53 protein-coding genes and 2 pseudogenes are annotated in these 55409 nt (G+C 70.1%); 24 read left to right on the plus strand and 31 right to left on the minus strand.

The genetic code is table 11. The annotated features are described in order from the left end of the window. Positions 1–38: 38 nt before the first annotated feature. Together IEY55_RS21450 and IEY55_RS21455 are read right to left on the minus strand one after the other, a co-directional pair. Complete coding sequence (locus tag IEY55_RS21450) at positions 39–302, minus strand: hypothetical protein (RefSeq protein ID WP_189060314.1); 264 nt, start codon at positions 300–302, stop codon at positions 39–41. A gap of 298 nt (positions 303–600) precedes the next feature. Beyond that, entirely contained in the window at positions 601–864 is a 264-nt protein-coding gene (locus IEY55_RS21455; protein ID WP_229686611.1) for a hypothetical protein, read from the minus strand. A gap of 958 nt (positions 865–1822) precedes the next feature. Between IEY55_RS21455 and IEY55_RS21460 the strand changes: the two genes are divergently transcribed. The 5 genes from IEY55_RS21460 (at position 1823) to dprE2 (ending at position 7692) form a co-directional block, all read left to right on the plus strand. Then, positions 1823–3070, plus strand: coding sequence for a DUF885 domain-containing protein (locus IEY55_RS21460; protein ID WP_189060316.1), 1248 nt, complete (start codon positions 1823–1825; stop codon positions 3068–3070). A 442-nt stretch (positions 3071–3512) separates the two neighbouring features. Beyond that, on the plus strand, positions 3513–4889 hold the full coding sequence (gene phoH2 / locus IEY55_RS21465) for an RNA 5'-3' helicase PhoH2 (protein ID WP_189060317.1): 1377 nt from the start codon (positions 3513–3515) through the stop codon (positions 4887–4889). A gap of 340 nt (positions 4890–5229) precedes the next feature. Beyond that, positions 5230–5433, plus strand: a complete 204-nt coding sequence (locus IEY55_RS21470) for a hypothetical protein (protein ID WP_189060318.1) — start codon at positions 5230–5232, stop codon at positions 5431–5433. A gap of 142 nt (positions 5434–5575) precedes the next feature. After that, a complete protein-coding gene (dprE1, locus tag IEY55_RS21475; protein ID WP_308424774.1) occupies positions 5576–6940 on the plus strand; it encodes a decaprenylphosphoryl-beta-D-ribose oxidase in 1365 nt (454 codons plus the stop codon). Next, positions 6937–7692 (plus strand): decaprenylphospho-beta-D-erythro-pentofuranosid-2-ulose 2-reductase, encoded by a 756-nt coding sequence (gene dprE2 / locus IEY55_RS21480; protein ID WP_189060320.1) that lies wholly within the window; start codon positions 6937–6939, stop codon positions 7690–7692. Before dprE1 ends, dprE2 begins: the two co-directional genes overlap by 4 nt. A gap of 59 nt (positions 7693–7751) precedes the next feature. Here dprE2 and IEY55_RS21485 read toward each other — a convergent pair whose 3' ends face one another. The 7 genes from IEY55_RS21485 to IEY55_RS21515 form a co-directional block, all read right to left on the minus strand. Beyond that, a complete protein-coding gene (locus tag IEY55_RS21485; RefSeq protein WP_189060321.1) occupies positions 7752–8666 on the minus strand; it encodes a decaprenyl-phosphate phosphoribosyltransferase in 915 nt (304 codons plus the stop codon). Next, the gene (locus IEY55_RS21490; RefSeq protein ID WP_229686612.1) at positions 8663–9190 is read right to left on the minus strand and encodes a phosphatase PAP2 family protein; all 528 of its coding nucleotides are present in this window, start codon (positions 9188–9190) and stop codon (positions 8663–8665) included. The genes IEY55_RS21485 and IEY55_RS21490 overlap by 4 nt, the downstream gene beginning before the upstream one ends. Beyond that, positions 9187–10518 (minus strand): glycosyltransferase 87 family protein, encoded by a 1332-nt coding sequence (locus tag IEY55_RS21495; protein WP_229686613.1) that lies wholly within the window; start codon positions 10516–10518, stop codon positions 9187–9189. Before IEY55_RS21495 ends, IEY55_RS21490 begins: the two co-directional genes overlap by 4 nt. A 307-nt stretch (positions 10519–10825) precedes the next feature. Then, positions 10826–11272 carry a GNAT family N-acetyltransferase gene (locus IEY55_RS21500; RefSeq protein ID WP_189060323.1) on the minus strand — a complete coding sequence of 149 codons (447 nt, stop codon included), beginning with the start codon at positions 11270–11272 and terminating at the stop codon, positions 10826–10828. 35 nt (positions 11273–11307) lie between these two features. Continuing rightward, on the minus strand, positions 11308–12750 hold the full coding sequence (locus tag IEY55_RS21505; RefSeq protein ID WP_189060324.1) for a GuaB1 family IMP dehydrogenase-related protein: 1443 nt from the start codon (positions 12748–12750) through the stop codon (positions 11308–11310). Positions 12751–12762: 12 nt separating this feature from the next. Then, on the minus strand, positions 12763–14277 hold the full coding sequence (locus IEY55_RS21510; protein WP_189060325.1) for an ATP-dependent DNA ligase: 1515 nt from the start codon (positions 14275–14277) through the stop codon (positions 12763–12765). 56 nt (positions 14278–14333) lie between these two features. Further along, positions 14334–14588 carry a hypothetical protein gene (locus tag IEY55_RS21515; RefSeq protein WP_229686614.1) on the minus strand — a complete coding sequence of 85 codons (255 nt, stop codon included), beginning with the start codon at positions 14586–14588 and terminating at the stop codon, positions 14334–14336. A gap of 88 nt (positions 14589–14676) precedes the next feature. Here IEY55_RS21515 and IEY55_RS21520 point away from each other — a divergent pair, with 88 nt between their 5' ends. Together IEY55_RS21520 and IEY55_RS21525 are read left to right on the plus strand one after the other, a co-directional pair. Beyond that, positions 14677–15519 (plus strand): helix-turn-helix domain-containing protein, encoded by an 843-nt coding sequence (locus IEY55_RS21520; RefSeq protein WP_189060326.1) that lies wholly within the window; start codon positions 14677–14679, stop codon positions 15517–15519. A 39-nt stretch (positions 15520–15558) separates the two neighbouring features. Continuing rightward, entirely contained in the window at positions 15559–15780 is a 222-nt protein-coding gene (locus tag IEY55_RS21525) for a DUF397 domain-containing protein (RefSeq protein ID WP_229686619.1), read from the plus strand. Here IEY55_RS21525 and pdxR read toward each other — a convergent pair. The 3 genes from pdxR to IEY55_RS21540 all read right to left on the minus strand — a co-directional run bounded on the left by pdxR (position 15770) and on the right by IEY55_RS21540 (position 18441). Continuing rightward, on the minus strand, positions 15770–17179 hold the full coding sequence (gene pdxR, locus IEY55_RS21530; protein ID WP_189060328.1) for a MocR-like pyridoxine biosynthesis transcription factor PdxR: 1410 nt from the start codon (positions 17177–17179) through the stop codon (positions 15770–15772). The genes IEY55_RS21525 and pdxR overlap by 11 nt on opposite strands. A 243-nt stretch (positions 17180–17422) precedes the next feature. Then, positions 17423–17788 carry a lipopolysaccharide assembly protein LapA domain-containing protein gene (locus IEY55_RS21535; protein WP_189060329.1) on the minus strand — a complete coding sequence of 122 codons (366 nt, stop codon included), beginning with the start codon at positions 17786–17788 and terminating at the stop codon, positions 17423–17425. Between the two features lie 233 nt (positions 17789–18021). Further along, a complete protein-coding gene (locus IEY55_RS21540; protein ID WP_229686615.1) occupies positions 18022–18441 on the minus strand; it encodes a hypothetical protein in 420 nt (139 codons plus the stop codon). Between the two features lie 723 nt (positions 18442–19164). On the opposite strand from IEY55_RS21540, the gene IEY55_RS21545 reads away from it, so the two are divergent. Next, positions 19165–19596, plus strand: coding sequence for a hypothetical protein (locus tag IEY55_RS21545; RefSeq protein WP_189060331.1), 432 nt, complete (start codon positions 19165–19167; stop codon positions 19594–19596). 72 nt (positions 19597–19668) lie between these two features. Here IEY55_RS21545 and IEY55_RS21550 read toward each other — a convergent pair whose 3' ends face one another. Together IEY55_RS21550 and IEY55_RS21555 are read right to left on the minus strand one after the other, a co-directional pair. Then, a complete protein-coding gene (locus IEY55_RS21550) occupies positions 19669–20091 on the minus strand; it encodes a helix-turn-helix domain-containing protein (RefSeq protein WP_189060332.1) in 423 nt (140 codons plus the stop codon). Between the two features lie 349 nt (positions 20092–20440). Further along, positions 20441–21838: a class II fumarate hydratase gene (locus IEY55_RS21555; RefSeq protein ID WP_189060333.1), complete on the minus strand. Its 1398-nt coding sequence runs from the start codon at positions 21836–21838 to the stop codon at positions 20441–20443. A 93-nt stretch (positions 21839–21931) separates the two neighbouring features. Between IEY55_RS21555 and IEY55_RS21560 the strand changes: the two genes are divergently transcribed. Continuing rightward, complete coding sequence (locus IEY55_RS21560) at positions 21932–22912, plus strand: NAD(P)/FAD-dependent oxidoreductase (RefSeq protein ID WP_189060334.1); 981 nt, start codon at positions 21932–21934, stop codon at positions 22910–22912. A gap of 271 nt (positions 22913–23183) precedes the next feature. Here IEY55_RS21560 and IEY55_RS21565 read toward each other — a convergent pair whose 3' ends face one another. The 3 genes from IEY55_RS21565 to glpX form a co-directional block, all read right to left on the minus strand. Continuing rightward, the gene (locus IEY55_RS21565; protein ID WP_189060335.1) at positions 23184–23948 is read right to left on the minus strand and encodes a S1 family peptidase; all 765 of its coding nucleotides are present in this window, start codon (positions 23946–23948) and stop codon (positions 23184–23186) included. 322 nt (positions 23949–24270) lie between these two features. Beyond that, positions 24271–25047, minus strand: coding sequence for a S1 family peptidase (locus IEY55_RS21570; RefSeq protein WP_189060336.1), 777 nt, complete (start codon positions 25045–25047; stop codon positions 24271–24273). 546 nt (positions 25048–25593) lie between these two features. Next, the gene (glpX, locus tag IEY55_RS21575) at positions 25594–26652 is read right to left on the minus strand and encodes a class II fructose-bisphosphatase (RefSeq protein ID WP_189060337.1); all 1059 of its coding nucleotides are present in this window, start codon (positions 26650–26652) and stop codon (positions 25594–25596) included. 166 nt (positions 26653–26818) lie between these two features. Here glpX and IEY55_RS21580 point away from each other — a divergent pair, with 166 nt between their 5' ends. After that, positions 26819–27436, plus strand: a complete 618-nt coding sequence (locus IEY55_RS21580; protein ID WP_189060338.1) for a DUF4245 domain-containing protein — start codon at positions 26819–26821, stop codon at positions 27434–27436. Here the strand turns inward: IEY55_RS21580 and IEY55_RS21585 are convergent. Then, positions 27408–28766: a glycosyltransferase 87 family protein gene (locus tag IEY55_RS21585; protein WP_189060339.1), complete on the minus strand. Its 1359-nt coding sequence runs from the start codon at positions 28764–28766 to the stop codon at positions 27408–27410. The two genes, IEY55_RS21580 and IEY55_RS21585, sit on opposite strands and share 29 nt — an antisense overlap. A 263-nt stretch (positions 28767–29029) precedes the next feature. On the opposite strand from IEY55_RS21585, the gene IEY55_RS21590 reads away from it, so the two are divergent. After that, positions 29030–29551 carry a PadR family transcriptional regulator gene (locus tag IEY55_RS21590; protein WP_189060340.1) on the plus strand — a complete coding sequence of 174 codons (522 nt, stop codon included), beginning with the start codon at positions 29030–29032 and terminating at the stop codon, positions 29549–29551. Between the two features lie 11 nt (positions 29552–29562). Continuing rightward, positions 29563–30102, plus strand: coding sequence for a DUF3995 domain-containing protein (locus tag IEY55_RS21595; RefSeq protein ID WP_229686616.1), 540 nt, complete (start codon positions 29563–29565; stop codon positions 30100–30102). A 32-nt stretch (positions 30103–30134) separates the two neighbouring features. Here IEY55_RS21595 and IEY55_RS21600 read toward each other — a convergent pair whose 3' ends face one another. From IEY55_RS21600 to IEY55_RS21615, 4 genes are read right to left on the minus strand one after another with little or no spacing between them, the layout of a single operon-like run. Further along, positions 30135–30422, minus strand: coding sequence for an exodeoxyribonuclease VII small subunit (locus IEY55_RS21600; protein ID WP_189060341.1), 288 nt, complete (start codon positions 30420–30422; stop codon positions 30135–30137). Further along, the gene (locus tag IEY55_RS21605) at positions 30419–30832 is read right to left on the minus strand and encodes a hypothetical protein (RefSeq protein ID WP_189060342.1); all 414 of its coding nucleotides are present in this window, start codon (positions 30830–30832) and stop codon (positions 30419–30421) included. The genes IEY55_RS21600 and IEY55_RS21605 overlap by 4 nt, the downstream gene beginning before the upstream one ends. A 13-nt stretch (positions 30833–30845) precedes the next feature. Continuing rightward, positions 30846–32117, minus strand: a complete 1272-nt coding sequence (gene xseA / locus IEY55_RS21610; RefSeq protein ID WP_189060343.1) for an exodeoxyribonuclease VII large subunit — start codon at positions 32115–32117, stop codon at positions 30846–30848. 7 nt (positions 32118–32124) lie between these two features. Beyond that, a complete protein-coding gene (locus IEY55_RS21615) occupies positions 32125–32706 on the minus strand; it encodes a lipid droplet-associated protein (RefSeq protein ID WP_189060344.1) in 582 nt (193 codons plus the stop codon). Between the two features lie 124 nt (positions 32707–32830). Here IEY55_RS21615 and IEY55_RS21620 point away from each other — a divergent pair, with 124 nt between their 5' ends. Beyond that, positions 32831–33817 (plus strand): 4-hydroxy-3-methylbut-2-enyl diphosphate reductase, encoded by a 987-nt coding sequence (locus IEY55_RS21620; RefSeq protein ID WP_189060345.1) that lies wholly within the window; start codon positions 32831–32833, stop codon positions 33815–33817. Between the two features lie 225 nt (positions 33818–34042). Here the strand turns inward: IEY55_RS21620 and IEY55_RS21625 are convergent, their stop codons facing one another. Both IEY55_RS21625 and IEY55_RS21630 read right to left on the minus strand, forming a co-directional pair. Next, entirely contained in the window at positions 34043–34786 is a 744-nt protein-coding gene (locus IEY55_RS21625) for a DUF6542 domain-containing protein (protein WP_189060346.1), read from the minus strand. A gap of 395 nt (positions 34787–35181) precedes the next feature. Further along, complete coding sequence (locus IEY55_RS21630; protein ID WP_189060347.1) at positions 35182–36186, minus strand: DNA recombination protein RmuC; 1005 nt, start codon at positions 36184–36186, stop codon at positions 35182–35184. A 23-nt stretch (positions 36187–36209) separates the two neighbouring features. On the opposite strand from IEY55_RS21630, the pseudogene IEY55_RS33060 reads away from it, so the two are divergent. Further along, a pseudogene (locus IEY55_RS33060) lies at positions 36210–36374 on the plus strand (zinc ribbon domain-containing protein); the annotation flags it as partial. Between the two features lie 86 nt (positions 36375–36460). On the opposite strand, the gene IEY55_RS21640 reads toward IEY55_RS33060, so the two are convergent. Then, complete coding sequence (locus tag IEY55_RS21640) at positions 36461–37258, minus strand: potassium channel family protein (protein ID WP_189060348.1); 798 nt, start codon at positions 37256–37258, stop codon at positions 36461–36463. A gap of 182 nt (positions 37259–37440) precedes the next feature. Between IEY55_RS21640 and IEY55_RS21645 the strand changes: the two genes are divergently transcribed. Continuing rightward, on the plus strand, positions 37441–38589 hold the full coding sequence (locus IEY55_RS21645; RefSeq protein ID WP_189060349.1) for an exonuclease SbcCD subunit D: 1149 nt from the start codon (positions 37441–37443) through the stop codon (positions 38587–38589). Beyond that, on the plus strand, positions 38586–41546 hold the full coding sequence (locus IEY55_RS21650) for an AAA family ATPase (protein WP_189060350.1): 2961 nt from the start codon (positions 38586–38588) through the stop codon (positions 41544–41546). The genes IEY55_RS21645 and IEY55_RS21650 overlap by 4 nt, the downstream gene beginning before the upstream one ends. Before the next feature lie 25 nt (positions 41547–41571). Here IEY55_RS21650 and IEY55_RS21655 read toward each other — a convergent pair whose 3' ends face one another. Beyond that, on the minus strand, positions 41572–42081 hold the full coding sequence (locus IEY55_RS21655) for a methylated-DNA--[protein]-cysteine S-methyltransferase (RefSeq protein ID WP_189060351.1): 510 nt from the start codon (positions 42079–42081) through the stop codon (positions 41572–41574). Further along, on the minus strand, positions 42078–43601 hold the full coding sequence (locus IEY55_RS21660; RefSeq protein ID WP_189060352.1) for an AlkA N-terminal domain-containing protein: 1524 nt from the start codon (positions 43599–43601) through the stop codon (positions 42078–42080). The genes IEY55_RS21655 and IEY55_RS21660 overlap by 4 nt, the downstream gene beginning before the upstream one ends. A gap of 118 nt (positions 43602–43719) precedes the next feature. On the opposite strand from IEY55_RS21660, the gene ychF reads away from it, so the two are divergent. After that, complete coding sequence (gene ychF / locus IEY55_RS21665) at positions 43720–44802, plus strand: redox-regulated ATPase YchF (RefSeq protein WP_189060353.1); 1083 nt, start codon at positions 43720–43722, stop codon at positions 44800–44802. A 107-nt stretch (positions 44803–44909) separates the two neighbouring features. Here ychF and IEY55_RS21670 read toward each other — a convergent pair whose 3' ends face one another. After that, positions 44910–45674: an ABC transporter permease gene (locus IEY55_RS21670; protein WP_189060354.1), complete on the minus strand. Its 765-nt coding sequence runs from the start codon at positions 45672–45674 to the stop codon at positions 44910–44912. Beyond that, positions 45671–46606, minus strand: coding sequence for an ABC transporter ATP-binding protein (locus tag IEY55_RS21675; protein WP_189060355.1), 936 nt, complete (start codon positions 46604–46606; stop codon positions 45671–45673). The genes IEY55_RS21670 and IEY55_RS21675 overlap by 4 nt, the downstream gene beginning before the upstream one ends. A gap of 260 nt (positions 46607–46866) precedes the next feature. Between IEY55_RS21675 and IEY55_RS21680 the strand changes: the two genes are divergently transcribed. From IEY55_RS21680 to IEY55_RS21695, 4 genes are all read left to right on the plus strand, one after another. Further along, positions 46867–48078 carry a sensor histidine kinase gene (locus IEY55_RS21680; protein WP_189060356.1) on the plus strand — a complete coding sequence of 404 codons (1212 nt, stop codon included), beginning with the start codon at positions 46867–46869 and terminating at the stop codon, positions 48076–48078. Next, a complete protein-coding gene (locus tag IEY55_RS21685) occupies positions 48075–48680 on the plus strand; it encodes a response regulator transcription factor (protein WP_189060357.1) in 606 nt (201 codons plus the stop codon). Before IEY55_RS21680 ends, IEY55_RS21685 begins: the two co-directional genes overlap by 4 nt. A 76-nt stretch (positions 48681–48756) precedes the next feature. Continuing rightward, positions 48757–49437, plus strand: coding sequence for a GOLPH3/VPS74 family protein (locus IEY55_RS21690; protein ID WP_189060358.1), 681 nt, complete (start codon positions 48757–48759; stop codon positions 49435–49437). Between the two features lie 246 nt (positions 49438–49683). Further along, on the plus strand, positions 49684–50946 hold the full coding sequence (locus IEY55_RS21695) for a mannosyltransferase (RefSeq protein WP_229686617.1): 1263 nt from the start codon (positions 49684–49686) through the stop codon (positions 50944–50946). Positions 50947–50966: 20 nt separating this feature from the next. Here IEY55_RS21695 and IEY55_RS21700 read toward each other — a convergent pair whose 3' ends face one another. Then, complete coding sequence (locus IEY55_RS21700) at positions 50967–51260, minus strand: 4a-hydroxytetrahydrobiopterin dehydratase (RefSeq protein WP_189060359.1); 294 nt, start codon at positions 51258–51260, stop codon at positions 50967–50969. Positions 51261–51470: 210 nt separating this feature from the next. Here IEY55_RS21700 and IEY55_RS21705 point away from each other — a divergent pair, with 210 nt between their 5' ends. The 3 genes from IEY55_RS21705 to IEY55_RS21715 are packed head-to-tail and all read left to right on the plus strand — an operon-like array spanning position 51471 to position 55194. After that, on the plus strand, positions 51471–52544 hold the full coding sequence (locus IEY55_RS21705; protein WP_189060360.1) for a thiamine ABC transporter substrate-binding protein: 1074 nt from the start codon (positions 51471–51473) through the stop codon (positions 52542–52544). After that, positions 52520–54175: an ABC transporter permease gene (locus IEY55_RS21710; RefSeq protein ID WP_373290042.1), complete on the plus strand. Its 1656-nt coding sequence runs from the start codon at positions 52520–52522 to the stop codon at positions 54173–54175. The genes IEY55_RS21705 and IEY55_RS21710 overlap by 25 nt, the downstream gene beginning before the upstream one ends. Beyond that, positions 54175–55194: an ABC transporter ATP-binding protein gene (locus tag IEY55_RS21715; RefSeq protein WP_189060361.1), complete on the plus strand. Its 1020-nt coding sequence runs from the start codon at positions 54175–54177 to the stop codon at positions 55192–55194. The genes IEY55_RS21710 and IEY55_RS21715 overlap by 1 nt, the downstream gene beginning before the upstream one ends. Before the next feature lie 69 nt (positions 55195–55263). Here IEY55_RS21715 and IEY55_RS33240 read toward each other — a convergent pair. Next, a pseudogene (locus tag IEY55_RS33240) lies at positions 55264–55409 on the minus strand (IS982 family transposase); the annotation flags it as partial.

Here is a 55409-nt window from a genome sequence, read left to right on the forward strand (position 1 = left end):
TCGACGCTGTCTTCAGTTGTCGGATGTGGTGGTGGCGGTCAGAACTTCTGGTACGCCTTTGCCGTGGCGCACTTCTTCATGATCATCGGCGAGCCACCCGCGATGACAAGCCCGATCAGGCCGATGTTGTTCTGGCAGACGCCGACCGGGATCTGGACCTGGTTACCGCTCACGACGTTGACGGCGCCGTTGAAGTCGTTGTCCTCCTCGTGGACGTACCCGCCGCCGGCCGCTGCCGGCCCGGCCACCATCGCCAGCGCGGTAGCGGTGGCGACAATGACACCGGAGATCTTCTTGAACATCTCGCACCCCTAGATTTTCTCTTCGTCAATCACGACCACTCCCGAACTCACCGGAACGAGCGACCAACTGCCCGGTTCCAGCGCGTTCCGCGGGGTCCGGTCCTGACCGGGGGGTCGGGCCATCGGACCCTGTTGGTGCAGGTTTGCTCGGGACAGGTCGTAAGCCTGTGTCGTGGGTGTTGCAGTTTCTGCTGTTGTCGCAGAGGCCCGGTCTCGACTGTCGATGCCGGCCGGAGAATCCGCCTTGTCCGAGATATGGGGTGGGGTGCCCGTACCCGGCGGGCACCCCCACCGGGGATCAGAAGTCCTGCTTGGCGACGGCGGTGGCGCATTCCTTCATGAACATGGGGGCAATGATCGGAACCGCAACCCCGGCTAGGCCGATGTTGTTCTGGCAGACGCCGACCGGGATCTGGACCTGGTTACCGCTCACGACGTTGACGGCGCCGTTCCAGTCGTTGTCCTCCTTATGAACGTGCTTGCCGCCGCCGGCGACCGCCGGGGCGGCCGCCATCGAGAGGGCCGCGGCCGTGGCGACGAGGAGGGTCGAAACCTTTTTCATCATCTCGCACCCCTGATTAGTCCTGCAGTTCTCGCTGCTTGTTGGCTTGTCACTGGCTACCGGTCGATCGGCCGGTGGTCGGGCCCGGGGGCGATGTCACGCACCTCGGGGTGCCGACACCAGACCACCGGGCTCGGAGCCACCGACCGTGGTTTCCTCGGACCTCGCGGGGAGGCCGAGCTCGAAGGTGTTGGACGGGTCGGGCCGTAGCCCGGGTCGTTTCCACTGTTGGCGTTATTCGGTTGTGGTGCCTCACCAGGCGCGCGTGGCGACGTGGTGAAGGGACTGGGGCCGTGGTTTCCAGCGACCATGGGGAGGTGGGCAGAAGCGGCGCACGGGGCGGGTGCCGGGCACGCCGTTGTTCGGTGCCTTTCCCCGGAACCGGCGGTTCCACACGATGCGGTGTCGGGTGGTGTTCGTATTGAGGTTGTCGACCTTCGGGCGGCCGGCGTTGGCATGGTCGCCGTTGGCGGCGGCTGGGTTGTGCAACGGCGGCAATTCAGCCACACCGGTGGCGAGGACTCTGGCCGTCTTCCTCAAGTAGCACGCTCCCTGACCCGCGTAACCCTGCTCGGAGGACTCATGGTAGAAACCCCCTGTTTGCTTCTGGCCCACCGGATCCGGTCGGTGCGGGGACCATTGGCACGGGTCACGTTAGTCAGGGATCCGTCGAAATGGAATCGTGATCACCTGGTTGTGCGAATTTTGTCGAGATGTCGACAAGTGGTGATCGGTATTTGTTGATAGTAATTCGGAGCGGCGACGCACGATCGTGTTCGGATATACGTTCGGTAACAAAACCGTCGCGCTCTTCGGTGAACCCGACGCCACCACTTGGCCATGCCACCCTTCCGAGTGGCGTGGCCTCCTCCCTGCCACGCGTAGTGGCGTGGTATTGCTGCTCGCTTTGCCCATTGAGGGGGTATGGCCCGGCGCGCTGGCCTAAGCTCCCCGCTTCATGGGCCCCAAGCGCGTGGTGCGCGAATACCTGCTGCTCGGCCTGCGATTCGACCGGCTCGTCCCCGGGTTCGTGGACGCCTACACCGGCGAGGCGGCGCTACGCCGCCAAGTGGAGTCCGAGCCCCCTCCGGAGCCGGCCGCGCTCGCCGCCCGCGCACGGGAACTGCGGGCCGAGTTGGACAGCAGCGATCTGGACGGGGAGCGTCGCCGCTTCCTCGACGCCCACCTGGTCGCGTTGGAATGCTCCGGTCGCAAGCTCGCCGGGGAGCGCGTCCCGTTCGTGGCCGAGGTCGAGTCCTACTTCCAGGTCCGGATCGAGCTGGGGGACCCGGACGCCTACCGCGCCAGCCACGTGGAGTTGGACCGCCTGCTGCCCGGCGACGGGTCGCTGCCCGACCGGATCGCGGCGTTCCGGGCACGCGACGAGGTGCCGCCGGAGAAGCTGGAGCCCTGCGTGCTCGCGTTGAGCAGCGCCCTACGGGACCGCGTGCGGGTGCGCTACTGCCTGCCCCCGGAGGAGACCGTCGAGTACCAGGTGGTGACCGACAAGCCGTGGAGCGGGTTCAACTACTACCTGGGCGACTACCGGTCCAGGGTGGCGATCAACGCCGACGTGGGGCACCGGATGGCGGCGCTGCCCCATCTCGTCGCGCACGAGTCCTATCCGGGGCACCACACCGAGCACTGCCGCAAGCAGGCCGGTCTCATCGGCCGGCTCGCCCACACCGAGCAGACAATCTTCCTGGTCAACACGCCCCAGTGCCTGATGGCGGAGGGTTTGGCCGATCTGGGACTGCACGCCGTGGTCGGGCCGGGCTGGGGACCGTGGACCGCGGAGATCATGGCCGACCTCGGCCTGCGGATGGAGGGTGAGCTGGCGGAGCGGGTGGAGCATGCCCTGGCCGGGCTGCTGACCGTGCAGCAGGACGCCGCCCTGCTGCTGCACGACCGCGGGGCCGACCCCGACGAGGTCGTCGCTCACCTGCGCCGGTGGCTGCTGGTGGACGAGCGCCGGGCCCGGCACATGCTGCGCTTCCTGTCCGACCCGCTGTGGCGGGCCTACACCACCACCTATGTCGAGGGCTACCGGCTGCTGCGGTCGTGGCTGGCGGCGCGGCCGGCCGGTGAGCCGCTGGGCGAGCGGTACCGGCGGCTGCTGGACGAGCCACTGGTGCCCGCCGCCGTGCGGGCGGAGCTGGCGTCCAGCGCGGGGGCGCGCCCCACCGGGGGACCCGCCGACGGCTGATCGGGGGCGGGCCGGTCGGCGCAAGCCCTGATCGCCGGCGTTTGCCCAGGCCATGACCCATCCTGGCTACCTCGGAGGGTGGGTGGGGCGGGTATTGCGCCATCCGGTCAATACGCGACGTAGGCGATTCCGGCGTACGTAGCGTCGCGGTGACAGCTGTGTGAATCACCCGTGTGCCTGCCTGCTGAGCAGGGTAACCGCAGGTAGCGTCCATGCCGGCGGGTCGTGTCGGAGGCGGCTCGCCCCGGGAGGGCCCTGTTCGTGGCTGTGGTCGGTGGGACGGTTCGGCCGTCCGCAACCCGCACGAGGGGGCCGGCACCCGGTCCCCGCGGCCGTAGGAGGGCCACCGCCGTCCAGGCGGGTGGACCGTGACGGCCGGCAGGGACCGGATGCCCGGCCCACCGAGGAGCGGACGCGGGTGCCGCGTCCGCAGGGAGTTGCCGTGACAGCACAGCGCTCTTCAAGGCGAACCGCCAGCCGTTCCTCCAGCTCCCCTCGTACCGCCGGGCAGCGGCCGGCCGCCGCACCGGTGCACACCTACGTGCTCGACACGTCGGTGTTGTTGTCCGATCCGTGGGCGATCACCCGATTCGCGGAGGCCGTGGTGGTGCTGCCCCTGGTGGTGATCGGGGAACTGGAGGGGAAGCGGCACCACCCGGAGCTCGGTTGGTTCGCCCGCGAGGCGTTGCGCCTGCTCGACGACCTGCGGTTGCGCCACGGGCGGCTGGACGCCCCGGTGCCCGTGGGCGAGGCCGGGGGCACGGTGCACGTGGAACTCAACCACACCGACCCGGAGGTGTTACCGGCAGGTTTCCGTACCGACTCCAACGACGCCAGGATCCTGGCCTGCGCGCTCAACCTCGCCGCGGAGCGGGGCGCGGTGACGCTGGTCACCAAGGACATGCCGTTGCGGGTGAAGGCGGCAGCGGTGGGGCTGACCGCCGACGAGTACCGGGCGCAGGACGTCGCGCCCTCGGGCTGGACCGGTACGGCAGACGTGCCGGTGGCGCCGGAGCTGGTGGACACCCTGTTCAAGGAGGGCGTCGCCGACCTGGACGAGGCACGTGAGCTGCCGTGCAACACGGGCTTGCGGCTGCTCGCCGGCACGGCGAGCGCGCTTGCTCGGGTCACCCCCGACAAGCGGGTTCGGCTGGTGCGTGGCGATCGGGAGGCGTTCGGGCTACACGGTCGGTCCGCCGAACAGCGGATCGCCCTCGACCTGCTGCTCGACCCGGAGGTGGGGATCATCTCGCTGGGTGGCCGGGCGGGCACCGGCAAGTCGGCACTGGCGTTGTGCGCCGGGTTGGAGGCGGTACTGGAACGGCAACAGCACCGCAAGGTGGTGGTGTTTCGCCCGGTTTATGCCGTCGGCGGGCAGGACCTCGGCTACCTGCCCGGCACCGAGAGCGAGAAGATGCAGCCCTGGGCACAGGCGGTGTTCGACACCCTGGGCGCGTTGGTGAGCCAGAACGTCATCGACGAGGTGCTCGACCGCGGGATGCTGGAGGTCCTGCCGCTGACCCACATCCGCGGCCGCTCGCTGCACGACGCGTTCGTGATCGTCGACGAGGCCCAGTCGCTGGAACGCAACGTTCTGCTCACGGTGCTGTCCCGGCTCGGGACGGGTTCCCGGGTGGTACTGACGCACGACGTCGCGCAGCGGGACAACCTGCGGGTGGGACGGCACGACGGCGTGGCGGCCGTGATCGAGAAGCTCAAGGGTCACCCGCTGTTCGCGCACGTCACCCTGACCCGCTCGGAGCGCTCCCCGATCGCGGCCCTGGTGACCGAGATGCTGGAAGGTGATCACCTCGGCTAGGTCGACACGTGTGCACGCGGCTGGCTCCTGGTGTGGCTCACCGGGAGCCAGCCCGCGTTTTGGGCGACCGGTGGGTGCCCTCCGGGTGTGCGCGGAACGTTCTGGGTCGACCGAATTGATCGCTCGATCGTCGCTGTCAGTGGCGTGGGCTCTGCCGGTAGGGCCCACGAACCGTGGACTCACCCCATCTCGGAGTACCCCGGACACGTTCTCAGGGCGGCGTTAATGGGTCGTCTGAGTGGCCTGATGCCGCTTCACGCTGGTCATGAGGTGTCCTGGGGGGAGGAGTGAGGCGGGTTCGGCCGTGGAGCCAAGTGGTACGCGGCGAAAAGACCGCGTCATGAAAATGGTCCATCCCTTGAATCGTCATCGGGTCTCGGAGGCCGCCACCGTGGTCAGGACTCTCTTCTCGCATCCCGAGGTGCAGAATGGCGCCGACTACGAGGGACTCGACGTCAGCGTGAAGGCGCCCGCCGCTGATGATCCACGCAATCTCGAGCGGCTCTGGAAGCTCAGTGCGCGCCTGACGGGATTGGGCGACTGAGCCAGGGAAACGTTAAGAAGGACCTTGATGTCCAGCGTGCTCGCAAGAAGCGCGCCAGGCGTAGGAAGAAGGCCAACCACGGCCGGCGCCCCGGGGTGCCGCTCACCGCGACCACACTCACCACACCCATAGGATGGGCGGGATGGGAGCGATCAGTTCGGGATTGCCGCGCACCCTCACCGGTTGGGGGCGTACCGCGTCCACCGTGGCGAAGCTGGTCACCCCGACCAGCACCGACGAGATCGCCGAGGCGGTGCGCACCCGGAGCGGGCGAGGCGTCCTCGCCCGCGGGCTGGGGCGCAGCTACGGTGATGCGGCGCAGAACGCCGGCGGCCTCGTTCTCGACCTGTGCGGACTGGACGAGCTGCACTCGGTCGACCCGGACACCGGGGTCATCGACGTCGACGCCGGTGCGAGCCTGGATGCCCTTATCCGGCGGCTCCTGCCGCTCGGACTCTTCGTTCCGGTGACCCCGGGCACCCGACAGGTGACCGTCGGCGGCGCCATCGCTGCCGACATTCACGGCAAGAATCACCACGTCCAAGGCAGTTTCGGCAACCACGTCCAATCCCTGGACCTGCTGTGCGCCGACGGTACCGTGCGCACCATCGGTCCGGACCGCGAACCGGAACTGTTCTGGTGCACCGTCGGCGGCATGGGCCTCACCGGCATCGTGCTGCGGGCCCGGATCCGGATGATGCCGGTCGAGACCGCCTACTGCGTCGTGGACACCGAACGCGCCGACAACCTCGACGACCTCATGGCCCGGCTCGCCGAGGACGACCACCGCTACACCTACTCGGTGGCCTGGTTCGACGCCGTGGCCACCGGTGCCCGACTGGGCCGCGCGGTGCTGACCCGTGGCTGGAACGCCACGCGCGACCAGCTTCCGCAGCGGTTGCGTGGTGCTCCGTTGAAGTTCACCGCGAAGGAGCGGTTGAGCGCACCACCGGTCTTCCCGAACGGGCTGTTGAACCGGGCCACGATCGGCGTGTTCAACGAGCTGTGGTTCCGGAAGGCACCGCGTGAGCGGCGTGGGGAAATCCAGACCATCTCCCAGTTCTTCCACCCCCTGGACGCGTTGCGGGACTGGAACCGGGTGTACGGGCCGCGCGGCTTCGTGCAGTACCAGTTCGTGGCTCCGTTCGGCGCCGAGGAGACGTTGCGCCGTTGTGTCGAGCGCATCAGCTCCTCGCCCCACGTGTCCTTCCTCAACGTCCTCAAGCGGTTCGGCGACGGCAACCCGGCACCTCTGTCCTTTCCGGCCCCGGGTTGGACCCTGGCCGTGGACATGCCGGCTGCGCCCGGGCTCGGCCAGCTGCTCGACGAGCTGGACGAGTGGATTGCCGACGCCGGCGGAAGGCTCTATCTGGCCAAGGACTCCCGCATGACATCCGCTGTGTTGCGCCGGATGTACCCGCGGCTCGACGAGTGGTCGCGCATACGGCACTCCGTCGATCCCGACGGTGTGTTCACCTCCGACCTGTCGCGAAGGTTGACGCTGTGATCGATGCAGTGGGGAATCCGCAGTCCGTCCTGCTCCTCGGCGGGACGTCCGACATCGGTCTGGCCATCGTCCAGCGGTACGCACGGCAACGGCCGCTACGCGTCGTGCTGGCTGCCCGGCCGTCAGCCAGGCTGGAGGCCGCGGCCGAACGATTGATGACGCTTGGCTGCACTGTCCACAGTGTCCCATTCGATGCCAGGGATCCGAACGGGCATCAGACTGTTGTGGACAAGGCTTTCGCCCACGGTGACATCGACCTGGCGGTGGTCGCGTTCGGTGTGCTCGGTGACCAGGAGCGGGCCTGGCAGGACGTGCAGGTTGCCCGCGAGCTGGCCGAGGTCAACTACGTCGCTCCGGTATCGCTCGGTGTGCTGCTTGCCGAGCGGATGCGGGCACAGGGGCACGGGTCGATCGTGGCGTTGTCCTCGGTCGCCGGTGAGCGGGTGCGTCGGTCGAACTTCGTTTACGGCTCCGGTAAAGCGGGCATGGACGGGTTCTTCCTCGGACTTGGCGAGGCGTTGCGCCCGCATGGGGTGCGGGTGTGTGTCGTGCGGCCGGGTTTCGTGCGCACCAAGATGACGGACGGCCTCGACGCCGCGCCGTTGTCGGTGACGGCGGAGGATGTCGCGACCGCCGTGGTGGAGGGAGTGCGCGCCGGCAAGGAACTGGTGTGGGTGCCCGGACCGCTGCGCTGGGTCATGTCGGCACTGCGACACGTGCCGCGGGCCCTGTTCCGGCGGCTTCCGATGTGAGAGCACGGACGAAGGGCTGAAGTCCTCCCCACCGGGAGGCGCTTCCGCGGTTCTTCCGCCTAGAGGACGTAGAGCGCCAGGCCCAAGGATGCCGCCCACAGTACGAAAAGCACCTGGAGAACCCGGTCACCGAGCAGTGCGTCCTCCGGCGCTCCGGCCGAACCGTTGTCCACCTCCATGCCGTAGCGCAACACCGCCAGCACGAACGGAACCATGGAGATGATCGGCCACCGCGAGTCGGACGCCCCGTGGATGTCGAACGCCCACAGCCCGTACATGCTCATGATCACCGCGGCCGAGGACATCCACACGAACCGCAGATAGGACGGTGTGTAGGCGCGGATCGCCTGGCGCGTCCGGAGATCCGTACCAGCCACCAGCAACGCCTCGGCGTACCGCTTACCCGCCACCACGAACAGCGAACCGAACGCGCTGACGAGCAGGAACCAGTTCGACAGGACGATCCCCGTCGCGGCCCCACCGGCGATGGCCCGCAACAGAAAGCCGGAGGCGACGATGCCCATCTCGACCACCGGAACGTGCTTCAACCCGAAGCAGTAGCCGAGCTGAACCCCCTCGTACACCCCGAGCACAACAAGCAACGGCAGTGCCACCCATCCCGAGAGGGCCAGCGCGCCCGCCAGCAGGGCTCCCGCAGCCGTCGCTGCCAACCAGATCGGCACCCGTCCGGCGGCGATCGGCCGGCGACACTTCGTCGGATGCTGACGGTCCGCCTTGCGGTCCCGGATGTCGTTGACCAGGTAGACGCCGGAAGCGGCCAGCGCGAACGCCGCGAACGCGCCCAGCGACCGCAGCAGGACCGGTGCGCTGGTCAACGCCCCGGCCGCGAACGGCGCGGCGAGCACCAGCACGTTCTTGGTCCATTGCCGGGGACGCAGGGCCAGGAGCAGGCCCACTGCCGTATCGCTGCGGGAGTGGACGGGACCTGGGACCTCGGACGCGGTAACGGTCACGCCCGGCCTCCGTTCTCGGTCCGGACGCGGTCGGCCATTCGCCGGAACCCGAGCCCGACCGCGGCACCGAGCACCGTGCCGGCGACCACGTCGCTCGGGTAGTGCACGCCCAGAACGAGCCGGCTGAGCAGCATCGGCGGCACTATGGCGGTCGCCAGCCGCCGACCGTGTCCGGTGAGCAGCACGGCGGCGGCCGCGGTGGATGCGGCGTGGGAGGAAGGGAAGCTCAGCCGGCTCGGAGTGCTGGCGAGCGCCCGCACCCGCGGATCCGTCGGCCGATTCCGGCGGACCACACGTTTCACCGTGATCGACAATCCGTGCGCCACGGCTATGCCCGCGGCGCGTAACAACCAGGACCGGCGGCGGGATCGGTCGACAACCCCGGCCGCCACGGTGACCACGAGCCAGCCGGCGGCGTGCTCCCCGAAGAAGGACAGCGCGCGGGCCGACCGGACCGCTGTGGGCGAGCCGAGCAGCCCACGCTGGATGACGCGTAACAGGGTGACTTCGCGGCGTGTGATCACGGTGCGCCGACCTCGGTGAGTTGTCGGGACGACTCGGTCGGGGGAGTGGCCGGCGATGTCGGCGTGCATCTCCCACGGGCCCGGGCCGCCCCGAGCAACACGACAAGGGCGACGATCGTGACCAGCACGTAGGAGTTGCCGATCAGGTGTTCCGCCGCGTTCCAGCCCAGCTCCCGCCGGTCACCACCGGGAAGGAAGCGATGCGGCGCAACGAGGAACACCACCGCGAGGACCATGGCGGCCAGGGCCCACCCGATGCTGCGCAGCCGCAGGGCATAGGCGGTGAGCACCAGCAGCGTCGGAGCGATCCACACCCAGTGGTGCGACCACGAGGTCGGCGACACGAGCAGCCCGACCGCGGCGTTGACCACCACGGCAAGGGTCGCCTCGACCCGGCGGATCAGCACCGCGGCAAGGAGAACCAGCGCCAGCGTGGCGACCAGCCAGCACGCCTCGAGCAGCACCGGTGGGAACTCCAGCCGAGCCAGCGTCCCCTGGATCGACTGGTTGGTGTGGAACGGCGACCCACTGATCCCGGACGTGGGCATCCCGCCGAACCAGAACCGCATCGAGGCGGCCGGCGCCACCGCGAACCCGAGCACCGTGGCGACCGCGCCGGAGACGACCGCGGTGATGGCCGCGCGGAAGTCCCGCCGCAGGACGAAGAACAGCAGGAACGCCGCTGGAGTCAACTTGATCGCCGCGGCGATGCCGACCAGCAGACCTCGTGGCCACCGCGGCGAGACCACCAGGCAGTCCGCGGCGACCAGCGCCATCAGCACGATGTTGACCTGGCCGAAGCGGAACGTTTCGAACGTCGGCTCCAGCACCAGGGCCAACGGCAGCGCCACCGAAGTCGCGGTGAGCGCACCGACCGTGCCGCCGGCTGGCCACAACCGCCGGGCCACCAGGTACAGCGTCCCGCCCAGCGCGACCAGCGACGTCGCGATCAGCGCGGCGACCGCGGCCGACCAGGGCAACACCACGAAGGGGCCGAGAGCCAGTGCGGCGAACGGCGGGTAGATGAAGGGCAGGTGTGCGCCGCTGCGGGTCGCGGGCAGCGAGCCGTAAGGATCGCCGCCGTGCCACCAGGCGAGCACTCCGGCTCGGTAAACCTCCAGGTCAATGTGGAGATCGCTGGTGACGCGGTAGAGCACCCACGCGACGATGGCCGTGACCGAGATTCCGACCAGCAGGGTCACCCGGGCGGAGAGCAGGGCTCGCATCCGTGCTGCTGTGTTGTCGCGGTAGCCGGCGGTGGTCGGGTCAAGCACGGTGGAGTCCCCCAGGACGGGGAGCGCTGGTGGTGGGTCGACGAACCCGGCCACCGTTGCTCACGTGTGCTGTTTCGATCTTCGGCCCGGAGAAAACTCTAACGTGATGTAAGAGTTTATGCAATCGTTATTTGCCACTCGGGTGGTCGAGTAGCGGGAACACGGTTGATGGCGTCCTGATGACGCCCGATCTTCGGGGATGACCCGTTAAGTGCGTGTGATTCTGGTCGCTGGTCAGCGCGAGTGTCCAGCCACGTGACACTCCGCGTCGACGGCACGACGGATCGTGCACGCCGTTTCCCAAGCGCCCCCAGGCAAACGGCGTGCGCTCTCGGCCGAGAAGCGCGACGGCGTGGCGTGGCTACCGCGCCGTCCAGAAGTAGCGCGCGTCCGGCTCGACGGTGGCGTGGTGGCTGCCGTCACCCAGCTCGACCAGCCGGAATCCGTGGCGATAGCAGAACTCCCGCGCCCGCTCACTGCGCCGGAAGGTGTGGACGTCGAGCCGGTCATGACCCTGCTTGGCGTGCTCGACCAGGGCGCTGCCCACGCCTCTGCCACGCGCGCATGGGTGCACGTACAGGTGCTTCACCTCGGAGCCCTTGAGCGCGGAGAACCCGACCACCGCGCCCTCAACCTCTGCGACGTGTACCTCGTGCGAGGCAAGTGTCTCCTCGACCCACTGGGTGGCCTCGTCAACGGTGCGGAGTCGGGGTAGCGCGGGTGACGCCTCCCCACGAACGCGCAGGACAACCTGGGTGATCGGGGGTACGTCGGCCGGGATGGCCGACCGGATAGCGAAGGGGGGCATGACACGACCGTGCCATGCCCCCCGCTCACGTCAAGTCACCAACCACTGGGCAACGGCCGGCCCTCGTGGAACCCGGCCGCCGACTGCACGCCCAGCACCGCCCGCTCGTGGAACTCCTCCAGCGTGTGCGCACCGGCGTAGGTGCAGGACGAGCGCACGCCCGAGCAGATGCCGTCCAGCAGGTCCTCCACGCCCGGTGCGGTCGGGTTGAGCTGCATCCGGGAGGCGGAGATGCCCTCCTCGAACAGGGCCTTGCGGGCCCGGTCGAAGCTGCTGTCGGTCTTGGTGCGCGCGGACACGGCCCGCTTGGAGGCCATGCCGAACGACTCCTTGTACGGCCGGCCGGACTCGTCCCGCATCAGGTCGCCGGGCGACTCGTAGGTGCCGGCGAACCAGGAGCCGATCATCACCGAGGACGCGCCGGCCGCCAGGGCCAACGCCACGTCCCGTGGGTGGCGAACGCCACCGTCGGCCCACACGTGCCCGCCCAGCTCCCGGGCGGCCGCGGCGCACTCGGCCACGGCGGAGAGCTGCGGCCGGCCGACCCCGGTCATCATCCGGGTGGTGCACATCGCACCCGGGCCGACACCAACCTTGATGACGTCCGCACCGGCCTCGACGAGGTCGCGCACGCCCTCGGCGGTCACCACGTTGCCGGCGACCACGGGGACCTTCGAGCCGACCGGGTGCACCGAGCGCACCGCCTTCAGCGCGCTGATCATCTTCTCCTGGTGGCCGTGCGCGGTGTCCACCACCAGCACGTCCACCCCGGCGTCGAGCAACGCCCCGGCCTTGGCGGCCACGTCGCCGTTGACGCCGATCGCGGCGCCGATGCGCAGCCGGCCGGCGTCATCCAGCGCTGGGCGGTAGATCTCCGCGCGCAGCGCGGCGACCTGGGTCATGATCCCGGCGAGCTTGCCGTCGGTGTTCACGGCGAGCGCCACGGCCCGGCCGTGCAGCTCGTCGAACACCTTCCGTGGCTCGGTGTCCAGGGGCAGCGTGACGATGTCGGTGTCGGCGACCTCGCCGACGCGGGTGAACCGGTCGACCCCGGCGCACGCGTGCTCGTCCACCACCCCGATCGGCCGGCCGTCGTCGTCCACGACCACGACGGCGTTGTGTGCGCGCTTGGGCAGCAGGTTGAGGGCGTCGGCCACGGCCTCGTGGGCCCGCAGCACGAGCGGGGTGTCCCACACCGGATGCCGGGTCTTGACCCAGGAGACGATCTCGGCGACCGCCTCCGGGGCGACGTCCTGGGGCAGGATCACCAGGCCGCCGCGGCGGGCGACGGTCTCGGCCATGCGCCGACCCGCCACCGCGGTCATGTTGGCGACGACGATCGGGATCGTGGCACCGGTGCCGTCCGCCGTGGCGAGGTCCACGTCGAACCGGGACTCCACACCGGAGCGGCGGGGCACCAGGAAGACGTCGTCGTAGGTCAGGTCGTTGCGGGGCTCATGCCCGTCGAGGAACCGCACGATTCCACGACACTACCCGGATCTGGGCAACATTGCTTTGACTTGGTCAATGGAGTCAGCCTCTGCCGGGTCCTTGTCCGGCCGGTACCGGAGCACCCGGGCGAACCGCAACGCCACGCCGCCCGGGTAGCGCGGGCTGACCTGCACCCCGTCCAGCTCGATCTCCACGACCAGCTCGGGACGCACGTAGACGGTGTGGGAGTCCCGGCTGACCGCCCTGGACCGCAGCTCGCGGGTCTGCCACTCCAGGAGTTCGTCCGTGAGGCCCTTGAAGGTCTTGCCGACCATGATCGGCGGGCCGCCCGCGGGATCCCGCGCACCGAGATGGAGGTTGGACAGGAAGCCGGTGCGGCGCCCGTGTCCCCACTCAGCGCCGAGCACCACCAGGTCGAGGGTGTGGACGGGTTTCACCTTCTGCCACGCCCGGCCGCGCCGGCCCGCCGCGTAGATCGAGTCCAGGGCCTTGACCATGACGCCCTCGTGGCCGGCGGCGAGCGAGTCGTCGAGCAGCGCGGCGGCGGCCGTGGGGTTGGGGCGCAGGAGCCCGGGGACGCGGTGTTCCTCGGCGACCCTGAGCAGGGCGTCGAGGCGGGTGTGAAGGGGCTCGCCGAGGAGGTCCTCCCCGTTGAGGTGGAGGACGTCGAAGAAGTACGGGTGGAGGAGGAGTTCGTGTGCCGAGGCCGCGCCGAAGCGGCTCATGGTCTCCTGGAAGGGGCGCGGCCGGCCGTTGTCGTCGAGCGCCAGGGTTTCCCCATCGAGCACGACGGATTCGCAGGGCAGGCCGCGGACGAGGTCCACCAGCTCCGGGACGGAGCCGGTGACCTCACGAAGCTTGCGGGTGAAGACGTGGACGTCGTCGCCGTTGCGGTGGACCTGGATCCGCGCGCCGTCGAGCTTGTACTCCACGGACACGTCGCCGAGTTCGGACAGGGCGTCGTCGAGGGTGTCGGCGGGGGAGGCCAGCATCGGCCGCAACGGCCGGCCGAGTTCGAGGTGGAAGGTGGCCAGGGCGGTTCGGCCGCCGTGCAGGGCTGCCGCCGCGGTGACCGGGAGCCGGCCGGAGAGCATGAAGGCGCGACGGACGGCCTCGGCCGGGACGTTCGCGGCGGCGGCGATCGCGTCGACCATGACGCCCTCCAGGGCGCCCTGCCGGAGTTCTCCGATCAGCAGCCGGATGAGGAAGTCCTGCTCGGTGGCGGTGGCCTGGCCGAAGAGATCGGCCAGCAGCTGTTGGCGACGCTGGGTCGAGCCGGTCCCGGTGGTGCCGCGCAGGACGTCGAGGGCGTGGTCGACGTCCTCGACGGTGAGGGTTGCCGAGGGGGCCGGGGTGGGCCTGAGCTTGGCGAGGGTGGCCCAGCCGGTGCCGATCCGGCCCTGCCGGGGCTCGCCGGCGAGGAAGGCCGTGGCCGGCTCGACCTCGGCCGGAGCGGCGCGCGACAGCACGGCGGCGAGCGCCTCGATCTTGGCCTTGCGGGACCGGGTCGCCGTCACCGCCTCGGACGTCGCGACGACATCGGCGAGCAGCACGCCCCCATCCTCACCCCGACCCCCGACATTTCGCCTGCTCAGACGGGGGACGAGGGTCAGGAAGGATCGCGGTAGTGCAGCCAGCAGGCGAGGTCGGCCAGCTTCGAGCCGATCAGCTCGGCCTGCTCGGGCGAGACGACGATGTAGCGCCCGGCCGAGTCGGTGATCCGCACATCGGGCAGGCGGAGCGACATGGTGACCGGCCCCTTGTCGCCATGCGCGGGCACCTCCCAGGTCTTCTCGCTGGGCGTCTGGTCGAGGATCAGAAGGTCAATGTCCTTCGCGTTCAGCGAAGTGTTCTCGGTGGTCATGGCCGGACCATGGCACGTTGCAAACATTGCACGCACTAACCACATCGTGTAGTTGTGCTAGCTGATCAAGCGGCAAGACGATGTCGCCATGAAGGGGTCACACACGGCGATCCGGTCCCGTCGCGTCGCGGTCGAGCTCCGCAAGCTCAGGGAAAAGGCCGAACTTACCTGTGCCGAGGCCGGCGAGAAGCTGGGCATGTCGGCTAGCAAGATCAGCCGAATAGAGACCGCGGTCAGCGGGATCGAGGTTGAGGATCTGGCGGCTCTGCTGGGGCTCTACCAAGTACCTGAACGGAAGCGGCGCGAGGTGATCAGATGGTTGAGGGCAGCAGATCGTGGCGGTTGGTGGAGGCGTCAGCCGGGCCTGCCGACCTTGTGGCGCAGTCTGATCGAGTTCGAAGCCAGGGCTTGCCATCTCCGCTGCTACGAAGCGATGTTCGTGCCAGGGCTGCTCCAGACTGCGGACTACGCACGAGCTGTCCTACGGGGTATCAACGGTGCGTTGTCTGACCGACAGCTGGATACGCTCGTCGCGTCTCGTATGGCGAGGCAAGCGGTGCTGAGCCGGACCGACGCCCCGATTCTTGTTACGTTGCTTGATGAAGGTGCGCTGCGTCGACCGGTAGGCGGGGAGGAGGTGATGTCGCGGCAGCTTCGCTACCTGCTGGAGGCAGCACAGCGTCCGAATGTCCTACTACGAGTGGTTCCCTTGGCTGCTGGTGCCTACGCAGGCTTCCGAGGGCCCTTCATGATCTTGGAGTTCGAGGGCGAGCCAGATCTCGTCTACGTCGAGAACCAGAGCACGGGGCTCTTTCTTGAAGAAGATTCGGATCACTCCTCCTATCGAGAGGCCCTCAGCAATATCCTCAGGGTAGCCCTTGCACCGACCGAAACGGCGGAGCTCATCTCGGCGCTCGTCGAGCAGGGCTGACGCCGGAGAGGAGCGTGAATGTCCGTGCACGAGGCGAGCATGGGCCGCTGGAGGAAGAGTTCCCAGAGCAGCGACATCGCGAACTGCGTGGAGGTCGCTGCGTGGCGGAAGAGCAGCCGTAGCTCCGACACCGACACGTGTGTTGAGGTTGCTTGCGCAAGCACGACCGTCGCCGTGCGCGACTCCAAGGATTCGTCCGGCCCGCACTTACAGTTCTCCGCCGCCGAGTGGTCCTGCTTCGTCCGCCACCTCAGCCGGTAGCCGCGACCTCCGCGATCCGCTGCACCGCGGCGTGAAGCCGGTCCGGCGTCATCGACGCGTACCCGAGCACCAGCCCCGGGAACGGGCCGGACCGGTTTCCCCGTGCGTAGGACGCCAGGCTCGGCGCGTGCACCCCGTTGTCCGCCAACCGGGCCGACAACGCGCGATCGTCAACCCCCTCCGGCAGCCGCACCACCACGTGCAGCCCTGCCGCGATACCCGTGATCTGCCAGTCCGGCAGGAACTCCGTCAACGCCTCCAGCAACGCGTCGCGGCGTCTTCGGTTGTTCGCTCGCGTGCGGCGCAGGTGCCGGTCGTACCCACTCGCCCGCAGCATGCGTGCGAACGCTCCTTGCGGCAGTGGGCTACATCCCAGGTCGTGCAACCGTTTGGCCTCAACGACATCCGCCCGCCACCCGGCCGGAATCACCGCCCAGCCAAGGCGAAGCGCCGGGGCCAGGGTCTTCGACACGCTGCCGAGATACGCCACGCGCAACGGATCGAGGGCCTGTACCGCACCGAGCGCCGGCCGGTCGTATCGGTGCTCAGCGTCGTAGTCGTCCTCCAACACCAGGCCGTCGCAGCGCCGTGCCCAGTCCACCAACTCCCGACGGCGGCGAGCGTGCAGTGGCACTCCCAACGGGAACTGGTGTGCCGGGGTCACCAGCACCGCACGACAACCTGACGCCGCCAGGTCGTCGATTCGCAATCCGCCCTGGTCGACCCGCACCGGGATCGGCTGGAGGCCGTGGCGCGTGAACAACTCCGCCTGGCCGGGGTGCCCGGGGTCCTCCACCGCGATGCGGCGGTGGCCGCGGTTACGGAGCACGTCCGCGATCAACGTGCACGCCTCCGCCAGACCGTGTGTGACGAGGATGTCCGCCGGGTCGGCGAGCACCGCCCGCACGCGACCGAGGTACTCCGCGAGTTCGGTGCGCAGGTCGGCGAGGCCGGCTGGGTCCGGGTACCCAAGCTCCGCGTCGGGCAGCTCGGCCAGGGCGGCGCGGCTGCACGATGCCCACTCGGTGCGAGGGAAAGCCGCAAGTGCCGGGAGCCCGGGCCGTAGGTCGTACTGCCACGGCTGCGGGGTCGTCCTGCGTTCGACCCGGCGCGGCTCGCCACCCAGGGCGGTGGTCGCCACCGACGTTCCGGAGCCGCGGCGGGCCACCAGGTACCCCTCGGCGACGAGCTGGTCGTAGGCGGCGGTGACGGTGCCCCGGGCAACGTCGAGCTGGCTGGCGAGGTCGCGGGTGGCGGGGAGGCGGGTGCCCGGATGTAGCTGTCCCGCGCGGATCGCCTCCCGGAGGGCGACCTCCAGGGCCCGTCCGCGACGGCCGCGGGAGGCGGCGGTCACGGCGGGCAGCAGCAGCTCCCGCAAGGTGGACCAGTCGTTAGGCACCAAACTGGAGCTTATCGCTGGTCCACTCGGCCGGGAAGACTTCGGCCCGCGACCGACCTGATCAAGCGTACCGGACCCGGGCCCTCTTCCCCAGACCGCGATGTACCTGCTACAAGTACGGCCCGCCGCGCGAGCGGCTGGCCTTCCAGAAATCCGCCTCGGGTGTCGGGGTGTTGTTCGTGCCCAGCCACAAGGGCATGCCCTCACGAGAGACGCGTGCCCCGACCGCAAAAGGTTGAGCGGTCATCGACGGGCGGAACGTCGCAGGTCGCGGCGAAGCTGCCAGATCCGCAGCGATCCGGCGATCGCGGTCAGCAGCACACCGGCCACGGCGGCCAGCAGCATGGCTACCGCCAGCGACACCTGCCCGCTCGCGGTGAAGTAGGAGATCTCCACGGCCTGGGTGTTCTGCAGGATGAAGATCAGCAGGAGCACCAGCACGGCGGCGAAGACGATGATGCCAACCCAGGTGGCGCCGGCCCTGGTGCGTAGCTGGCGCGCACCAGGCCGCGTCGGGGTCGTCCCAGCGGCGGGCCGCTGGGACGGGGTGGCGGAGTCCGCAGGTGAGGGCTTGGACGGTTCGTGCCCGGTGCCAGACGTATCGGTCACGGCGCGCCCCCTCTCCGAGACAAGGGCCTACTGGGACAAAGATACGCCGGATCTCGATGATCGCCCGACTCCGCGCTCGGTCAGGAGCGCGCCGCCCCATGCGGGACCCTGCCCGCCGCTGGCGAAAGCGATCAAGTTCAACTGCGGCAGGGGAGCGTGACGCCGTCACGCTCCCCTGCCGCACTGCGCCGGCAAGGCGGGTCGGCATCACGACATGAGTGCCGCCCGGCCCATCACACCGGGTTGGCGGGCTGGGCGGGCTCGCACTTGACCTGCTGGCCGTCCTTGGCGCTGCTTCCGGAGTCCCCGCACGGAATGGTGGGCAGCCTCCCGGCGTCCTGGTTGGCGCCCTCCTTCTTCTCCGTGGCCGGGACGGTGTCGACCTTCTTGCCGTCCCTGTCGGTGATGACGACGTTGTCGCACTGGATGGTGGACTGGTTCTTGGCACCCTGGTCGGTCTTCTCCCTCTTCGTGGCCGGGGTGACCTCAACCTTCTTGCCGTCCTTGTCCGTCACCGCGATGCCGGAGCAGGTGCCTTTCTGTTGGCCCTCGCCGGTCGCGGCGAACGCGGACGCGCCCATCCAGGATCCGGCGAGAAGCGTCAAGCCGGTGAAACCCGAGACCACGGCGATACTGCGCTTGCGGATCATCATCGTTCTCCTTGGTGTGACTTCAAACCCCTTCCGCGTCGGTCGGTGATTCCCGACCGGCACTGCCGAAGCTACGTACCAGGATGTTTCTCCCGGTTCGACCGGACCATTTATGTTCACGAAAAGTCGGGCAAGGAGGCAAAAATGGATCAGAAGGCACAGCGGTCGGTTGCGGTTCGCGATTCACCTGCTCCAACGACGGTGCAATTATCCACCAGATCCTGGTTGGCTCGGGAAAGGCGAGACCAGTTCTGTGGTCGCCGACAGTCCCCCGCGCTTTCGCCACCGCTCCACCCAACTGGGGCAGTAGCCGGCGTTCCGGCGGTTGCCGTGCCAGCGAAGCGAACCTGCTCTTCCTGCTGTCTCTCGGGAAACCCGTGCGCCTGGACGGCACCGAGCCGGCCAGGCGCACGGTCAGTCCCGGGGGCGGGAGGCGGTCGGTCGCACGGGACCGACGTCGAGCAAGCCCATGGCGGAGATCCTGTCCGGCATCTGTCAGGCCAGCGTCCCGCGCTTCCCTCCCGCGTGTCTGGCACGTGGTCAATGGGCGGGTGGTGGCGTCGTCCCGTCCCGGATGTCCCGAACCCGTCCCAGGTCCTTGTGGGGAGGGTCCGGTTGGCCAACGCTGAGGCTCGTTCGTGATTGCCAAAGTAAATCGCGAACGACGAACACCAATGATCCTATCTCTTCCTGAGCCTTATCAACCTTGCCGTCGGAGGTTCACGCATGTCCAAGAAGCATCGCGCTCTTTCGTTGGTAGGTGGTGTGCTTCTTGCCGGTACCACCGTTCTCGCGGGCTCCGCGACCGCAGGTGCCGCGCCCGCGAATGCCGCGCCCGGAGAGGTCGTTGACGAGATGCTCGTCTTCGACAGCACGGCGCTTGCCCCCGACCAGTGCATCCGGCGCACGGGTAACAACTCGTGGGGACAGGGCGTGATCACCGCATGCGCCCGGCGAAACGGGAACTCCAGCTACGACAGTTGGGTCAAGGACAAGAAGGCGGACGGGCACTGCGTGCGGTGGCGGGTCGTCTACAACAACCGCGTCACCAAGTACACGGCGTGGGCCTGCCCGAAGGGCGACACGACCAGGGACATCAAGAACCGTCTCGGCAGGTTCGGCAGTGTCAAGGCGTTTCTGCAGCGCGTGAAGGTCTGATCCCTCAACCTCTGATCCCCAAACCATCGGGTGGTGGTGCCGCGAGAACGGCACCACCACCCACGGTTCCAGTTATCCAACCGGCGACGCCTGCCCGAGCGCGGACTGCCGCCGGACCAACAACGCCAGAAGCACGGTGCAGGCAAGTGCGACCGCGCCGAGCATCACGCGCTCGCGCGGGATGGCGCGGACTCCTGCCCGGCCCGTGTCGTGCGCGGACTCGATCCGACCGCTGTGAGCCAGCGCCCAGAGACGTTGCAGTTCCCGTGACTCCTCCTGGTACGCGCCGCACGCCTGGGCGAGCCGGTTGATCGGCGTGAACTCGAGCGGCACGCACTGGCCCGTGCAGTACCGGTGCAACGCGGACCGGCTGTACCCGCTGCGGCGGGCAAGGGCCTCGTAACTCATCGATGATCTTGCCTTGAGTGCTCGGAGCCGTGCGGCCAACAACCGCGCCGGATCCACCAGTTTCTCGTCCCCCAGTTCCAACCCCATGTGTTCGACCCTGTCTTCAGATCGGACAACGGTCAGCAGCTGAGTTTAGGTAGCCGGCGTGGCATCCGTATGCGCCCGGTCCGGTGGTAGTCGCCCGAGGATGGCACCCGAATGCCCGAGGATCGGCGCCCATTTCGTCACGGGTAGTGGGTGGAACTCCATCCCGCTGTGGCATCCACGCATCCCGTGGCGTGGCCGCTCCTCCCTACGCAGTAGCTCTTGTGCGCTACCTGCGTAGGCTGCGGCCTCCACAGTCGCTCATACCCCGCTCTTCACAGCGGAACGTTTCCGCCACGAATATCGCGCCGGCCATCATCCACACCTCACGCACGAATTGGCGGTGCCGGATTCAACGACCACCCCGTGCCATGCGTAGGACGTCGAGCGCGTCATCGAGCTGCTGCGCGGTGATCCGCCCGGCCTCGACATGCCCACGCTCGAGAACCACCTGCTTGATCGTCTTGCGCTCCTTCAACGCCTGCTTCGCGATCGAGGCCGCCTCCTCGTAGCCGAGGTAGCGGTTCAGCGGGGTCACCACCGACGGCGAGGACTCGGCCAGCTCGCGCGCCCGCTCCACGTTCGGCTCGGCACCCGCCAGCACCTTGTCGGCGAGCAGCCGGGCCACGGCCGCCAGCAGCCGGCACGACTCGAGCACGTTGCGGGCCATCACCGGCATCATCACGTTCAGCTCGAAGTTGCCCTGCGAACCGGCGAACGCCACCGTCGCGTCGTTGCCGATGACCTGCGCGGCAACCATCATCGTGGCCTCGCAGACCACCGGGTTCACCTTGCCGGGCATGATCGACGACCCGGGCTGCAGGTCCGGCAACCGCAGCTCGGCCAGCCCGGTGCGCGGCCCCGAGCCCAGCCACCTGATGTCGTTTGCGATCTTGTACAGCGACACCGCGACCGTGCGCAGCTGCCCGGAACACTCCACCAGCCCGTCGCGGGCGCCCTGCGCTTCCAGGTGGCAGCGCGCCTCGGTGACCGGCAGCCCGGTGGCCCCGGCCAGCTCGGCCGCCACGGCCGCGCCGAAGCCCTCCGGGGCGTTCAGCCCGGTGCCCACGGCCGTGCCGCCGATCGGCAGCTCCGCCAGCCGGGGCAGGCAGGACCGCAGCCGCTCCACGCCGTGCCGCACCTGCACCGCCCAGCCGCCGGCCTCCTGGCCCAGCGTGACCGGCACCGCGTCCATCAGGTGGGTGCGGCCGGCCTTGACCACCTCGGCCCAGTCCCGGGCACGTCGGCCCAGCAGGTCGGCCAGGTGCTCCAGGGCCGGCGCCACCTCGCGCTGCACGGCTTCGGTCGCGGCCAGGTGGATTGTGGTGGGGAACACGTCGTTCGATGACTGCGACGCGTTGACGTGGTCGTTCGGGTGCACCGTCGACCCGAGCCGCCGTTCGGCCAGGGTGGCGATGACCTCGTTGGCGTTCATGTTCGACGACGTGCCCGACCCGGTCTGGAACACGTCGACCGGGAAGTGGTCGTCGTACTTCCCGGCGGCGACCTCGTCCGCGGCCGCGGCGATGGCCCCGGCCAGCTCGGCCGGCAGCACCCCCAGCCGGCCGTTCACCCGGGCACAGGCCGCCTTGACCAGGCCCAGCGCCCGGATCTGGGCCCGTTCCAGGCCCCTTCCGGACACCGGGAAGTTCGCCACCGCCCGCTGGGTCTGCGCCCGCCACAACGCGTCGGCCGGGACCCGCACCTCGCCCATGGTGTCGTGCTCGACCCGGAACTGGAGATCAGCCATGCCTCGAGTCTGGACCCTGTCGGCGGTGCTGGGCACCGTGGCGCGCACCGCATACGCTCGGTGGCGTCCCACCACGGGCGGAAGGCGGATGCCATGGCTTCGGGTACGGAAGTGGACCTGCTGATCGTGGGCGCCGGGCCCACCGGCCTGTTCGCCGCGTACTACGCGGGGTTCCGGGACATGTCGGTGGCGCTGGTGGACTCGCTGCCCGAGCCCGGCGGCCAGGTCACCGCAATGTACCCGGAGAAGCTGATCTTCGACGTGGCCGGGTACCCGGCGGTGCGCGGCCGTGACCTGGTGGCGGCCCTGGTGGAGCAGGCCGGGCAGTACCAGCCGACCTACCTGCTCGGCCGGCAGGCCCGCGAGCTGACCACGCTGGACGACGGCAGGCTACGGGTCTCGATGGCCGACGGTTCCGCGGTGACCACCGGTGCCGTGCTCATCACGGCCGGTATCGGCGAGTTCCGTCCGCGCCCGCTGCCGGCGGCCAACGGCTGGCTCGGCCGGGGCGTGGTGCACTTCGTGCCCCAGCTCGACGCGCACAGCGGGCAGGACGTGGTGGTGGTCGGCGGGGGCGACTCGGCGTTCGACTGGGCGCTGGCGCTGCATCCGGTGGCGCGGTCGATCACGTTGGTGCACCGCCGGGCCACCTTCCGCGCACACGCCGGCACCGTGAACAAGGTGCGGGACCTGGGTGTTCCCGTCATCACCGATGCCGAGGTCGCCGAGCTGCGGGGCGAGGAGTCGCTGCGCGAGGTGGAGATCGCGCGCAAGGACGGCGCCCGCGAGGTGTTGCCCGCGCAGACGGTGATTGCCGCATTGGGCTTCATCGCCGACCTCGGTCCCATCCAGCACTGGGGCCTGGAGCTTCAGCGCAGGACGGTGCTCGTGGACACCACGATGAAGACCTCGCGGGACCGGGTCTATGCCGCCGGCGACGTGGCGACCTATCGCGGCAAGGTCAAGCTGATCGCGACCGGGTTCGGGGAGGCCGCGACCGCGGTGAACAACATCGCGGTGGCCCTCAACCCCTCGGCACACCTGTTCCCGGGCCACTCCAGCGACGCCGGCTGACCGCCGCGCCGCTCACCGTGGCGGTGTCGGGCGTTGTGTCCGTACCGACCGGTCGCGGCAATGCCCGTCCTCGCGCTGGCTCAGGGAAGCAGGTCGGCGAGAAGTTCTGGATCCAGGAGCGGGACGCGGCACGTTGTTGACTTCCTTCCCGGCCTGAAGGCCGGGGCCTCCTTCGGAGGTCTCGGTGAAGCGTGGACGCGCCGACGGAAAATCCTCCGCAACAAGGGAAAGGGCCCGCCCCGGCCGGGGCGGGCCCTTCCGTGCGTGCTCATCAGGCGAGTGAGCCGGTGTGCTGCTGGATCCAGCTGGTGTAGGCGGTGACGTCGGTGTAGATCGACGGCCCGGTAGCGCACCTCGAGTCGCCGTTGCCGCTGCGGCTGGTGGCGCCGATCAGCTCCCACCGGCCGCTGACGACCTTGATCTGCGGTCCGCCGGAGTCGCCGTAGCAGGCCCCGGAGTATCCGTTCGGGTTGTCGGTGCAGATCTCGGCGCCGTTGATTCCACTGCAGTACCAGGAAGGCACGACCGACGTGTCGAGTTCCTGCAGCGTGCGCGGCGACCCACAACCACCGGGCTGCGAACAGGTCTGCCCCCACCCGATGATCCGGGTGGCAGTGCCCGGCGCGCCCGCCTCGGACGCGATCCCGATCGGCGCCTGGGGCACCGACCGCGCGAGCTGGACCAGGGCGATGTCCCCGCTGCCCAGCACGATCCTGCTGGCCGGAGCCACGGTGCCCCCGCTGATCCGGTCGGTGCTGCCGACCCGGGCCTGGACCTCGCCGGGCGACGTGCCCTCCACGCAGTGCGCGGCCGTCACCACCCAGTTCGACTTGATCAGCGAGCCGCCGCAGAAGTGGCTACCGCGGCCGGCGTCCTGCAGTGACACCATGAAGCTGTAGTTCTGAGACGCATTGTGACCACCCACGATGTACGGTTCGACGCCGCCGGCCGGCTGCGCGGCCGTGGCCGGGGCGGTGAAGCCACCCAGCGCTGCCACTGCGGCGAAGAGGCCCACGAGCAGGGTTCGGGTCCTCATCAACATGCTTCTCCATTCCTCCCGGACCCCTCATCCGGGTGAATGGACCCTAGGTGGGTGGACCATATGGAGCAATATCCAGTGTCAAATGGTGAGTAATAATTGCGTTAATAACGCGAACGAGTTGGGTGTTTCATCCGATGCAGAGAAAGCTGTCGGTGACGGACGGTAACACTCACGCAATTGATCAAATGCCGGATCCGGCGGGGGAGCCGCGGCCGTGTGCTCGGGTCGTGTGCGCGGAAAGGGCGGTGGCCCGCTCCCGGGCTGGGAGCGGGCCACCGTTTCGACGCTCAGTGATGGAGCTGGATGCCCGATCGGATCAGGCCAGGGGACCGGTGTAGTTCTGGATCCACGACCGGAAAACCGGAACGTCGACGTAGATCGACGGGCCGGTGCCGCACCGCGGGTGGCCGTTGCCGCTGCGGCTGGTGGCGCCGATCAGCTCCCACTTGCCGTTGACCGCCTTGATCTGCGGTCCGCCGGAGTCGCCGTAGCAGGCCCCGCGCCAGTTGTCCGGGTTGTCGGTGCAGATCTCGGTGCGGCCATTGATCCGGCCACCCCGGCACCCCGCGTCGGAGACGATCGAGGTGTCCAGCTCCTGCAGGATTTCCGGAGCACCGCCACAGCCGCGGTTCGCACACTTCTGGCCCCAGCCGATGATCCGGGTCTTGGTCCCGACGGGACCGGACTCGGCCGCCAGCTTGATCGGTGTCTTGCTGACCTGCTTGTTGAGCTGGAGGAGTGCGATGTCGCCGCTGCCCGGGACGATTCGGCGGACCCCGGCCAGTTCGCCGCCGCTGCTGCGCGTGGTGGTACCGATCCGTGCCTGGATCGAGCCCGGCGACGCGCCCTGGACACAGTGCCTGGCGGTGACCACCCAGTCGGACTTGACCAGTGAGCCACCGCAGAAGTGCCTGCCGCCGCGCTGCAGCGAGACCATGAAGCTGTAGGTCTCCGTGGCATTGTGCCCACCCACGATGAACGGGGTTGCTTCGTCCGCTGGTGCGGGCGCCGCGCTTGCCGTGGCGGGCAGGACCCCCCCGAGCACGGTGGCGGAAGCGGCGAGGAGGCCCACGAGCAGGGTTCGTGCCCTCATTGTCTTCTCCGTTTCCTTCCCGGAGCCCTCATCCGGGAATGGAACGGAAAGTAACGACGAGTACAGAACCGGGGGTACCTACGTTCGTCGGTCAAAGGAATTGACAGGCAGTGCCGGTGATGTCCACCCGTCCCCGGTTGCCCCACGTGACCGGTTGCGGAGGCCATGAGCCGGTGGCGGCGTTGATCGAACTTCTGTCGGACGCCTTGCGGACGGGGGTCGGTTCCGAAGACGGCTCAAGGGTTCCTGCCCCTGCCGGCGTGATGACGAGGTCCAATTGGCCCCCGACTGCTGACGGAACCCCTAGATCAAAATCATGTTGGATCGGTGTTTCCCCTGGAGTCGCAACGTTCCCTCACGGGGGTTCCTCGTCCGAACGTACGCAGCGACAGGTAGCGGCTGCGCGTCACCAGACCTCGACGACCTGCGCCGACCCGACATTGAAGATCATGGGGCGTTTGGCCGTATTTGCGAAGGCTGGGAAACGATGCTGCCGGCCGGACGACCCGGTCGGCAGCATCGATCCACTTTTCACTCAGCTCTGGGTCACGGCAGCGGCGGCTGAGCGTCCTCATCCGCCGCCACCGGCCCGAAGTCGACCGAGGCGTACTCGCGCAGCTTGCTCAACCGGTGGTAACCGTCGATGAGCCGGACGGTGCCCGACTTCGAGCGCATGACGATCGACTGGGTGGTGCAGCCGCCCGAGCGGTAGTGCACACCACGCAACAGGTCGCCGTCGGTGATGCCGGTGGCGCAGAAGAAGACGTTGTCGCCCCGCACCAGGTCGGTGGTGGTGAGCACCCGGTCCAGGTCGTGCCCGGCGTCCAGTGCCTTGCGCCGCTCCGCCTCGTCCTTGGGCCACAGCCGGCCCTGCAACGCGCCGCCCATGCACTTCATCGCGCAGGCCGCGATGATGCCCTCCGGCGTGCCGCCGATACCGAGCAGCATGTCCACGCCGGTACCGGGGCGGGCCGCGGAGATCGCGCCGGCGACGTCACCGTCGCTGATGAACCGGATCCGGGCACCGGCCCGCCGCACCTGGCGCACCAGGTCCTCGTGCCGCGGCCGGTCCAGGATGCACACGGTCACGTCGGAGACCTCGGTGTTCTTGGCCTTGGCCACCCGGCGGATGTTGTCGCCGACCGGGGCGGCCAGGTCGATCACGTCGGCCGCCTCCGGGCCGACCGCGATCTTCTCCATGTAGAACACGGCCGACGGGTCGAACATCGCGCCCCGCTCGGTCACCGCGAGCACCGCCAGCGCGTTCGGCATGCCCTTGCTCATCAGTGTGGTGCCGTCGATCGGGTCGACGGCGACGTCGCACTCCGGGCCGTCACCCCGGCCGACCTCCTCGCCGTTGTAGAGCATCGGCGCCTCGTCCTTCTCGCCCTCGCCGATGACGACGACACCGTGCATCGAGACACTGCTGATGAGCTTGCGCATCGCGTCGACGGCGGCCTGGTCGCCGCCGATCTTGTCCCCCCGGCCCACCCAGCGGCCCGCCGCCATGGCCGCGGCCTCGGTCACCCGGACCAGCTCGAGGGCGAGGTTGCGGTCGGGCGCCTCGGGCCGCTGGTCGGCGGTGGTCGGGTTCGACGTGCTCATTCGCGCCTCCCGGGTCGGCTGCGATCGGCTGGAGATCATCCGTGGGCGCGCGGGCGCGCCCGTCAGCGGCGCGCCGGGCCCAGCAGTACCTCGATCCTCGCAGAACACGTACCCACCGGGCGAACCGCCGAACGCGTCAGCCCGTTCTCCTGAGACGATGGGTGGCGTGTCCACCCCGAGCAATCCGCCGCCGCGCAGCCGAGGCCAGCAGGGCATCCGCGACATCGTGATGTCCCTGCTCTTCCTGCTGCTGATCGTGTTCGTCATGGTCGGCGTGACGCGCGGCTGCTCGTTCAGCCCGGGCGGGCCGTCGGTGGACCAGGGCGTGGTGCCGACCGTGGACCCCACGGCCGAGCTGCACCGCGCGGCCAAGCGGGTGCCGTTCGGGGTGCGCCAGCCCGAGCTCCCGGCCGGGTGGCGGGCCAACTCGGCGGGCGTGGACCGGTTCGGCGAGACCACCCCGAAGGCGTACGCGGTGCGGGTGGGCTGGCTCAGCCCGAGCGGCCACTACCTGCGGCTGTCCCAGTCGAACGGGGCCGAGGCCGACCTGGTGCGGTTCGAGACCGGCCGGCAGGAGTCCAGCACCTCCTCGGTCGAGGTGGACGGCGTGCGGTGGACGGTCTACCCGGGGCAGCGGTCGGAGCGGGCCTGGGTGACCGAGCTGGACGGTCACCGGGTGCTGGTGACCGGGAGTGGCGACGAGCAGGAGTTCCGCACGCTCGCCGGGGCGGTGCAGGGTGCTCCCGTGCTGCAGGTCACCCGCGCCCCGACCCCCGGCGGCTGAGCAGCACCCACGGTCGCCCGGCGCCGGGCAGGGCCCGCGACCGGGCGCCCAGCACCGGCGAGCGGAGCGGGCCCGGGGCCGGGGCCAGCGGCCGGAGCAGCTGGGTGGCGGTGAGGGCCAGCGTGCCGGCGAAGATGACCAGGTAGACGTTGCGGGTGAGCAACTCCAGCGCCAGCGGCAGGTCGTGGAAGAGGTCGAGGAAGAACAGGCCGGGCACCGGGTTGCCGGTGCGGGCGAAGCCGACGATCCAGGCGCCCGCCAGCAGGTGCAGCGCGGCGAGCAGGGTGAGCCCGACGCGGCGGGAACCGGTTCGGGCGTGGTGGGTGAGCAGCACCGCGAGCGGGACGAACCAGACCCAGTGGTGACTCCAGGAGAACGGGGAGACCGCCGTGGTGGTGAGGCCGGCCAGGGTGACGCCGAGCAGCTCCTGACCCCGCCGCCGGGCGCCGGCGGCGAGCCACAGGCCGGTCACCGCGGCCGTGAGCGCCAGGAGCAACCACAGCGACCTGGGGTAACTGCCGTCGCCGGTGAGATGCGTGAGCATGCCGGTGATCGACTGGTTGCTGGGTACGGCGATCGAGCCGATGCGTCCGGAGTCGAGGAAGGTGCCCGCCCAGAAGGTGCTCGCGGCGGCCGGAGCGGCCAGGAAGCCGGCCGCGACCGTGCCGAGGAGCGCGGCGACGGCGATCCCCGCGGCCCGGAAGCGACGCGTGGCCAAGAGATAGAGCACGAAGAACGCGGGGGTGAGCTTGATCCCCGCGGCGATGCCCACGGCCACCCCCTTCCACCGGGCGCTGTCCGGGCGGGTGAGATCCCACAGCACCACGGCCATCAGCACGAGGTTGATCTGGCCGAGCGCCATCGTGGTGCGCACGGGTTCCAGCCAGAACACCGTCGCCGCGAGCAGGGCGGTGAGGGCGGCCAGCTGGCGGCCCGGCGGCTGGCCGAGGTGTCGCCAGCAGTGCAGGACGACCCAGGTGAGGGCGGCCGCGTTCACCGCGGTGCCGGGCCCGGTCAGGGTGTCGAACGAGACCCAGCCCAGCGGGGAGAACAGCAGCGCGGCGAACGGCGGGTAGGTGAAGCGCAGGTCGGCGACGACGGGCTCGGTGTAGAGCACGGGGCCGGACCACAGGGCGAGCCCGCCGGCCCGGTAGACGAGCAGGTCGACGAGGTGGAAGGAGCGGGGCCAGGCGAGCTGCGTCGCCAGGTGCGCGAGCAGGCTGGCGGCCAGCACGGCGGGCGCCGCCGCGACCAGCCATCCGGGGAGGGGGGCCGGGCGTTTCCGGCGGGCCTGGTCGACCGCCGCCGAAATCCCGAGCGCGAAGCTCATCACGCCATCACTTCGTCCGCGGTGGCAGGGTGGTGCAGCGGTCGGGCCGTACCGGGGGTACTGATCACCGGACTGAGGGACAGGCCGTCAGTGGGGTTGTTCCGCTTCGGCGCCGTCACGGCTTACCTGGGCGGCAGGCTCCCTGTGATGGCGGCCGGTGCGAGGCGCTGGTTCGCGGATCTTCGGCTGCTGGTGGCTGTCCTCGATCTCTCGGTCCGCGCGCTATAACATGAGTGTATACACGCGAGGTACAGTCGGGAGCTATGTCGATCGCGCACACGTTGCTCGGGTTACTGCGGGCGGGCCCGAAGCACGGTCATGACCTGAAGCGGGAGTACGACGCGCGATTCGGCCATGACCGACCACTGCCGCACGCCGAGATCCACGCTGCCCTGGCGCGGCTGCTCAGGGACGGGCTGATCGACGTCGAGACCGGCGGGCAGGGTGGTGCGGCCGGTAAGCAGTACACGATCAACGACATCGGGGCGCAGGACCTCGAACGCTGGCTCGACACCCCGGAGAAGCCCGAGATCCCGTTGCGTAGCACGGTGTACGCGAAGGTGGTTGTCGCACTGCTCAACGGACGGAGTGCCGCCGATGTGCTGGAGGCGCAGCGGGTCGAGCACGCGCGGGTGATGCGTCGCCTGGTGCGGCGCAAGGCCGGCGGCGATCCGCTGGACCAGCTCATCTGCGACCACGCGCTGTCCCACATGGAGGCGGACCTGCGGTGGCTGGAGGCCACCTCGTCCCGGCTCGACCGGCTCGTGGCGGAGGTCGGCGGTTAGGCTCCGGCCGGGTGCCCAGGTCTGGGGGACTGAAGATGGTTGCTGATCTCGTGCCCGCTCGCCCGCCCCGAGGCTTGCTCCTGCTCGTGTGGTGCGGCTACGCGGCCTTCGCGGTTGGTCTGCTGCATGCGCTGGTGAGCGTTTACTGGGCTGCTGGTGGCACGGCGGGCTTGGACACGTTGGGCGGAACGTTGGAGGAACTGGCCCGGCAACGCGACCCGAGGCTGATCGCGATCGTGTGGCTGACCGCCGGGCTGAAGCTCGTCGCATCGGTGCTGGGGCTCGCCGTGGTGCAGCAGTGGGGGAGGCGGCTACCGCGAGGGCTGCTTCTCGTGGCGGCATGGGGCGCCGCCACGCTACTCGTGCTGTACGGCGGGGCGCTGACCGTCGGGCAGGTGTTGGTGAAGGTCGGGGTGGTCGCGGCCGCGCCGACCATGAACTGGAAGGCCTTCCACTGGCACCTGTTCCTGTGGGACCCGTGGTTCCTCGCATGGGGCCTGCTGTTGGCGGCGGCCACCTGGGGTTCTGCCCGGAGACAGCGCACCGGGTGACCGGAGCCGGCCACCGGGAACCGCACGCGCGCCTACTCGGCGATGGGCTGCTCGGGTTCCTCGTCGGCCTCGCGGGCCGCGGCGAGCACCGACTCCACCCGCTCCCGCGCGCCCGCAAGGTGCCGCTCGCACAGCCGGGCCAGTGCCTCGCCGCGCTCCCACAGCGCCAGCGAGTCCTCCAGCGACAGCCCGCCGGCCTCCAGCCGGCGCACCACCTCGGCCAGCTCGTCCCGGGCCTGCTCGTAACCGAGCCCGGCCAGCTCAGCCGGAATCTCCGTACTCCGGCCCGTCTCCCCGGGCGGGTTCTCGGACGCACTCACGCCGTTGCGCTCCCCAGTCGGCCCTGCACACTCACCACGGCGGTGGCCACCGCCTGGTCATAGCCTACGAACGCCTCGGCGAACTCCGCGCCATCCCCGTCGCGTACCGCGTCGTTGATCCGCACCTCGGCCTCGGCCACCCGCCGCACCATGCAGCGACCACCCGCATATACGGTGGCGGCCTCGGTGAGCGCGCGCAGCCGGGACGGCAGGGTTCGCCGGCCCGCGGTCGCACAGCCGGCCAGCAACGCCAGCCAACACTCGGTGGCCGCCGCGTCGGCCTCCTCGGCCCGCAGCGCAACGGTTCGTGCGTCGCACGCCGCCGGTCCGGTGCCCGCGGCCGCCACGGCCGTTCGGGCCGCGGCCACGGTCAGCGGCAGGAACGTGGTCTCCCGCGCCGGGTTCGGCACCGCTCACCTCCGCTCACCGCTGGTCACCCGGTCCGCGCTCGCGGTGCTGGTCCTCGGCGCCGTCCGACACCACCGCCCGCACCGCCCCGTCGACGAGCCGCACGCGGAGGGTGGTGCCCGGGGGGACATCGGCCACGGACCTGACGACCTCGGTGCCGTCGTCCGGCACGACCCGTTGCACGATCGCGTACCCGCGGGCCAGCGTGGCCGCCGGTCCGAGGGTCGTCAAGCGCGATCTGGTTGCCGACAGGAACGTGTCCGCCGTGGCCAGCGTCCCCAGCATCGCCCGTCGCCCGCGTTCCCGCAGCGCCGTGACCTCCTCGGCCCGCTTGACCAGCGGCCCGAGTGGGTCGGCCAGCGCCGGCCGGCTGCGCAGGGCCGCCAGCAACCGGCATTCACGATCCACCCATCCGTGCAGCGCCCGCCGGGCGCGGTCGCGAAGCTGATGGATCCGTCGGGTTTCCTCGGCCACGTCCGGCACCACGCGCTTCCCGGCGTCGGTCGGTGTCGAGCACCGCACGTCCGCAACATGGTCCACCAGCGGGGAATCCGGCTCGTGCCCGATCGCGCTCACCACCGGCGTCCGACAGGTGGCCACCGACCGACACAACGTCTCGTCCGAGAACGGCAGCAGGTCCTCGACGCTGCCCCCGCCCCGGGCCAACACGATCACGTCCACCTCGGGATCGGCATCGAGCATGTTGAGCGCGTCCACCACCTGCGGCACCGCCATGGCGCCCTGCACCGCAACGTTCACCACGCGGAAGCACACCGCCGGCCACCGGGCACGTGCGTTGGTCAACACGTCGCGCTCAGCCGCGGACGCACGGCCGGTGATCAGGCCGACGCACTTCGGCAGGAACGGCAACGGGCGCTTGCGAGCCGGGTCGAACAGGCCCTCCGCCGCGAGCAGCCGCCGCAACCGCTCGATCCGCGCCAGCAACTCGCCGATCCCGACGGCGCGGATCTCGTCCACGCGCAGGCTCAACGTCCCGCGCCCCACGTAGAAGGTGGGCCGGCCGTGCACGACCACGCGGCTGCCCTCCGTCAGTGGCGGCTCCAAGCCGCGAACCATCCCGACGGGACAGGTCAACGTGAGCGAGACGTCCGCGGCCGGATCACGCAACGTCAGGAACGCCGTGCTCGTGCCCGGCCGGGCGTTGAACTGCGTGAGCTGCCCCTCCACCCACACCGCGCCCAGCCGGTGCACCCAGTCCGCGATCTTGCGGGCAACGGTGCGGACCGGCCAGGGCTGCTCGGGCGTGGTGGGGCCGCCCCCGCTCACCCGGCCCTCACTGCGAGCCCTCGGCCCGGACCTTGGCCAGCCTGTTGGCCAACATCGAGCTGAACTGCGGCCGGTCGGCGTGCCCCCGCTCCCAGGCCAGCAAGGCGGCCAGGTCGTCGACGGACAGCTTCCGCAGCCGCGCCCGGACCTGCGCCAGCGTCATGCCGTCGTAGTCCGCCAGCGGCGGCTCCTGGGGCACCGCCGCGCCCCGCGCGGGCGCCTCGGCCTCGTCGGCCAGCTCGATGTCCAGCATCCCCTCGTCCAGACCCGGCTCCTCGGACCGCCAGGTCGGCTCCTCCTCCGGCAGGCCCGGCTCGGCCCGCCCCGGCCGGGCCGGCGCGGTCTCGAGGTCCTCGTCGAAGGTCGCCCACTCCGGCTGCTCCTCGGCCGGCCGCAACCCCGCCAACGCCTCGTCGCCCTTGATCGCCAGCTCGGTGATCTGCTGCTGCACGCGCATCGAGAGCTGGAGGGCCTGGCTGGCCACGGTCACCGGCAGCCCGGCCAGCTGCCGGGGCAGCTTGCGGGCCTCCTCCACCGCGGTGACGGCGAGGCCGGCGGCGACCCGGACGGGTAGCGGGAGCGGCTTCATAATCACTAGCCTGCCGCAGTTTCGCGGGCCGTGCCCACCCTGACGCCCCGATCTCCGCACGCCACCGTCCGTGACTTGCGTCGCCCCCTCCGGCTGGGGCCGGACCGGCCCGTAGGCTGGGGGCATGAGCGACGCCACCGAGGCCACTCCGGACCGGGTCGGGCAGCCGCGCAAGCGGGTGCTGCTGGCCAAGCCGCGCGGCTACTGCGCCGGCGTCGACCGCGCCGTCGTGACCGTGGAGAAGGCGCTGGAGACCTACGGGCCGCCGGTGTACGTGCGCAAGGAGATCGTGCACAACCGGCACGTGGTGGAGACGCTCTCCGAGCGCGGGGCGATCTTCGTCGACGACACCGACGAGGTGCCCGAGGGCGCGCTGGTGATCTTCTCGGCGCACGGTGTCTCGCCGGAGGTGCACGCCGACGCCAAGCGCCGCAACCTGCGCACGATCGACGCGACCTGCCCGCTGGTGACCAAGGTGCACCAGGAGGCCAAGCGGTTCGCCCGCGACGACTACGACATCCTGCTGATCGGCCACGAGGGCCACGAGGAGGTCGAAGGCACCGCGGGGGAGGCGCCGGAGCACATCCAGCTGGTGGACACCGCCGAGGACGCCGCCCAGGTCGAGGTGCGCGACCCGGCCAAGGTGATCTGGCTGTCGCAGACCACGTTGAGCGTGGACGAGACCATGGAGCGGGTGGCGCAGCTGCGGGAGCGGTTCCCCGAACTGCAGGACCCGCCCAGCGACGACATCTGTTACGCCACGCAGAACCGGCAGGTCGCGGTGAAGGCGATGGCGGGCGAGTGCGACCTGGTGCTGGTCGTGGGTTCGCAGAACTCGTCCAACTCCAAGCGCCTGGTCGAGGTGGCGCTGCAGGCCGGCGCCCGGGCCGCGCGGCTGATCGACTACGCGCACCAGATCGACGAGGACTGGCTGGCCGGTGTGGACACCGTCGGAGTCACCAGCGGCGCCTCGGTGCCGGACATCCTGGTGATGCAGGTCCTGCGGTGGCTGTCCGAGCGAGGCTGGGGCGAGGTCGAGGAGATCACCACGGCCAACGAGAAGATCGCCTTCGCGCTACCGCGCGAGCTGCGCAAGGACCTCGTTCGCTGAGCGGTTCCCGGGACCTCGTTCGCCGGCCGGTGTCCGGCTGACCCGGCGATCTGTCGGGCAGGCTCGCCAGCTCGCGGAACCGGACTCCCACCACCCGCCCCACAGTGCCGACCGCAATTGCGGTCGGCACGTGTTGATGTCGGCCTCGAGCGCAGGATGGGCGGCCCACTCAGTGTCCTGCGCGAATGCCTACCGCAATGTGAGCCCGAACCCGCCGTCGCCGGCTCAGTAGGCATCGCCGCGCGGGCGGCGCTGGGCGGTGGTGCGGGTCCCACCCGCCGTGCTGCTCCGGCTGATCCGGGACGACGTGCCCTGCCTGGAGCCACCACGCATCCCGCTCGAGGTGCGGGTTGCCGAGCCGGACTTGGCCGACGTGGCGCTGGCGGCCCCGGGCTTGCCCGCGCCGACCTTCGCCGCGGCGGCACCCGCATTCGGCCGGCCGGCCGCGGCCCTGGCGCGCTGCTTCTCCCGCACCTTCTCCCGCGTCGACTTCCGGGCCGTCCGACCGGTCCTCCGGCCACGCTGCACCAGGATCCGCAGCAACCCGACGCCGACCGTCACACCCGTGGTCACCGCCATCGTCGGAAACGCGTTCACCAGCGGGAAGGCCGCGTTCAGGATCTCGTCGCTGATGCCCTCCCGGCTCGACTCCCCGAAGAGCAACACCACCGACGGCAACGACACGGCCAGCAGCAGGGGTGGCTGCACCATCGGCCCGAACAGGCTCCCGCGCCGCACCCAGCAGACCGCGAGCAGGCAGCCCACGAAGTAGCCGCCCTTGAAGATCAACCCCAGCGCGTTCTCCCGCTGCAGGTCCACCGCGACGCCGATCTCGGTCAGCAGGAAGGCCAGCAGCACGGCCCCCCACCAGGGCAGCCCTCGGGAACCGCCGAAGACGGAGCGCTCGGCCAGCGGCACCCCGGCGGCTTCGTCGGCAAGATCGCTTCGACGGTCTCGCGTCGCGGTCACGGACATCACGGTAGACGGTCTCGGAACGCCGCCGGGGCGTCGGACGCCGAACTCGTCGCCCGTGACGGCGCGAACTGAGCGCAACGTCACTCCGGGTGACGAAGCTCCGATCGGGGGGCGCGGATCTTCCGACCCCGGTCTCCGCCGGGCGACCCCACATGTCCCCGGCAGCCCGGAAAAGCCGCTCTCACCAGGAATTCGTCGTGTCTTGCGGACCGCGTCGGAGATCGCGGGGCGGCGGCAGGTGCCGTCTGGGCGCGGGACCGGTTCGCCCGATCGACAGCCGTTGCCGACGTTGTGGCGTGACTCACCCCGCGGGGGCATGATCGCGCCCCGTCATCACCGTGCTGATCAGGCCAACCAGCCCGGTGAAGGGCCTCATGTCAGCCGGCGTGTCAGCCGGCGCTGTCACGGAGCGTGCCGGAGCCGTTCTCCGGCAGGGCATCCGGTCCGGCTTCGGCGCCGATCACACCATTGGCGACCCCGTAGGTCGTCACCTCGTCCTCGCGCCGCACCGCGGCGACACCGCCGGGTAGGCCGGCCGCATCGGTCAGTGGCTGAACGGCCGTGCGGAAGCCCTCCAGGGCGTCCAGCTCCTTCCGCCGCGCGGCCAGGAACCGCTGCAGGTGGGTGCTCGACACGTTGACGGCTTCGACAGCGGCGTTGGCCGAGCGATGTGCCCGCGCCGCCTGACCACGCACCCGATCGACATCGTCGGCCAGGGTGCGCTCGGTCGCCGCGAACAGGGCAGCCGAGGCAACCACGGCGAACCCCGTTGGCCCGCACAGGAACACCCGACGGTCGAGCAGCCAACCGAGCAGCGTGGGATCGGTGTCCAGGGCCGCAACCACGGCCGCGTCCGAGGGCACGAACATGATCGCCCCGTAGATCGCGTCCGCCCACCGCTGGTAGCCCCTGCCCGCCAGCTCGGCGGCCCGGGCACGGACGTTGCGCACGTGCACCCGCAGCGCGTCGGCACGCTCGGCCGGGTCGTCGGTCTCCACCGCCTCCGCCCACGTGGCCAGGCTGGTCTTCGCGTCGACCGGCACCTGCCGGCCACCGCTGACGAACAGCACCAGGTCGGGACGGGCCGCCCCACCGCCGGCCACATCGGTCTGCACCGCGAAGTGCAGCCCCTCCCGCAGGCCGAGCGCCTTGGCGGTCTCCACCAGCACCTGCTCACCGAGCTCGCCGCGACCGCTGGCGGAGGCGAACGCCACCTCGTAGCGCCGCAACGCCGCCTGCTGCTCCCGCCCGCGGGCCCGCTCGGCCTCCACAGCGGCCAACGCGGCATCCGCCCGACGCACGCTGTCCTGGTAGAGCCGCCAGAACAGGACGAGCGCGCCGGCCAGCGCCAGCGCGACCACCACGGCCGCCGTCGTGATCACCACCGAGGTCACGCCTCTCGCCTCCTACCAGCAGCATGGCGGACCAGCCCGACAATCCCGGGCAGGAACGCGCAGTGACCAGGCCCCTTGTCGGCGCGCTGTCCCCGTCCTTCCGGCTCCTTCGGGAGAAGGCGGAGCGGTACGGGCGCACCGTGCACACAGTGGATCGGTGGTTGGCGTCGTCGAAGACCTGCGCCGACTGCCGTCACCGTATGGCAGACCTGCCGCTCCAGCGGGGAGCACGTCAAAGCCGTACCGACCGGTCGGCCCGGGGCCGGCCAGGAGGTCAACCGGAGCGGGCGGAGAGCTGCTCCCGGAGCTCGGCGAGCTCGGCCCGCAGCGCCCGCAGCTCGGCGTGTGCCGTCAGCTCGACGCGCGTGGACTCGTCGACCGCCTGGCTGGTGCTCGCCAGGGACGCCTCGACGCCCCGGAAGCGCTCGACGAACCACGACGCGATGCTTCCGGTGATGACACCGAGTAACGCGATCCCGGCGAGCATCAGCCCGGCCGCCACCAGCCGGCCCTGCCACGTCACGGGGTAGGTGTCCCCGTATCCGACGGTCGTGATCGTCGCCAGTGTCCACCACAGTGCGTCCGGGAACGTGGTGATGGTCGCTCCAGCGTGCCCTCGCTCCGCGTCCAGGGCGGCCAGGGACGCGCTCACGCCCACCAGAGCCGTCGCGCCGGTCACGTAGACACCAACATTCGTGCGGAGGTTGCTCGGGACGCGGCGGTTCAGTGCGATCAGGACGGTCACCAGCCGTAGTACGCGGAGCTGCCGAAACATCGGAAGAAGGAGCACCGCTAGGTCGAACAGGTGCCGCCGGACGAACTGCCACCGCTGCCGGGAGATCGCCAGCCGGCCGAAGTAGTCCACTGCGTACACCGCCCAGGCGACCCACATGAACAGATCGAGCGCGCTACGACCACCCGGAGACAAGCCGGTGTCCAGCACACGCCACGCATATGCGCCGAAAAACAACACTGCGAGCACGGTCAACGGCCACTCGGTGCGCCGCTCCCACGCCGTGACAGGCGGATCAGGGGCGGCCGCACGCGCTCCAGGTGATGCCTCTGCTGCCATGGGCCCATCGTGGGGCGTCACGCGGCCATCGAGAAAGCATGCGAATCACATTGCGATCTCGTATGACGCGGGGTGGGTACCCGCTCACAACGTCAAGTTGATGTCCACTAGCGGACATCAACACGCGACACGACGGTGTGGCGTGCGCGGACTCGTCCGGGTGCGGCAATAGGTTCTGCCGCATGCGGTTGCTGCACACCTCCGACTGGCACGTTGGGCGCACGTTCCATGGCCGCGACCTGCTCGCCGAGCAGGAGGAGGTGTTGTCGGGCCTGGCCGAGGTGGTGATCGACCAGGAGATCGACGTCGTCCTGGTGGCTGGTGACCTCTACGACCGGGCGGTGCCCTCCGCCGAGGCGGTGGACACCTGCCACCGCATCCTGCGGACCATCGCCCGAGCTGGCGCGCGCATCGTGATCACCTCGGGCAACCACGACTCCGCACCGCGCCTCGGTGCCTTCGCCGACTTCGCCGCTGCCGGCGGCCTGCACCTGCGTACCCGGGTGAGCACGCTGCAGGAGCCGGTGATCGTGACCGATGATCACGGTCCCGTCGCGATCTACGGCATCCCGTACCTGGAGCCGGACCCGGTCCGCCATCTGTTCGGTCTCGACGAGCGCGGTCACACCGCCGTCCTCACCGAGGCCATGAACCGGATCCGCGCGGATCTTGCGGCCCGCCCCGACGCCAGGTCCGTGGTGCTCGCGCACGCGTTCGTCACGGGCGGCCAACCCAGCGAGTCCGAGCGTCCGATCTCGGTTGGCGGGGTCGAGCAGGTGCCCGCGAGCGTCTTCGACGGTGTCGATTACGTGGCGCTCGGACATCTCCACGGTCCGCAACGGATCAGTGAGCGCGTGCGTTACTCCGGAAGTCCGCTGGCCTACTCGTTTTCCGAGATCGATCATCGTAAGTCGGTGTGGCTGGTCGATCTGGACGCCAATGGTCTCGCCGCAGTCGAGCGTCGCGAGCTACCGGTGCCACGCCGGCTGGCCACAGTGACCGGGCTGCTGGACGATCTGCTCACGGTCTCGGCGCACGCTCCCTTGGAGGAGCGCTTCCTGTACGTCGTGCTCACCGATCCTGTCCGTCCACTGGACGCGATGCGCAAGCTACGGGAACGCTTCCCGCACACCGTGCGCATGGAATGGCAACCGGTCGGTGGCCGTGCCACCGCCGAGCTGAGTTACGCCGAGGCCATGCGGGGCCGTGATGATCACGAGGTCGCCTGCGGTTTCCTCACCGACTGCCGTGGCTCGGAACCGACCGAGTCCGAACGCGCCCTGCTCAAGGAGGCCCTGGAAGCCGTGTCCCGCGCCGAGGTTGCCCGGTGAGGCTGCACCAGCTGACTGTTACCGCATTCGGCCCCTACGCGGGGCGACAGGAGATCGACTTCGACACGCTCGGCGTGGACGGTCTGTTCCTGCTGCACGGTGACACCGGCGCGGGTAAGACCTCGCTGCTCGACGCGGTGGCGTTCGCGTTGTTCGGCAGCGTGCCCGGGGCGCGGGGAGAGGTACGCAGGTTGCGGTGCGACCTCGCCGCACCGGAGTCCCCGACCGAGGTGTCCCTGGAACTGACCGTCCAGGGACACCGGTTGCGGATCGTGCGCTCGCCGGAGTACGAGCGGCCCAGCAGGCGCGGCAAGGGCACCACCACCCAGAAGGCGAAGGTCTCGCTGACCTGGGTCACGGTGCCGCCGGGCGGGCTGCCGGCAGAAGGGCTGACCCGTATCGACGAGGTCGGGCGGACCGTGCAGCGGCTCCTGGGCATGACCGCCGACCAGTTCTTCCAGGTGGTTCTGCTCCCGCAGGGGGAGTTTGCGAGGTTCCTCCGTGCCGAGACCGCGGAGCGGGAGAAGCTCCTGGAACGGCTGTTCGGTACCGAGCGGTTCGCCACCGTCGAGCAGTGGTTCCGCGACCGCCGCACCGAGCGCGGCCGCGAAGTGGAGCAGCGGCGGCAGGCCACCCGGGAGCTGGTGGCACGGGTGGCTCAGGTGGTCGGCGAGGAGCCGCCGGCCGAGGCCGGGCCGGAGTGGCTGGAAGCCTGGGGCGAGAAGGCCCGGTGGGAAGCTGGCCAGGCCGCCGACGCGGCACAGCTGGCACGGGACGAGCTGGCCAGGGCCGAGGCCGTGCTGACCGAGCGCCGCGAGCTGGTGGACAAGGTGCGCCGGGTGCGGCGCGCCACCGACGAGCTGGCGGAGCTGGCGGCCGGCAGCGCGGAGCGAGCCGGGTGGGCGGCGGAGCTGGCTTCGGCGCAGCGTGCCGTGCCCGTGCTGGCCGCGCACCGTTCCTGGCAGCGAGCGCGCCATGCACTGGAGGCGGCGCGGCAAGACGTGGTCCGCACCAAGGAGCACGCCACCACGCTTGGTTGGTCGGAAGGCATCGAGCTGCCCGTGCTGCGTGCGGCGGTCGCCACACACCGGGAACGGGCAGGGGAGCTGGCCACACTCGTGACCGAGGCCGAGCAACAGCAGGCGGACCAGGCGCGGCTGGGCAAGCTGGCCGGGATCGTCGAGCAAACCGAGGAACGGCTGGAACGGCTTGCCACGCGGGCGACGGAGCTTCCCGCCCGGATCGAGGCCGCCCGAAGGGCGTTGACCGAATCCGTCGAGGCTGCCGGATATCTGGATGGCATGGCGGCACGCCGTGATGACCTGCGTTCCCTGCTCGACGCCACGAAAGCGTTGCCTGGAGCGGAGAAGCGGCTGGCGCAAGCGACGACGAGGGCTCAGGAGGCGATCGACCGGTACCAGCGCGCCCGTGAGCAGCTACTCGACCTGCGGCAGCGCCGGCTGGACGGCATGGCGGCCGAGCTGGCCGACAAGCTGGTGTCCGGCGAACCCTGCCCGGTCTGCGGTTCACCCGAGCACCCCGAACCGGCCGAGGTGCCTGCCACTCGTGTGTCGGAGCAGGACGAGAAGGGGGCGCAGAAAGCCGAACAGGACGCCCAGGCGGCCCGGGACGCCGCGGTGACGGCACGGCAGAAGGCCGAACACGAGCTGGCTTCGTTGACCGAGCGGTTGGGCGATCGCACAGCCGAGGAGATCAGCACGTCGCTGGCCACCGTCGAGGCTGAGTACGGCCACACGGCTCGGTTGGCGAACGCGCAGCGCGAGTGCGAAGCTGTTGTCTCCGCACTGGAAACCGAAGCGGAATCACTGCACCAACAGCAGGTTCAGGCTGAGAGGGAGGCCAGTACGGCACGGGCTGAGCAGGCTTCGCTCACCGAGGCCGTGTCCGTGCGTGCCGCGCGGCTGGAACAGGCCAGGGGAGCGCACGCGGACGTGCGTGCGCACCGCAAACATGTGCTGGCTCTCACCGAGGCACTCGACAGCCTCATCTCTGCCGTCACCGAAGCGAACGCAGCCGAGAAGCGGGTCGCCGAGCAGCACGAGTCGGTGACGGAAACCGTTGCTGCACAGGGGTTCGTTGCCGTCGAGGAAGCGCTTTCCGCCGCCCGTGACGACAAGCGCATCGCCGAACTTGCCGATGCGTTGCAGGTGGCCAGGGATCGGGAAGGCGCAGCCAAGGAAGCCTTGGCGGCGCCGGAGCTGTTCGGGATCACGCCGGACCTCGAGGTGGACGTGGCCCCCGCCGAGCAGCAGGCGATGCGGGCCCGGGAACTACGCGAGCACGCGGTGACCGCGGCCCGTGCCGCCATGCACCGGGACAAGGAACTTTCCGACCTCGCTGAGCGACTGCGTCGTGCGTGGGCGGAGCTCGCTCCGGCCGAGCGTGAGTACGAGGAGCTGGCCGCGTTGACCGATGTCATCAACGGCCGGGGCCAGAACGCGCGGAAGATGTCGCTGCGCTCCTACGTGCTCGCTGCACGCCTGGAGGAGGTGGCGGTCGCGGCGACCCGCCGCCTGCGTCGGATGAGCCAGGGCCGGTATTCGTTCGAGCACTCCGACGCCGCCGGCCGACGTGGCACGCGCGGCGGCCTCGGGCTCGACGTGCTCGACGACTACTCGGGGCAGGTCCGGCCGGCCAAGACCCTCTCCGGTGGTGAGTCCTTCCTGGCCTCGCTGTCGCTGGCCCTCGGCCTTGCCGACGTCGTCGCCGCCGAGACCGGCGGCAGCCTGCTCGACACGCTCTTCATCGACGAGGGTTTCGGCACCCTCGACGCCGGGGCCCTGGACGTCGTGATGGACACCCTCGACGAGCTGCGGGCGGGTGGGCGCGTGGTCGGCCTGGTGTCACACGTGGAGGAACTGCGGCAACGCATCCCGACCCGGTTGCGCGTCCGCAAGTCCCGGTCCGGCTCCACGGTCCAGGTCTGCGCGGGCTGACCGAGGTCCTCGCCTTCGGCCGGAGTCAGCTCCCGGCCTCGTGGTCGAGCAACCAGCGCTTGACCTCCAGGCCCCAGCGGAAACCGCCGAGGGTGCCGTCGGTCCGGATGACGCGGTGGCACGGGACGAGGAGCGCGACCGCGTTCCGGGCGCAGGCCGACGCGGCCGCCCTGGTCGCGGCGGGGCGGCCGGCCAGCGCTGCGAACTCGGTGTAGGACACGGGGGCGCCTGCCGGGACCTTGCGCAGCACACGCCAGGCGTGCTCCAGGAACTCACCAGAACGCTGCCGCACCTCGACCGATGCCACGGCATCCAGGTCCCCGCGGTGGTAGGCGAGAACCGCTTCGGTGACGTCGCCGAGGTCCGTGCGCTCCACCAGCTCGGTCGGCCGGAGCGTGGTATGCACCTGGGGAAGCAGGGTTTCCGGCTCGTCGGTCCACCCCGCAGCGAGCACCACCCCGTCGGGATCGACGATGGCGGTGAACGGGCCTGCGGGGGTACCAGTGTCCATAGTGGACACATGAGCGGTGGTCATGCGGTTCTCCTGTGTGTCTTGGTGGTTGCGGCCCGCCAGACGTGCATGCCGGCGTAGGAACGCCATGGCTGCCATCGGCGGCCGTATGCCTGCAGCCCCGCCACCTCCGACGGAAGACCAAGGGCGGCTGCGCCTTTCCGTAGTGCGCCGTCGGAGGTGAGCAGGATGTCCGGTGCGCCGAGCACGCGCATTGCCACATAGTCGGCGGTCCAGGGGCCGATCCCGGGTAGCTCGCACAGCTCCGCGGCCAGTTCCTCGTGGTCGCGTCCGGCGTCCACCACCAGCGTGCCGTCCGCCGCGGCCGCGGCGAACCGTCGCACCGTCTCGCTCCGACGCCGCGGGCCGGTCAGGACTTCGCCCGCTCGCTCCGCGATCACCTCGGGGGTCGGGAAGAGGCGGGTGAGCGGACCATCGGGATTGGGCAGTGGCTCGCCCAACGCCATCACGAGCGCGGAGAGCGTCGTACGGGCCGCTGCGACGGACACCTGCTGGCCGAGCACGGCCCGCACCACCGTCTCCGCCCCGTCGACGCTGCCGGGAAGGCGGGTGCCGGGCCGGGCCGCGACGGAGGGGGCGAGTACGGGATCGGCCGCCAGCACGTCGTCCACCGCACCAGGGTCGGCGTCGAGGTCGAACAGGCGGCGTAGCCGGTTCACCGCGCTGGTGACGTCGCGGGGGTCGCTCAGGCGCAGCGCGCACGCCACGTGCCCGTCCTTCGGGACCAGGTGGGCGGTGCCGATGCCGTGCGGTAGGCGCAGGGACCGCCGGTAACCGTCCTCCCCGACGTGCTCGACGCCCGGCACGGCCCGGGCCGCGAGGAAGGCGAGCAGGCCCGCCGAGTCGAAGGGCGGCCGGTAGGGCAGGCGCAGGGTGAGGACACCGGGGGCGGGCTGCTGGCCGTTCCGTCGGCGTACGGCGGCGCGGAGCTGGGAAGGCGTGGCGGCGAAAACCTGGCGGATCGTGTCGTTGAACTGGCGGACGCTGGCGAACCCGGCCGCGAAGGCGATCTCGGTGAAGGGCATCGCGGTGGTCTCCACGAGGATCCGGGCCGAGTGCGCCCGGTGCGCGCGGGCCAGGGCGAGCGGCCCGGCACCCAGCTCGGCCGTGAGCACCCGGGTGAGGTGACGTCCGGAGTAGCCGAGGCGGCGCGCGAGGCCGGCGACCCCCTCCCGTTCGACGACGCCGTCCGCGACCAGCCGCATGGCCCGAGCGGCCAGGTCGGCGCGCAGGTTCCACTCCGGGGAGCCGGGGACCGCGTCCGGCAGGCAGCGTCGGCAGGCGCGGTAGCCGACGGCCTGGGCGGCCGCGGCCGTGACGAAGAACTCGACGTTGTGGCGCTTCGGGGTGACCGCCGGACACGACGGGCGGCAGTAGATCCCGGTGGTGCGGACGGCGGTCACGAAGCAGCCGTCGAACCGGGCGTCGCGGGCGGCGACGGCGCGGTAGCGGTGGTCCGGATCGAGCAGCACAGGACCGATCGTGCCAGGGACGAGGCGGCCGGGCTGGCGGGAATCGGACATGGCGGTGCCGGCCCGGCGAGCGGGCCGGTCCGCGCCTGGAGCGGGGATGTTCGCGGCCGGTTCGGGGCGTTCGCCCGGGACGTGGGGGTCGGGTACGGCCTACGTAGACTGGGGAGTCGTGAGCCTGACCCTCGGCATCGTCGGCATGCCCAACGTGGGCAAGTCGACCTTGTTCAACGCGCTGACCCGCAACGACGTACTTGCCGCGAACTACCCGTTCGCGACGATCGAGCCCAACGTCGGCGTGGTGCCGTTGCCCGATACGCGGTTGGGCAAGCTCGCCGAGATCTTCCACTCGGAACGGATCGTGCCGGCCACGGTGTCCTTCGTCGACATCGCCGGCCTGGTCAAGGGCGCGTCCGAGGGCGCGGGACTGGGGAACAAGTTCCTGGCCAACATCCGCGAGGCCAACGCGATCTGCCAGGTGGTGCGGGTCTTCGACGACGCCGACGTGGTGCACGTCGACGGGGAGGTGGACCCGGCCTCCGACATCGAGACGATCAACACCGAGCTGATCCTGGCCGACCTGCAGACGCTGGAGAAGGCGCTGCCGCGGATGGAGAAGGAAGCTCGGACGCACAAGGACAAGCGGTCGGCGCTGGAGGCGGCGCAGGCGGCCAGGGCGGTGCTCGACGACGGGCGGACGCTGTTCGCCGCGCAGGCCGAGCTGGACCTCACCGAGCTGCGTGAGCTGAACCTGCTCACGACGAAGCCGTTCCTCTACGTCTTCAACGCCGACGAGGGCGTGCTCACCGACGAGGCGCGGCTGAAGGAGCTGCGGGAGATGGTGGCCCCGGCCGACGCGGTCTTCCTGGACGCCAAGGTCGAGGCCGAGCTGCTCGAGCTGGACGAGGAGTCGGCGCGCGAGCTGCTGGAGACGATCGGGCAGCACGAGCCCGGTCTGCACGCCCTGGCCCGTGCCGGGTTCCACACCCTCGGCCTGCAGACCTTCCTCACCGCCGGGCCGAAGGAGGCCCGGGCGTGGATCATCCGCGAGGGGTGGACCGCCCCACAGGCCGCCGGCGTGATCCACACCGACTTCGAGCGCGGCTTCATCAAGGCCGAGGTGGTCTCCTACGACGACCTCGTGACGGCCGGCTCCATGACGGCCGCCCGCGCCGCGGGCAAGGTCCGTATGGAGGGCAAGGACTACGCCATGGCCGACGGCGACGTCGTCGAGTTCCGCTTCAACGTCCAGTAGCCCGATCCCTGGGCTACGTGACACCCGGCCGGCCAGGCGCCAGCCCATCTTGGAGCCCGCCGGGACCCATCTTGGCAGTAGGTCCCGGCGGGCGCTCCTGTTTCCGGTCAGCGGCGTGGTTCCCAGCGGAACCAGCGCCTGGCCGCCAGACCGGCCAGCACGATCCATGCCAACGTCACGGCCAGCGGCGGTAGCGCGGACACGAACTGTTCGCCGAACCCGAGGGGAGCGCCGTCCCAGCGGTTCCCCGACCATCCCACGCTGGTGACGTCGGCGATTCCACCACCCGGGATGAGCAGCGACCACCGGTGCAGTTGCTCACCGCCCTGCCCCGACATGAACACTGCCGCGAACGCAGCCATGAAGAAGGGCATCGTCGTGATTTGTGCGCTGTCCGCGTTCGGGGTCACGACTGTGGTGAGCATCGCCAGTGCCGTGAACATCGCAGAGCCCACAACGATCGCCAGCACCACGAGCGCAGGGTTCTCCGGCGAGTTGCCGCCCACCACCGCCATGACGGCGAGCAACAGCACGGCCTGGATCACAGCCAGGAGAGCCGGCGGGCCGACGAGCCCGAGCATCACCGTGGCGTCGGAGCTCTCCCCACTGCGCAGGCGCTTGAGGAACAGGTCCTCCCGGCGCGCCACCACCGCGGTGGTGGTCGTGACATAGTTGCTCATCACCAGGATGAAGACGAGCAGGGAGGACACAATCGTACCCCATCCGAACGCGTTGCCGAATTCCTTGGCTCTCGTGGCGATCAGAACCCCGAGGACCAGCGGCAGCGCGATGGCGAGGGTCGCGACCACGTGGTTTCGCCTGAGGAGCCGCAACTCGCTGCGGCCGAGGGCGAGGACCGGTTTGATGTTCATGCTGTCACCTCGACTGATTCGGCCGGCGTCCTCCCGAGCACCCCGTGGAACACGTCCTCCAGGGACGCGTGGCTGGCGCGCAACCGGGCGAGCCGGGTTCCCCTGGTGTTGCTCCAGGAGAGCAGGGCGGTGAGGTCACCCTGGAGATCGCCGCTGGACAGTTCGACGAGGTCGGTTCCTTCCCGGACGCGGCACTCGCGCGTCGCGGGCAGCCTGGGCAGCTCCGCGGCCGGCAGGTCCGGAGGCAGTGTGAAGGAGATCCGCGCCGGCTCGGTGGCGAGCACATCAGCGAGTGTTCCCTCCACCCTGATCCGTCCCTCGTGCATGATGGCCAACCGGTGGGAGAGCTGCTCGGCCTCCTCCAGGTAGTGCGTGGTGAGCAACACGGTGGTGCCCTCCTCGTGCAACCACCGCACGACCTGCCAGGTGCGGCGGCGAGACTCGGGGTCCAACCCCGTGGTGGGCTCGTCAAGGAACAACAGCTCGGGCTTGGACATGACGGCGAGCGCCAGGTCCAGACGCCGGCGTTCACCGCCGGAGAGCTGCTTGACCTGCACTTTCTCCCGGTGCTCCAGGTTCAGCAGAGACAGCACGTTGAGCGGCTGGCGACAGGTGCTCATGGCGCGCCACAGCTCGACGGTTTCGCTGACGGTGAGATCACCGGCGAAACCACTGTGTTGCAGCATGATTCCGACGCGGGGCCGTAGCTGCTTCCGCTCGGTGACCGGGTCGAGACCCAGCACCCGCAGGTGTCCGGCGGACGGTGCCCGGTGGCCTTCCAAAGTTTCCAGCGCCGTGGTCTTTCCCGCACCGTTGGTTCCCAACAGTGCATACACGTCCCCCTGCCGGACGTGGAGGTCGACACCCCGCACCGCCTCGAACGATCCGTAGGCACAGCGCAGGCCCGTGGCTTCGATGACAAGTTCTTTCACAGGCACCGATGCTTCCGACCCGTCCGGAACTAACCCAGTGCCTTCGGTCATCGGTGCGGCGGGAACCTGCTAGGAGGCCATACTGACATTCGTCATACTGGGAACGATGACTATGACGTTGAGAGCGTTCCGCCGCCGCGACCCAGTTCCCCTCTTCGGCAGCGGAATACGCGACAGTGACACGAATAGCCGTCATGACCCGTCCGCGGGTACTCCCCTCAACCGGCGAATGGGTCGGACCCGCGCTAGCGTTGCTATTCATGCAGGCCGACGTGGCTGAGAGCGAGGGGGTGCCGGGGGAGGACGGCGCGCACGCGCGCATTCTTGCCCGGCGGGTCCTCGTGTTGCGCCTCGTCACGGCCTGGGGACTGGTTCTGCTGGCTGTTTTCGCCGCCACACTCCCGCTGCTGGCACTGATCAAGACGGATACCTCGACGGCACGCGAGATCGTCCTGGTGGTGGGACTGGTCGGGTTCACCGCTCTGTACGTGCGCCTGCTGCTCCGTGCGATGACGAGTTACGGGCTGGTGTCCGCACGCGACCCACAGCTGTTGTTGACGTTGGTGCTGAGCCTGACGGTGTGGGCGGTGGCTGCGTGGGACGGTGAGCTGATCTGGTTGTGGGTGATCGTGCCGGCGCAGGCCGTGGGGGTGGCCTGGTGCCTGCTTGGCAGCCCCCAGCGGTGGTGGCAACTGTTGGGCATGCTTTCCGCGCTCGCGGTGATCGGGTTGGGAGTACGCATACTGTCCGGAACCGGCTCGGCGTGGGGGGCACCCACGGAAGCGTTGATCTTCGTTGCTGGGGTTTCGCTGGGTGCTCCCGGACAGATCTGGCTGTGGGACATCGCGCGGGAGCTGGACCGGGCGCGTACCGCGGAGGCCGAGCTGGCGGCGGCCAAGGAGCGGCTCCGGCTTTCCGCCGATCTCCACGACGTCATCGGACACACCCTCGAGGTGATCGCGCTCAAGGCCGAGCTCGCTGCCCGGGTGCCCGACCACGACCAGTCCCGGCGTGTCATGACGGAGGTGCGCGCCACCGCGCACGACGCGCTACGCGAGGTGCGGGAGCTGGTCCGGGGCCAGTGGCGGGTCGGCCTGGTCAGCGAGCTGGCCGGGATCCGTTCGTTGCTGGACGCCGCCGGCATCAGGTGCCGGATCAGCAACATCCCGACCGACCTTCCCGCTGACCAACAGGCATTGCTCGGTGCCGTGCTGCGGGAGGCGGTGACGAACATGCTGCGGCACTCGGCCGCCCGTGAGTGTGCGGTGGACTTCGCGGTTGAGCCGGGACGGCTGCGCTGCAGCATCGTCAACGACGGGGTCGGCGAGCACGGGCGGACGAGCGAGGGGATAGGACTACGCAGCATGGCGAAGCGCATGGTCCGGGCCGGTGGCCGGATCGACTGGGGACCGGAGCAGGGTGGCCGGTTCCGGGTACGCCTGGAGCTTCCCACGAGGGGGATGCGGGCGTGATTCGTGTACTCCTGGCGGATGACGAGCAACTCACCCGGGACGCGGTGGCGGCGTTGCTCGACCTGGAGCCAGACGTCGAGGTCGTCGCGCGGGCCGCGGACGGGCGGTCCGCGCTGGCCGAGGCGCGGCGGCTGCAACCGGACGTCGCGCTACTCGACCTGGAGATGCCCGAGCAGGACGGGATCGCCACCGCCGAGGCCATCGGCCAGGAACTGCCGGATACGCGGGTCGTGATCGTCACGCGGTACGCGCGGCCCGGTGTCCTGCGGCGTGCGCTCGCCGCCGGCGTGCTCGGTTTCGTCCCCAAGACCGCCTCCGCCCAGTCGCTGGCCGACGCGGTGCGGCAGGTGCACGCCGGCCGGCGCTGCATCGACCCGGAGGTGGCCACCGAGGCACTGCTGACCGGGGAGTGCCCCCTTACCCCGCGGGAGCTCGACGTGCTCCGTGCCTCGAGGGAGGGCCTACCCATCTCCGCGATCGCGCGACAACTCCATCTCGCGCCCGGTACCGTACGGAACTATATATCTACGGCGATGGCCAAACTCAATTCTGAATCCCGTTACGAAGCGGCACAACGGGCGTGGGAGCTCGGCTGGCTCTAGTTCGACCCTCATCCGTCGCGGGGAGGTCGACGGTTTCGGCGAGTGGTACCAGGTTACCCGGGCTATCCTTGCCCACATGACTCTTACCTTGGCCGAAGAGCTCATGCTACTCAGTTATGACCGTGAAGGCGGGCGGCCGCTGGTTAATCCGCTCATCAACACCACCGAGCGGGACTATTGTCTGGTGGCCGCCGCACTCTTCGAGCTTGCCATGGCCGGTCGACTCAAGTACGAGAACAAGAAACTCGTCGTGGTCGACGACACCCCGGTCGGTGATCCGGACCTGGACAAGATCCTGCGAAAGATCGCGCGGTCACGTCGTGCACGCAGTGTCGACTGGTGGCTGCAGAATTTCTACTCGCCCCGGATGTACAAGCGTCTCCTACACCGGCTTGTCGGCCGGGGGATCCTTCGCCCCGAGAAGCAGCGGAAATTCGGACTACCGTGGTCCACCCGTTACATCGAACAGGACCCGAGGCCCGAGCACGAGATTCGGGACCGTCTGGAGCGGGTGGTCGTGCACCGCGGGCCACCTGACGAACGTACGGCGACGCTCGCCGGTCTCGTCCATACGGCCAAACTGGACAAGAAGCTCTTTCCCCAGATGGAGAACAGGGACCTCAGGAACCGGATGAAGGAGATCAGAGAGCAAAGCTGGGCCGGGCAGGAAGCGTACAAGGCCAGCGTCTACACGGCCCTTTCCCTCGCAGCGATGGCCGCCGTCGCGGGTGGCGCGGCAGTCGCCACATCCTCCTGATGCGAGCTGATCTCGGGTCGACATGGCTGAGGGACCTTTCGGGCCGGCGACAGCAGCCTCCGCCGCCGAGGAGAGGTTGTGCCACACGTCACCGGGGCGGGGGTCCCTCGGTGGAGGGGGTGCGGCGGGGGCTCCGTATGGTGGGGGCGGCACGCCACACCGCCGCACGACGGGCTGCGGGTCCGTCCCCCGGGCCGGGAGTAGCGTGCCGCAGGACAACCGAGGGACGTTCGTCGGGATACGGGGTTGGGGATCAGTCTTCGCACGGTCGAGCGACGGGTCTTGCCGGTGGCGCCGTGGCTACTCGTCGCCTCCCTGACCGGCGCCCTCCTCCTGCTCCTGCAGGACGGTCAACGCAACATGCTCGACCTGCGCGTCTACCACGACGCGCCGCCGTGGCTGCTCACCGGCCGGCTCTACGACTTCACCTACTCCGAGTTCACCCCCGACTTCCCGCTGCCCTTCACCTACCCGCCGTTCGCGGCGATCGCCCTGCTCCCGTTGTCGGCGCTGCCGTGGACGCTGGCGCGGGTGCTCTGGTACGTGGGCCTGCTCGCCTGCCTCTGGTACCTCGTCCGGGGTTCGCTGCGGCTGGTGGCGGGCGATCGCTGGGACAGCGACCCGGGGGGCTGGGAACGCCGGGCGATGGTGCTCGCCGCGGTCGTGCTGTGGGCCGAACCCATTCGGTTCAACTTCTACTTCGGCCAGATCAACCTGCCGCTCGCGGCATTGCTGCTGGCCGGCCTGACCCGGCTGCGCCAGCCGTTCGCCGGCGGCAGCGTCGGCCTCGCCGCGGGCGTCAAGCTCACCCCGGCCATCTCCGGGCTGTACTTCCTGGCCTTCCGGCAGTGGAAGGCGGTCGCCTGGTCGATCGCGGCGTTCGCCACCACCGTCGGCCTCGGCTGGCTGGCCTCCCCGGACCAGTCCCGCCGGTTCTGGCTCGAGCTGCTCGGCGACGCCGACCGGGTCGGTCCCATCGCCTCGGCCACGAACCAGTCGCTGCGCGGCGCGTTGTCGCGCACCCTCGGCCACGACGTCGGCTTCGGCACGACGTGGCTGCTGGCGGTCGTGGCCGTGGCCGTCCTGGCCGGGTTCGCCCTGCGGGCGGCCGCGCGCGAGCGGGACCCGCTCGCCGTGCTCACCGTCGTGCAGATCCTCGGCCTGCTGATCTCCCCGATCTCCTGGAGCCACCACTGGGTGTGGGTGGTGCCCGCGGTGGTGTGGCTGGTGTTCGGCCCGGCCCGCCGGCACCCGCTGGCCCGGGCGGCGGTGGCGGCCTGGGTACTCGCCGTCGGCACCTTCGTCATCACGTTCCTGCTCGACCAGCAGCCGACCATCTGGACCATCCCGCGGCCCTGGTACCTGTCGGCGCTGGGCTGGGCCTACCCGCTCTGCTCGCTGCTCACCCTCGGCGCGGTGGCTGCCCTGGCACCGCTGCGTGCCCTCCGCCCGCGTTCCCGCCCGGGTGATGCCGCCCCGGGGCGCGACCTGACCACCGCCACGGCCTGACCCGTGACGACCCTGACCCGTCACGACAGCGCGTCGATGATCCCGTCGATCTCCTCGGCCAGGGACACGTCCGCCTCGGTGACACCGCCCGCCGAGTGGGTCGTGCAGCGGAAGGTCAACGTGCGGTAGCGGATGTCGATGTCCGGGTGGTGGTTGTCGTTCTCGGCGACCTCGGCCACCCGGTTCACCACCCGGATCGCGTCCGGGAAGCTCGCCAGCGTGGCGGTGCGTACCAGGGCGTCGTGCTCGTACCGCCAGTCCGGCAGCCGGCCCAGCACCTCGGTCACCTTCTCCTCGTTCAGCAACTCGGCCATGCCTCCATGGTGGTCGGCCGCGGTGGCGCCCGCACCCGGGTCACCCGACTGATCCATTCGGGTGACGTAAGCTCGTCGGGCCACGGGAGTCCGGTGCGCCGGGCTGAGAGGAGGGCGCGCGAGTCCTCGACCGTCGAACCTGATCCGGGTCATGCCGGCGCAGGGAGCGGCAGTTCTCGGCGGTTCGCGCGCCCGAGACGGGAGGTACGCGTGCGTCGCCACCAGACCCGCTCGCAGACGCGAGCCGGCCGCGTCGGGCTGGCCCTGGCCGCGGTCCTGACCCTCGCGGGCTGCACGCTCGTCGGTGGCCCGGCCGAGCCCGGGTCGGGGGAGCGCAAGGTCGTCCTGGTCACGCACGACTCGTTCGTCGCGCCGCAGGAGCTGCTGGACCGCTTCCGGCGGCAGCACGGCGTCAAGCTGGAGGTCCGCAAGCTCGGTGACGCCGGTCGGCTCACCAACGAGCTCGCGTTGACCAAGGCGAACCCGGTGGGTGACGTAGCCTTCGGCGTCGACTCCACGTTCGCCTCACGCGCCCTGGACGAGGGCGTCTTCCAGCCCTACCGCAGCCCGGACGCGGACAAGGGACCACAGCGCCACGCCCCCGAGGGCGGTCAGGACCGGCTCACCGCCGTCGACGTCGGGGACGTCTGCCTCAACATCGACCCGAGCTGGTACGCGGAACGGAGCCTGCCCGAGCCCGCGAGCCTGGACGACCTGACCCAGCCGCAGTACCGGGACCAGCTCGTGGTGACCGACCCGGCCACCTCCTCGCCGGGCCTGGCGTTCCTGCTGGCCACCATCGCCAAGTACGGCGAGGACGGCTTCACCGCTTACTGGAACAAGCTGCGCGCCAACGGCGTCAAGGTCACCAGCGGCTGGGAGGAGGCCTACAACCAGGACTTCTCCGGCGCCGCCGGCAAGGGCCCGCGCCCGATCGTCGTCTCCTACGCCTCCTCGCCCGCGGCCGAGGTCCAGGACGGGAAGCCACGCACCAAGGCGTTGCTGGGCACCTGCTACCGGCAGGTCGAGTACGCCGGTGTGCTCGCCAACACCCGCAACGTCGAGGAGGCTCGGAACGTCGTCGACTTCCTCATCTCCGCGGAGTTCCAGGAGACGGTCGCCGAGGCCATGTACGTCTACCCGGCCCGCGAGGACGTGGCGTTGCCCGAGAGCTGGCGGCGGGCCGCGCCCTTGCCGGACAAGCCGGCCTTCCTGCCGGCGGAGAAGGTGAAGGACGGCAGAGAGCGCTGGGTGGAGCAGTGGCGCAAGACGGTGCACGGCTGACCCGCCGGCGGCACGACGCGCCCCGGGAACGGGCCGGGCGGTGGGCGTTGGCCGGCCTGGCCGCGATACCGCTCGGCTTCCTGGGGCTGTTCTTCGCCTGGCCGGTGGCGGCGATCCTCGGCCTCGGCCTGCGCGACGGGGGTCGGGGCACGCCCGTCGGGGTCATGCTGACCAGCGGGGAGACCTGGCGGATAGTCGGATTCACGCTCGGCCAGGCCGCCGCCGCGACGGTGCTCGCGCTGTTGGCCGGGCTTCCGGTGGCGTTCCTGCTGGCTCGCTGTGCGTTGCCGTTCCGGAACGTGGTACGAGTCCTGGTGACCGTCCCCTTCGTCTTGCCCACAGTCGTCGTGGGGCTGGCTTTCCGCGCCTTGCTGCCAAACAGCGGTGTGTTGGCGATTGTGCTGGCGAACGCGTTCTTCAACGTCGCGGTTGTGGCCCGCACCGTCGGCGGGCTGTGGGCACACACGGATCGCCGGGCCGAGGATGCCGCCCGCGCGCTTGGTGCCTCGCGGTGGCGCGCGTTCACGTCCGTGGTGCTGCCGGCATTGACTCCGGCCATCAGCTCCGCGGCCGCGGTGGTCTTCCTGTTCTGCGCCACCAGCTTCGGTGTTGTGCTCATTCTGGGCGGTGCCCGGTACCGCACGCTGGAGACCGAGATCTACCTCCGCGCCGTCAACCTGTTCGACCTGCGCGGTGCTGCCGCATTGTCGCTGCTCCAGTTGGCAGCGGTGATCGGGGCGTTGACGTTGGGCGCGGTCGCCCGTCGGCGCCGCGAGAGCGCGTTGGCGTTGCGGGGGAGGGCCGAGACCGCGCGTCGGCCGCAGGGTGGCGAGTGGGTCGTGGTCACCATCGCGCTTGTCGTGGTCGTTCTCCTGCTGACCCCGATTGCTGGTCTTGTGCTTCGCTCGCTTTCTACCGTGGACGGATGGGGAATCGCCGGATATCAGGCTCTGCTCGGGGTGGGTGCGCGGGATGCGCTCAGTGGTGTCACGGGATTCGCTGCCGCCGCCAACTCGTTGCGTACCGCGTTCGATGCCACCCTGATCGCGATGACGCTTGGTGTTCTCGCATCGGTGGTGTTGTCCCGCCTGCCTCGACGACGTCCGTTGCTGGCCGGTGCGATGGACACCGCCCTGATGCTGCCCATCGGCGTCTCCGCGGTGACGCTCGGGTTCGGCTACCTGATCACGATGGACGCGCTGCCCGGCGATTTCCGCACCTCACCGCTGCTCGTGCCGTTCGCACAGGCGTTGGTCGCGACGCCGTTGGTGGTGCGAACCGTGCTCCCGGTGCTGCGCGCGGTGGACGAGCGGCTGCGGCAGGCCGCGGCCACGCTGGGTGCGAGCCCGTTCCGTGTGTGGCGCGAGGTGGATCTGCCGATGGCCGGACGCGCGCTGCTGGCCGCTGCTGGTTTCGCCTACGTGATCGCCCTCGGCGAGTTCGGGGCGACCAGCTTTCTGGTGCGGCCCGAGGCTCCCACGTTGCCGGTGGCGATCGCACGGTTCATCTCCCGGCCTGGTGAGCTGAACAACCAGATGGCCTATGCCGCATGCACCATGCTGATGGTGGTCACCGTGCTGGTCGTGTTGGCCATCGAGCGGGCGCGGGTGGCCGAGGTGGGGGAGTTCTGATGGCTCTGCAGGTGACCGGCCTGACCGTGCGCTACGGCGACCTCGCCGCCGTGGGGGACGTGGATCTGTCCATTGCGGACAGTGAGGTGCTGGCCCTGCTCGGACCGTCCGGCTGCGGAAAGTCGACGTTGCTCCGGGCCGTTGCCGGCCTGGAGCGTCCAGCTGCTGGGAGCGTGTGTTGGGACGGGTGCGACCTGGCCGACGTTCCCGTGCACCGGCGGGAGTTCGGACTCGTCTTCCAGGATGGGCAACTGTTCCCGCACCGTGACGTGGCCGGCAACGTGGCCTTCGGCCTGCGAATGCAGCGGCTCGGCGACCGGTCCGAGCGGGTCGCCGAGTTGCTCGAGCTGGTCGATCTGGCCGGATACCAGCGGCGACGGGTCAGCGAGCTGTCCGGCGGTGAGCAGCAGCGGGTTGCGTTGGCTCGAGCGCTGGCCCCACGGCCGAAGCTACTGTTGTTGGACGAGCCGTTGTCGGCGCTCGATCGTGCGTTGCGCGACCAGCTGGCCGTCGACTTGGCGGAGCTGTTGCGGCGGACCAGGACCACGGCGCTGCTCGTGACGCACGATCACGACGAGGCGTTCACCCTGGCCGACCGGGTTGCGGTGATGATGGCCGGCCGGCTTGTGCAGGTTGGTCGACCTGGCGACGTGTGGCGACGGCCCGTGGATGAGGAGATCGCTCGTTTTCTGGGCTGTACAAAGATAATCGCTGCCGATGCTCGGGAAGGCGTGCTGCGGAGTAAGCTGGGAAACGTCGAGCTGCCCGAGGCTGCCGACGGCGCGCTACGCCTGGGCCTGCGGGCTACCGCCCTGCATACCGTTTCCGAAACGGAAGTGGGGGCAATTGCGGCTGAGGTCGTGCGCCGGGTGCACCGCCGCGAGCACGCGCGTCTCGTGGTCAGGGTCCCCGATGTCGGGGAGCTGGAGGCGATCGCCCCGGTGGCCGCCGCTCCCGCACCGGGCGAGCCTGTCCACCTGGCCCTCGACCCGGACGGGATCGCGGTCCTGCCGCCCTGACGCCGGCTCTGGCTGGCCCGCGGAGCGGCCGGCGCCCACCCCGGCCCTAGACGAGTAAGTCCTAACTGGTCAGTGATCGAACGAGATCAGTGACCTGGTGACAGGCTGGCGGGTGGCGCGGTTGTGCCAGATGGCAGCGGTCAAGGCGAGGAGGCGAGGAGGCGTTGAGCCACGCGCACGCCTACTCCCTCGAGGGTGCGGCCGCCGTGTAGTTC

This window comes from Longimycelium tulufanense (assembly GCF_014645795.1).
GTDB lineage: Bacteria > Actinomycetota > Actinomycetes > Mycobacteriales > Pseudonocardiaceae > Longimycelium > Longimycelium tulufanense.

Excerpts from the sequence above, each read along its gene's own strand:
- IEY55_RS21450 (WP_189060314.1), bottom strand. The coding sequence starts at position 302 with ATGTTCAAGAAGATCTCCGGTGTCATTGTCGCCACCGCTACCGCGCTG.
- IEY55_RS21455 (WP_229686611.1), bottom strand. The coding sequence starts at position 864 with ATGAAAAAGGTTTCGACCCTCCTCGTCGCCACGGCCGCGGCCCTCTCG.
- IEY55_RS21460 (WP_189060316.1), top strand. The coding sequence starts at position 1,823 with ATGGGCCCCAAGCGCGTGGTGCGCGAATACCTGCTGCTCGGCCTGCGA.
- IEY55_RS21470 (WP_189060318.1), top strand. The coding sequence starts at position 5,230 with ATGAAAATGGTCCATCCCTTGAATCGTCATCGGGTCTCGGAGGCCGCC.
- dprE1 (WP_308424774.1), top strand. The coding sequence starts at position 5,576 with ATGGGAGCGATCAGTTCGGGATTGCCGCGCACCCTCACCGGTTGGGGG.
- IEY55_RS21500 (WP_189060323.1), bottom strand. The coding sequence starts at position 11,272 with ATGCCCCCCTTCGCTATCCGGTCGGCCATCCCGGCCGACGTACCCCCG.
- IEY55_RS21515 (WP_229686614.1), bottom strand. The coding sequence starts at position 14,588 with ATGACCACCGAGAACACTTCGCTGAACGCGAAGGACATTGACCTTCTG.
- IEY55_RS21520 (WP_189060326.1), top strand. The coding sequence starts at position 14,677 with ATGAAGGGGTCACACACGGCGATCCGGTCCCGTCGCGTCGCGGTCGAG.
- IEY55_RS21525 (WP_229686619.1), top strand. The coding sequence starts at position 15,559 with ATGGGCCGCTGGAGGAAGAGTTCCCAGAGCAGCGACATCGCGAACTGC.
- IEY55_RS21540 (WP_229686615.1), bottom strand. The coding sequence starts at position 18,441 with ATGATGATCCGCAAGCGCAGTATCGCCGTGGTCTCGGGTTTCACCGGC.
- IEY55_RS21545 (WP_189060331.1), top strand. The coding sequence starts at position 19,165 with ATGTCCAAGAAGCATCGCGCTCTTTCGTTGGTAGGTGGTGTGCTTCTT.
- IEY55_RS21550 (WP_189060332.1), bottom strand. The coding sequence starts at position 20,091 with ATGGGGTTGGAACTGGGGGACGAGAAACTGGTGGATCCGGCGCGGTTG.
- IEY55_RS21555 (WP_189060333.1), bottom strand. The coding sequence starts at position 21,838 with ATGGCTGATCTCCAGTTCCGGGTCGAGCACGACACCATGGGCGAGGTG.
- IEY55_RS21560 (WP_189060334.1), top strand. The coding sequence starts at position 21,932 with ATGGCTTCGGGTACGGAAGTGGACCTGCTGATCGTGGGCGCCGGGCCC.
- IEY55_RS21565 (WP_189060335.1), bottom strand. The coding sequence starts at position 23,948 with ATGAGGACCCGAACCCTGCTCGTGGGCCTCTTCGCCGCAGTGGCAGCG.
- IEY55_RS21570 (WP_189060336.1), bottom strand. The coding sequence starts at position 25,047 with ATGAGGGCACGAACCCTGCTCGTGGGCCTCCTCGCCGCTTCCGCCACC.
- glpX (WP_189060337.1), bottom strand. The coding sequence starts at position 26,652 with ATGAGCACGTCGAACCCGACCACCGCCGACCAGCGGCCCGAGGCGCCC.
- IEY55_RS21585 (WP_189060339.1), bottom strand. The coding sequence starts at position 28,766 with ATGAGCTTCGCGCTCGGGATTTCGGCGGCGGTCGACCAGGCCCGCCGG.
- IEY55_RS21590 (WP_189060340.1), top strand. The coding sequence starts at position 29,030 with ATGTCGATCGCGCACACGTTGCTCGGGTTACTGCGGGCGGGCCCGAAG.
- IEY55_RS21615 (WP_189060344.1), bottom strand. The coding sequence starts at position 32,706 with ATGAAGCCGCTCCCGCTACCCGTCCGGGTCGCCGCCGGCCTCGCCGTC.
- IEY55_RS21620 (WP_189060345.1), top strand. The coding sequence starts at position 32,831 with ATGAGCGACGCCACCGAGGCCACTCCGGACCGGGTCGGGCAGCCGCGC.
- IEY55_RS21640 (WP_189060348.1), bottom strand. The coding sequence starts at position 37,258 with ATGGCAGCAGAGGCATCACCTGGAGCGCGTGCGGCCGCCCCTGATCCG.
- IEY55_RS21645 (WP_189060349.1), top strand. The coding sequence starts at position 37,441 with ATGCGGTTGCTGCACACCTCCGACTGGCACGTTGGGCGCACGTTCCAT.
- IEY55_RS21655 (WP_189060351.1), bottom strand. The coding sequence starts at position 42,081 with ATGACCACCGCTCATGTGTCCACTATGGACACTGGTACCCCCGCAGGC.
- IEY55_RS21660 (WP_189060352.1), bottom strand. The coding sequence starts at position 43,601 with ATGTCCGATTCCCGCCAGCCCGGCCGCCTCGTCCCTGGCACGATCGGT.
- IEY55_RS21670 (WP_189060354.1), bottom strand. The coding sequence starts at position 45,674 with ATGAACATCAAACCGGTCCTCGCCCTCGGCCGCAGCGAGTTGCGGCTC.
- IEY55_RS21680 (WP_189060356.1), top strand. The coding sequence starts at position 46,867 with ATGCAGGCCGACGTGGCTGAGAGCGAGGGGGTGCCGGGGGAGGACGGC.
- IEY55_RS21690 (WP_189060358.1), top strand. The coding sequence starts at position 48,757 with ATGACTCTTACCTTGGCCGAAGAGCTCATGCTACTCAGTTATGACCGT.
- IEY55_RS21700 (WP_189060359.1), bottom strand. The coding sequence starts at position 51,260 with ATGGCCGAGTTGCTGAACGAGGAGAAGGTGACCGAGGTGCTGGGCCGG.
- IEY55_RS21715 (WP_189060361.1), top strand. The coding sequence starts at position 54,175 with ATGGCTCTGCAGGTGACCGGCCTGACCGTGCGCTACGGCGACCTCGCC.